Origin of the sequence: Streptomyces sp. NBC_01006 (assembly GCF_045162725.1) — a bacterium.
Taxonomy (GTDB): domain Bacteria; phylum Actinomycetota; class Actinomycetes; order Streptomycetales; family Streptomycetaceae; genus Streptomyces.
The window spans coordinates 7,184,818-7,240,436 of sequence record NZ_CP108700.1; the positions used below are offsets into that span (position 1 = coordinate 7,184,818).

Consider the following 55,619-nt stretch of genomic DNA (forward strand, 5'->3'; position numbering starts at 1 on the left):
GGCTCCAGTCGGCCGGGACCAGCTCGCCAGCCGCTCCGGCCGCCATCACGTGCTTGCTCGGGTAGACGATCGCCCCCTCGGGGAACTGCACCAGCCGCGCACCTGCCCCGGCGGCCTCGACCATCAGAGCCCGGATCTCCTCCCCGGCTGCCCGCAGCGCTCCTCGCTCAGTGGGGTCCTCCGGCACCGTGCTCTGCGCGACCGCCAACCGCAATGTCCTCGCCACGCCGTGGACGGTACGGCACGCCCAGATCCACGGCCAGACCCCCGGCGGACCCAGGCCAGCCCTGGCCGGATGCAAGCAGTCAACTGTTCGACGGCGCGACCTCTCGGCCCCGGCGAAGCCGGAACCCGGCCCGCTGGATAGCGTCGCGACCGGCTCCCGACCGCAGAGCTGTTGATCGTCTCCAGGCTGGTGGCGCGCCGCGATCGTGGCCGTGGCGGTGGGGGGAGTCGTCAACGACTGCGGACCGCCTGCGCGAGTGCGCTTTCGACGTCGGGCAGGTTCTCGAGCAGCCGCTGGGATGCGGCGTGCCGCAGCAGCCAGAACTGGTCCAGGTAGAGGCTGGGACGGAGTAGCTCCCTCGCGCGTGGGGTGGAGACCACCGGGCCTGGCGGGGCAGGATCGCTGATACTGCCTGGCGGGCGCTGCGGCGTGGGGGGGTAGAAACGCAAAGCCCCCGTCCTCCGGATGCTGCTTGGGAGGGCGGGGGGCGTCGTCCGGGGTTTCAGCGCCAGCCGGTCCGGTATCGCAGCCACTCCAGGGCGGCAGCGGCGTGAACTGCCCTGGAGTGGCGCAGGAACGGAGCCCCCGGCGGATCGAGCATGAGAGAACACCACGTCCAGTACCCCGCCAGTCCCACGGCGAACGCGGTCAGCACATCCGGGTCCGGCTGCGGCAGTCCTGCCACAGTCGCTTCAGCCTGTTCGGGTGTGTGTCCGCCGACGATCAGCGCGGGCACCAGAACAGCAGGGTCGATCCAGTCGGCTCCCCGGAAGCGGTACGCCCAGTCGATCAGGACGATGGATCCGTCAGGCCGGCGGATCATGTTGTCCGGCCGGATATCCCAGTGGACGAGGGTGTCTCCCGCGCAGTCCGCGTACCCGCGCTGCTCCGCTTCCACGAGGGCAGCCATGTGACGCACTGCCCACGGGTCGAGCGCTTCGGCTCCTTCCTCGACTAGGTCGGTCCACCCGGTGAACCATTTAGCGAGAATGTCCGGCAGTTGAACAGAAGGGCTCAGCGGACACGGGGTGAGCATCTTCGCCGCCGACTCCATGGCGCCCACCACGGCTTCCACGTCCCCGCCGGGGCGGAAGACCGGCTGCGTACCAGGAACGTCCTCCAGACACAGCAGCCACCACCCCATCCCCTCACGCGGGGCCGCCCACCACAGCAGCTCCGGCGCGATACCTGCCGGTAGTGCTGCGGTCGCGGCGACCTCGTCCGCGTAGTGCGGCGCGAAGGGGTGCTCGTCGCCCATTCCCTTGAGGAACATCCGGCGGCCGTCCTTCAGCAGCAGCCGTGAGGCCAGACCCGGTGTGTAGCCGCCTCCGCAGGTCTGTGCTTCGGCGACGGGGGAGCCCATCTGACGTTCGGCATACGCGCGTACCGCGTCCGGCAGTGACGCCCAGTCGGGACGTACGGAGGTGGCAGTCATGTGCGCCACTGTAGGGAAGAGGCGGCTCATCCGTACGGACCTTTTCCGTGAAACCCGAGGAGCCGTGTCAGCCGGCCAGACGCTCCGTCCAGGACGTCGTCGGGCATGCGGTAGTTGACGAAGGGGTAGAAGCGTTGGCTGATGAACCGGCGCCCGTACGCGGTGGTCAGCAGGTACCGCGTGGTCTCCGATTCGTTGAGGGCACCACGGTGCCAGGTCTGACTGTTGACGAGGTAGACGTCTCCCGGCGAGGCGAGCAGCGAGACGTGGTCCGAGCCCTCGGGGAGGTCGGGTTTCCACGGTGGCCTGCTGCCGGAGATGTGGCTTCGGGGGACGACCTGGGTGGGGCCGGATGTGACGGTGCCGATGTCGCTGAGGGCGAGCATGACGTTCAGCGAGAAGCACGGGACGGACGCGGCGCTCTCGGCGGGGCTGCCAGTGAGGAATGGGAAGAACAGCTCATCGTCGATATGCCACTTGGTGATTCCCTGGCCGGGCGGGATGCGGAGTGCGTTCTGGGAGATCATGTGGCAGTCCGGCCCGAGGATCTTGTCCACCAGGTCGGCGATCGGCGCGTAGTCGACCACATCGCGGAACGCCCGGTCGTACTCGAACATGCGCATCAGGCTTACACCGCCCCGCAGTAGGTCCTGTTCGGGATCTGCGGAATGCGTGGCGGGGTTCTGGTAGCGCTGTTCGATCAGATCCCGAAGGTGTTCTGCCGTGTCGCGCGGGATGAGGGAGGGCAGTATGGCGAACCCGTGCTCGTGAAACGTCGACAGGGCACCTTCGGGATCGTTCACGTCAGCTCCTCGCGGGCATGGTGGCGTAGTCCTCTTCGGGAACCTCAGGCGGCATGTGCTCCGCCCCGACCCAGATGCGGTCGCTGAAGTCCTCGTACTGCTCGGTGTTGAGGATGAACGCGTGCCACACCATGTCCACGGGACCTGACGGCGCGTTGCTCTCCTGCGGGTACAGCATGGACAGCGCCACGTACTGGCGGAACTCGGCGATCAGCGGGATGGCGTACTTCTCGAAGAAGTAGTCCCGGAACTCGGTGGCCTTCTCGTCGTCCGCGCGTTCGAAGTCGCCTTCGGAGGGGTTGAACACGAGCCATTGCCGCATGATCTCTGAGGCCCAGAAGCGACAGTGCTTGTCCCACTGCCCGAACCACAGCAACAGCGGAAGTACCTGCTCGTTGTCGAACAGCCGGCCCTCCCGCAGCAGACGACGCGGGCTCAGTCCCAGAAGCAGGAAACCCATGTCGTACTCCTCCAGCAGCGTTAGGCGCTTGCGGAGGTCATCGTCCATGTCCGGCTTGGCGGTCAGGCACGTGTCGACGATGGAGCCGTGTTCGGCGGTCAGGATGATCTTTTCCACGCTTATCCTCCGATCGGGAAAGGGCCGGACGCCGAAGCGCCCGACCCCTCGGTGGGACGTGACTAGGCGGTGGTGCGCGCCGTCGTCGTCGTGATGGCCGGCGTCACGCTGTAGCACTTCGAGCAGGTGTCCTCGCCCGAAGGCCACATGCGGGTGTCGCGGGCGCCGAAGACCTGGTCCATGCGGTCCCGGGTCTGGTGGTAGACCGACGCTCCGGCGGACCCGGTGTTCTCGTTGGAGGCGATGTGTCCGCGCATCGTGGTTCCTTCCTTTTCGGTTCCCCCACCCGGGATCGGATGGGAAGTCTTCGAGTAGATCCGCAGCGGCCATCTGATGGAAGATGGTTTCCGGACAGCGGATCTTCACCTGGCCTACCGGAGCATCAAGTTGACCAGGACGACACAGACGACGACGTAAGCGGCGACGGCCAAGTTCTGGCGCATTCTCGCTACCTAGGCCGGCTCCAGGTCATCGATCTGCGCGAGGTGCTCGTGACCGCCACCTACCGGCCGGAGCCACACCTAGGTCGGATCTGAGTCCAGGTAGGTCACTCCGGAGCCGACCTGGGCGACCTCGCCCGTGGTGCCGGTGGCGGTGTCGGTGGCCATGACACGGACCTTGATCCATGCGGGCTTGGGCATCTCCTGCTCCTCTTCGACGTGGAAGGCGTGACGTGGACAGCCGCGGGTCGGTCACAGGCCGCGAGGCTGAAACGAGTCGTCCTGTGCCGCAGCGTGGGGCAGAATCTCGACGACCGTCCGCGAAAGGGGAGTTGATCCTGGTGCGACCCAGCCAGCAGATGCGCGACCTCGGCATCGTCCAGTACGGCGCCCCCACCCTGTCCGAGCCCGCCCGCCCCTTTGCGCTTCCCGCCGAGCGGGAGACCGCCGACACCGTCATCGGCCAACTCCTGGCCGCGATGGAACGCATCCGCCGCGCGCATGACTTCTCCGGCAAGGGGATCGGCCTGGCCGCCCCGCAGATTGGCATCGGCCGGGCCGCGGCCGTTGTCCAGCTGCCCGGCGCCGACCCGATGGTGCTGCTCAACCCCCGTATCACCGCCGCCTCCGAAGAGATGGACGAGAAGTTCGAAGGGTGCCTGTCGTTCTTCGACGTACGGGCCCCGGTCCCCAGACCCCTGCGGATCACCGTGGAGACGGTGACGCCGGAGGGCAGCATCGCGACCGCGGTCTACGAGCGGGGCGCCGCACGACTGATCACCCACGAGATCGACCACCTCGATGGGCTACTGCTCCTGAACCGGATGCGGCCCGGCGTCCTCCCGGTCCCCGTCGAGGAGTACCGGAAGACCGCGGAGGCCACCGGCCGGGCCTGGTCGTACGAGTAGAAGGGACAGATGTCCGATCGTGGGCAGGCACAGCCGTCCCGGGCCGCCGGACCAGCCGTCCCGCGCGGTCCCGCGTATCGACCCCGACGACCCGCTCGCTCTCTATCACCGGCGCAGGCGTGCGCCGATGGACGTCTACCGTCGGCACCGGCCCGTCGGCGGCGGGGCGACCCATGTGCGACCCGAAGAACCGCGGGTCCTGGAGTCCTGGGACGGCTTCGCATATGCCCCCGAGGGCACCGCGCCGAACCTCGCGGCCGCGCAAGCCTGGGTGGCCAGCGGACCAGGACCAGCCGCGTAGGCCATCCGCAGCCATCGCCCCGGCGTCAGAATGGATTTCGGCGAATTCGGCCCCTCCGACGATGCGAATGCGGATCATGGAGGCGTGGAGGACTGGCACGACTGCAACGACCCGGCCGAACTGCGTATCCGAACGGGGCGTAGATCATGCCCCGGATCGTCCCGCCCTCCTCCTCCACGTATGCCCCGTACTTGAGGGCGCCGTCAAGGAGGGCGAAGAGGTGGGGGGCGGTGCCGTCGCGGCCGCATGACGAGTGTTTCGCGGGCCACTCGCTCGGCTTCCTCGTACTGGCCGTTCTTGCGGAGGGCGGTGACGAGGAGGTTGCGGGCGGAGGCGGCGTGGGTGGAACCGTCCAGGGCCATGACGACGGCACGGGCCAGTGTGTCCGCGTGCGCGTTGCCTGATTTCACCGTCAGCCAGGCACTCGCCAGCAGGGCACCGCGGGTGACGTCGTGGCTGGCTCCGAGCGCGCTCTGGCCGAGGCGAACTGCCTCGCGGGCTAGGTGTATTGATCACGAGCGTTGTTGACACTCCGCGGGTCTTGAACATGGCGAAGACCTCCGGTGTGGTGGGAGCTGGGCCGGATCCCTGACGGCGGCGGCCACCGGGTCATGGACCGCCGGACCGCGATGGACAACAAGATCGCCACCACCGGCGAGCGCAAGAGCTCCAAGCCGGTGATCGGCTACTCCTACGTTCACTCCGCCGTCGACGACCACTCCCGCCTCGCCTACAGCGAAGTCCTCACCGACGAGCGCCAGGACACCGCGACAGGCTTCTGGCAGCGGGCCGGCGCCTTCTTCGCCGCCCACGGCATCACTGTCGAACGCGTCCTGACCGACAACGGCTCCTGCTACAAGTCCAAGCTGTTCACCCAAGCCCTGGCCACGGCCGGCATCGCCCACAAGCGAACCCGGCCCTACCGGCCGCAGACCAACGGCAAGGTCGAACGCTTCAACCGCACCCTCCTGGACGAATGGGCCTACCTACGGCCCTACACCTCCAACGACGAGCGGACAGCAGCCCTGGCAGACTCTTCCACACCTACAACCACCACCGCTGCCACACCGCACTGGGCGGACACCCACCCATCAGCCGCGTTAACAACGCTGCGGGTCAATACAGCTAGGGCGTCCGCCTCGATCCAGCGGCCCTGCTCGCCAGGATGCGGGCGCCGCGCCGGATCTGGCGTAAGAGCTGTCCCCCAGGCTCGGTGGGGCATAGCAGGCGACCTGGGGAAAGGGCCCGTGCCTCCGCGCGGGTGGATGGAAGTCGCGGGCCCCATCTCGTGTCTGGGAGCAGTCCCCAAGGCTATTCGTCGTCCTCGTCCTCGGGTTCGGATTCCCTTACGAACCAGAGGTCGAGGGTGTACTGCTCAGCCGTGGAGCACTGTTTCCAGGCTGCTCCGATCTGTTCCGCGCCCCATTGCTCATCGACAGCGCGCTGGAGGCACGTGTTGTAGTAGGCGGCCGTGGCTTCTCGTCCGCTCCATGTCGCGTGCCCGTCGTAGACGCCGGGTCGGGGCAGGTCCATCATGCCCGCCGGCCCGAAGGTGAGCTGGTTGACGACAAGTTGGCCCGTCTCCGATTCCAGGGAGACAGGGACCGTGCCCTCAGCGTCTTCCAGGGGCTTCTGGGGGGTATCCCAGACCCTGATGGTGACCTGCACTTCGATGTCGGGTTGAAGGCTGTGCAGGTAGAGGTGATAGCCGTTTCCGGCGACTACCCGGGTCCTCGACTGCTGCAACGCCTCGTCGTCGCCAAGGTAGGCGTCAGAGTCGTAGACCTCCACAGTCCCGCGGTCCGGTCGGGCGGTGGTGGTGTACTCGGTGATGAGGGACACGGGGGCTCCGTCACTGCTCAGGGAGTGATTTTCACGTAGAACGCGTCTCCGTCGAGGACGCGGTTCAGGGTGAACATGTCGTTGAGGCGGCGGCCGCCTGTCTCGTTGTCGGTTCCCTCGATGAGACGCGCGGAGAATCGGTTCCCCGGGGCGGCGGCGCCTTCCTTCGTCGAGGCGAAGGGGTACTCGTCGCATTGGAGCTTCGTCCCGCTGTAGTCGCCCCAGACATCGTTGCATGTGGCGATCGCGTTCGCGCGGTTCTTCTTCTGCTCCTCCTTGTCGATGAGGCGGTGCAGAGGTTCCGTGGCTCCGGGCACGGTCTTACCGGCCCAGGAGGGGAAGGTGCGCTCGGGAAGCTGCTGGGCGTCGAGGATGTGTCTGGCGCTCTGGTCGACGGCAGGGTCTTTCAGGCTCATCACGAGTTCGACGCGGGCTTCGGTGAAGACGGTGCCCTTGTGCTTGCCGGCGGTCGGCCCGGCGTAGTCGAAGCGGACGCTGGAGTAGGCCATGACAGGATCCGTCCAGGGCACCGCGGTAGGTGAGGACACCCGCATGTCCAAGGTGATCATCCCGGTGACGACCTGGGTGTTGGCGGGGTCGAGTTTGCCGGTGTCGGGCGAGGTGTAGTTGAGCTGCCAGAAGGGTTTTGTGGTCCACTGCGCGATGTTCTCGCTGCGGGTGGTGACGGCCGGTTTGGTCATCTGGGGGTTGGGGCCGCTGGCCGAGGCGTTGATCGTGTGGCTGAAGTTCTGGTCGATCTTCCACGTCGCCGGATTCTCGCCGGCAACCGCCTTGGTACGGATGTTCTCGATACTGCTGGTGTAGTCGACACGGCGGGATCCGTCGTAGGAGAAACCGAGGATCCACAGGTCGAACCAGAGTTCGCCCCTCAGGCGGCGCTCCTTGTCCATGAGCTTGAGGTAGACGGGCTGGTGCACGCACGTTTCGAAGCGGCTCTTGACCCAGCCCTTGCGGGTCTTCGCCTCCGGATGGGCGGCGCACTCGGTGCGCAGGTCCTTCTCCTGCTGGCCGACTGCGGCCGTGGCATTCGGACCACTATGCGGAATCGTTTCTGCATTGGCTGGACCAGCTGTTCCGAGGCCGGCTGCGAGCATGAGCACGGTGGACAGGACCATCGTCGCGGTTCGGCGCCGGCGGGGTCGGCCGGGCAGGGGCGGGCGACCGTCAGGCACGGAAGGCTCCTCGGCTATGGGTGGGGCGGTCACGGCGGTGGTGGTCAGGAGCGGCACAGCTGCCCCCAACAGGCATCCAGGAGCTGGCCGGTGCTGGCCGAGTAGGTGGCGCGGAAGCCCTGGAAGGTCAGACCACGCTGCTCCAGTCCGTGGTTCGGTGCCGATGACTCCACGGTCACCACGGCGGTGTCGGCGGCGGCCGGTGACTGCGAGCTGAGGCCGAACGTGGCTGTGGCGCCGGGGGCTCGGGTTCCTGTGGTGACGCGCAGGGTGTTCTGAGCAACTCCGAAGGACGCCGCAGCGCTGGCGCCGATGTCAGCAACTTCCCCCGGGGTGCTGTCCGCGCGCGCGGAGGAGCGGGGGGCGTTCCGGAGCGCGGCGGCGTTACAGACCTTGGCGGTCTGCACGCATGCGGACAGGCCAGGGACAGAGGTCAGGCAGGCGTCAGGGTCGGTTGCCAGGCACCGCGACAGTGCCTTCTGGTCGACGCCGTTGAGCGTTCCTGTCGCCCGGGGAGGCAGCGGGCTCGCCTGCGAGGTGGTGGTGCCGGGTTTGCTCACGGTCCACTGAGTGAACTTCGTGGCGTCCGTCAGCTTCGCATTGAAGCAGTACGGGGCGGTGTAGACGGCCGTCGGGTCGGAGGGCAGTCCCTTCGACTGTCCGCAGATTCCCAGCGTGGTGACCTGGGCGGTGTCCGCGGTCGCGGCGCGGGACCAGGCTTTGTTCTCCGCCATGAACTGGACCCGGTTGGCGATCTCCGGAACGGTGACGTGCTGTGGTCCCATGACCTCCAGGCCGATGTCGATCCGGTTGGAGTTCCCGCGTGGGACCTTGAGCTGGTCGGTGGTGCTGCCGACCCAGTTGAAGTCGTACAGCACGTCCCACTGGTCACCGCTGGCCTGGCGGACCGTCATGTAGGTGTGGTTCATGTTGTCCGCGACCGCCGGGTTGATTCCGGCCGTGATGGCCTTCGTCTTACCCCCGCTGTTGCCCAGCTCGGTCCATCGCGGCCCGTACGTGCTGGCCGTCGGACCGGTCTTCTCGGCGTAGAGACCGACCTCGATGGAGTTGGCGAACATCCCTCCTTCGGTGTTGGGGACCATGCGCAGGTAGTTCGACGCCTGCGCGGACCCGGCGTCCCCGCCGCTGCCGAAGGTGATGGGCACGTTCCGCCAGGTCCCGAACGCACCGATCACCGGCTGACCGGGCTGGGTGCACGCCACCGCCCAGAAGAAGATGCGGGCCTGATGGGTCTCGTTACAGCTCTGCACCGGTGCGCTGGCGCTGGCAGGCGATGCCGCCGCCAGTGGCAGAAGCACGGCCGACGCCACCGCCGACAGAGCCGCGAGCAGCCTTCCCCGTAAATGCAAGATTCCCCCTACTTAAACATGATCATTTAGATGGCCAGGCGAACCTATCGAATCGATGCATGCAGCAACCGGTCTGTCGCCGGATTGACCGGAACCGGAGGATGGCTGGCTCAACTACCGCCCCGGGAACCCTCGGAGACCGTTTGCGGGCAGGCAGTGGTTGCCAGGCGGGAGCTCAGCCGGCGCGCCAATCATGGCGACGAGCTTCTGGCGGGCGGGCCCGGCGATGGCGTCCCGGAGTGGGTGGGTTACTTCGACGCGGCCGAGCACGCTGACGCCCGCGCGGTCTCCGCGCGCGACCTCGCCGGACTGTGCCGTGGCAGGCATCATCCGCGAGTATCCGCTTCGAGGGCGCGCTGAAGCTGGTTGCGTGGGCCGGAGGCGAGTGTGCTCACCCTGCTCCGTACGTTGCATCCCGGGCGCCCGGGATGTAGGCGGCAGGGCCGCCGGGACCATCCGGGAACTACTACGGGGCCGCCCTCGCGGACGCCTGGAGGCCAACCCGGTCATCCGGCTGCGGGAGATCCAGCGAGTCCTCAACTTCGCCGGTGCCATTCTCGGCGGCCAGGCGCCGTCCAACAGGCTAGTTTGGTCCGGCTGCTGCCGTGCTGCCGCGTCGCGATCTGACGATCGGCAGAGCCGCATTTCTCGCCAACTGCGAGCCGCTTCCCAGGGGCAGTCCCTCGGGCGTTAACGCAGGTAGTCCGCCTCTGGCGGGCAGCGAGTCGGCGTCGGCCGCACCAGGCAAGCGGCGTGAGCTGGTGCCGCATAAGGTGAGAAACCTCAAGGTCACAGCGCCGTACGGAGAACATCCCGCCGCACGCGGGGGCGGTGGTGCTCCTCTGGCCGGTTTGTCGTCGCTGCGTGCCGATCATCATGATGATCCATCAGTTTTTGTCAGTGGCCGCTGATACACCCATGTCCAGGAGGGCAGCCACATCAGGTTGCCAGGCCACAGGAGGGGGAACGGCATGCCGCCGGAGGGGTTCCACGTCGTCCGTCAGCACGTCCGCCGTAATCCGAGGGGGTCGCGCGGGAAGAAGCTGGGCGGCTGGACGATCGCCGGCATCGCCGCCTTCGTCTGGCTGTGGGGGCAGGTCTTCGGGTTCGGCGAGGCCGAGGCGGACAAGCCGACCTCCCCCGCGCCGTCGGTGTCCGCTTCACCGAACCGGTGAGGGGAGGAATCCGGCTGCGGCTGCGCAGGCCCCGCGGTCGCCGCGAGCAGATGGCAGCCGCCCTCGTCGCCGTGGCGGTCGTGACCATGCTGGCCAAGGCGGTCGGCGCCGCGTGGGATGCGGCGGTTGGCGGGTGGCCCGTCGCTGCCGTGCTGGCCGCCGCGGGCCTGGCCGGTCTCGGCTGGCAGCAACTCCGAGCCGTACGCCGCCGGCGGACGCAGGCCGATCTGCTCGTAGTGCTGCAGATTCCGCTCGCTCGGATCGACGCGCTCAATGATTCAGAGTTCGAGTTCGCGCTTCGGGACCTGTTGATCCGAGACGGGTGGTCGGCACGGCAGGTCGGACAGAAGGGCGACCAGGCCGCCGACGTCATCGGCCGGCATGGCCAGCGAGGCCGGATCGTGCTGCAGGCCAAGCACACCACGGTCGGCGGCAAGGTCGACTCCAAGGTGATGTACCAGGTCAAGGGGACCGCCGGGCCCGTCCACGGTGCTGATGTCGCGGTCGTGGTCACCAACGGCGGCTTCACCCGTGACGCCAGGGCGTGGGGCGATCAGCACCAGGTCCACTGGGTCGACCGCGAACGGCTGCGGCTGTGGGCCGAAGACGGCGTCCCGCTCCACGACCTGCTGCGGCTGCCCGTCCGCCGACCGCGCAGGACAGGAGCGCGACGCGCCGCGTAGACCCGCCGGAGGCCGGCCCGTCGGAGAGACAAAAGAGGGAAGAGGGGGAACGCCGTTGTTCGACGAGGACGGGTCGCTGGACCCGGTACTGAAGTTCATCCTCTGGTTCATCCTCGCCGTGGCCATTGCCAAGGTCGCCTGGCAGTGGCTGACCGAGGACGTCTGGCACTGGTTGAGCGTGGACGTATGGGGGTGGGTCAGCGAGGACGTGTGGGGCTGGCTGATCGGGCACCCCTGGTGGTTCTCGCTGATCATCCTGGGCACCCTGGTGGTGCTGTGCTTCGTGTTCTTCTCCGACCGGACCGTCTACGTCGACTACAGCGACGCCGAAGACGTGGAGGAGGAGTATGCCACCGCGCCGGTCACCGAGGCGCCCAGCGTCCTGACGTTCCGGATGAAGCAGCTGACCGCGATGAGCGCGGACGGCTTCGAGCAAGCGTGCGCCGACCTGCTGGCCCGGGACGGGTTCGTGCGCGCCCGCCGAGTCGGCGGCTCCGGAGACCTGGGCGCGGACGTCGTGGCCTGGGACCCAGACGACAGGAAAATCGTTGTGCAATGCAAGCAGTACACCAACCCGGTCGCGTCAGGGGCGGTGCAGAAGTTCAACGGCACCGCGGTTCCCGAACACAGCGCGGACGTCGCCGTCATCGTCGCCCTCAACGGCTTCACCAAGCCCGCAACGGACTTCGCCCAGAGGCACAACATCGTCCTCATCGGCCGGCCGGAGCTCAAGCGCTGGGCGCACGGCGAGCACCTGTACGCCGTCGTCGACGAACAGCACTCCCCGGCATAGTCCGCACCGCGAAGTGCGCAGGTTTCAGGGGTTCGTCCGGCGCTTCGACATCCTCGCGCAGGGCGCCCTGCCGGCCCACGAGACCCCCGCCTTCCTGAAACGACTAGCACGAGAGGTAACAGAAGCATGACCAGCACCGACACCAATCGCCCATACGGACAGTGGTTCAAGTCCTCCTACAGCGGCGACGCCAGCGGCAACTGCCTGGAGGCGTGCCCGCAGCCGGGCGCCGTTCACGTCCGGGATTCCAAGCGCCTCGATGACGCCCAGGCACCTGTCCTTGACTTCTCGAACGCTGCCTGGGCTGCGTTCGCCGGCCACGTCGGCAGCTGCCACTAGTTCCGTGGGTGTCCTCCTCGCTCACATCGAGGAGGACACCCCACCGGGCAGCTTGCCGTAGGGCACCGACAACCGTCAGGGCATGTACGGTCCGGCAGCGACGGTGCCGGACCAGACGTGCTGCCCGTCGGGCGCGACAGTCATTCCGAAGTCCCACAGCCCCGGGGAGCCACGTTCCTCCCAGTGCCGGCGCCCGGCGTCGACCTCCGCCAGGAGGTGGCGGGGGCCACCTTCGTACGCCGCCACGGTGCCGGTCTGGTCGGTGGTGGCGGTGGCCCAGGAGCTGACGCCGTCGTGTAGCCGGACGGTGAGGCCTTCCCCCGTGTCCTCGGTCGTGATCCGGATGTCCGGGTGGGACACCCTGAGTGCAAAGACCAGGTGCACGGCGGCGAGCGGCCGAAGGTCTCGTTCGACGCGGACCGTGCGGTCGGGCGGCCCGTCGCCACGGATGGCGTGGTACTCGCGGCCCTGGTCGGTGCCCCGGCTGGGCATGAACATCCCGAGGCCCTGTACCCAGCCGGTCGCTGACTTGCCGTCGTCGGCGACGGTGAGCGCGACGTGCCCGAGGCGGCCCCAGGGGACGACGAGGCGGCCCCCGGGTCTGGTCTGCTCGATCCACGTCCACGGGATCTCGTCTACCGCGTAGGTGGCGATCACCCGGTCGTACGGCGCGGCCGCGGGCCAGCCCGCGTTGCCGTCCCCTGTGTGCACGGCGACGTCGAACCCAGCCGCGGTCAGGCGGGCGCGGGCGGTGTCGGCGAGCTCGGCGTCGACCTCGACGCTGGTGGCCTTTCCGGCGCCGGCGCGGGCGGCTAGTAGTCCGGCGTTCCACCCGGCCCCGGTGCCGACCTCCAACACGCGGTGGCCGGGCTCCAGCATCAGCGAGTCGAGCATGTCCGCGACCACGGCGACGCACGACAGGCTGGAGCTGGGCAGGCCGTCCATGATCTGGGTGATCGCGGAGTCTTCGGGACCGGCGTACACGTGGTCGGCCCACCTGTCAGGGTCGCGACCGCGGTCGACGGGCACGTATTGGTCGCGCCCATTCCACGTCCACAACTGGTCGGGGGCGAAGTCGTGGCGGGGGACCGTGTCCAGGATGGCGCGGCGGACCCACGGGGAGTCCGCCGGCCAAAGGCCCTGGGTGTCCATGGCCTCCGTCAGCTCCCGCTGGCGGTCTTCGAGGTACATGTCGTCGCGCTACTTCCTGCGCTTGCCGGAACCGGAGCCCGGGTTGGATACCTGGCCGTCGGAGTTCCCCGGCGGCGGCTTGCCGCCGGAGAGGGGCGCGTCCGGCTTGGAGTGGCTGCCGCCCCCGCCGCCTCCGTTGTCACTGGGCTTCTTGTCCGCCATGACGTGCTCCCCTCACCTCGGTTGATGGTGCTGGACTTGACCGGAGCGGGCGGCCGCCGCGCAGCCCGCGGGTCTGGTGCTGATGACCACGACACCACATCCGTACATCCTGCGGACCTCGCTGCCCACGTTCGGCATCGCGTATGCAGATTCTGCATACGTAGTGTGCCCACCCGATCACAGCCCCTAGAGTGGGGGCGGCAGACCCAGCGCTTACCGACGGAGGGCGCCGTGAGCACTGACCCGCTCTGGAGCTCCCGCCGCGTCCTTGAGTACGCCGAGAGGCGGCGCGCAGGTTCGCTCATCCGCGTCGGCCGCCAGGCGCGTGGCTGGCGGCAAAGGGACCTTGGCATTCGGCTGGCCTGCTCGCAGTCCACCGTCTCGCGCCTGGAGCAGGACCGGTTCCTCGACCTGCCGCTGCTCAAACAGGCCGCAGCCGAGGTCGGTGTCCCCGTGCCACTCCTGAACGCGTCCTTAGGCCTAAGTTCCCCACCAGCAACTAGAGTTATCGTCGACAGGACATCGGCCGAGGAGGACCCCATGCGCCGCCGCCCCCTCATCACCGCCGCGGCGCTCGCCGTCCCGCTCAGCCTGATGACCCGGATGGAAGCCGCGCTCGCCTCGACACCCGAGCCGAGCGGCGCCCCGGCCCGTACCCTCGACGCCCGCCTGACAGCCGCGCGCGGCCAGTTCGACGCCGCCGCCCATGCCGGACTCCTACGCACGCTGCCGAGCCTGCTCGCCGATGCCCACCAGGCAGCCTCCGAGACCCGCCGAGACCTCGACTACGCACGCCTGTCCTCGGCGTACACCATCGCCTCCCAGCTCCTTAACAAGCTGGGGCAATACAAGCAATCACGGCTGACCGCGGACCGGGCCACGCTGTACGCCGAGGTGTCCGGCTCACCGCTCGCCGCCGCCGCCGCCACCCGCGAACTCGCCGCCGTGCTTCGCCACCAGGGCCAAGAAGCAGCGGCCCAGGGACACATCGAAGCCGCTGTCGCCCGCGTGGAGGCCACCGGCCTCGCCACGGATGCGCAGGCATCCGCCTTCGCGCAGATGCTGTGCAGCACCGCCTACACGGCCGCCATCGCCGGAGACCGCGACCAGGCGCTGGTCATGATCCGGGAAGCCGCACGCGCGGCCCGCGACCTGCCCGACATCGCCCCCGCCGGACGCCTCTTCCCCGTCACCCCGGCGGCCGTCGACCTCTACGCCGTCGGCGTCCACTGGGCCCTCGGCGATGCCGGGACCGCCCTCGAAGCCGGCCGCAAGTTGCACGCCGACCAGTTCCCGACCATCGAGCGCAAGGGCCGCATGCACACCGACCTCGCACGCGCCTGGTGGCAGCGGTCGAAGCCCGAGCAGACGGTCGGCGAACTCCTTGCCGCGGCCCGGCTCGCCCCCGGAGAGGTCCGCGACCGGCCCGCGATCCGGCAGATCGTGGACGACCTCTACGCGAAGCACCCCAGGGTCAGCGGCGTCCGCGAGCTCGTCGCCGTGACCGCCGCGTAGACGCCCCGCCTACTCGACACGCTCGCACAGGAAGTCGTTAACGGCCTGGACGTCGCCCGGTGCTCGGGTTCAGGTGATGAGCCCTATCGAGGGCCGAGCGACTTTCGCGGTGCGCGCAGGAACGCCTGGATCTCTGGTGTTCCGGGCGAGTAGCCGTCCGACGTGTCCACGATCAAGGTGGGCGCGTCGAGGCTGATGGGTTCGAACTTCCCCGGATCGTAGGTGCCTGCCTCCATGTCCGCGAGGAGGGCCGTGTCGCCGTGGGCGGCCCGGTGGCTGTCGGCCTCGGCACGATTCGCGATGCGCTCGACAATCGTCGAGGTGGTTGTGGTGCAACGGATGATCCTCAGGTCTGCAAAGCCCATGAGGGACTCCAGACCAGGGCGCCAGAGCCGGTCCTGGAAGGCCGCCTCGATGACGAGGGTCACCCCTGCCTGAACGAGGACGGTGATCACGTTGAAGAAGGCTTCCAACGTCGCGATGTTGAGGAGATCGTCTCCGTTGACCTGGTGATTCGGCACATTTATCACCATGCCCTGCTTGATCTCGTCGCGAATGATGGCCGGGCAGCCAAGCTCCTGGGCAAGGGCGCGGGCGAGCGTCGTCTTCCCCGTCCCAGGTGGACCAGTGACGACGGCGACAAGGGCGATGCGGCTTTGCACGGGCAGCACTCCGAGTAGTGGGAATCGCGACGAGTCAGGACGGAGGCCAGGGGGGCGCTCCGCTGATTGCTGAGCCGGAAGGCGATGCACCCAGCATCTCTTACGCGGCCACGTGGATACGGGCCAACGTCAGAGTGAAGGCAGTTCCGTCTGGGAGGCGCCCAGGCTGTCACTATGCCCCCGTCGCCCAGCGGGCGATCCGATCCAGAGCGGATCTCGCGCGCCCGCGTTCGGGTTTGCCACAGCCGCTCGATGCCGAAGGTCAGGAACTGCGGTCGTCTTCGACGCTCACGTCGTCGGGCCACGTAGCGTGCTCGATGAAGTACGCCACGGCACGGCCGGCAGCTTCGAACGTGACGGTGTCCCGGTCGGCGTAGACGTCGACCTGCCCATTGGCCAGCTGATAGCCGCCAGAGCTGCCGCTTCCCCGCGGATCGACGAGGTGTTCCGCTCGGTCGGCTTCACCATCCAGAAGGCTGACCATCGCGCGCTCGCCGTTGGTGACCACGGCCAGGTTGGCGGCTCGCCCATCCTCGAACCACGTCTCCTGGGTTCCCCAATCCAGACGGTGGCGGAGCAACTGGCCTGCATCCTCGCCGGAGTACTCGAATCCGGGAGAGCCCAGCAGATGCCAGCGCCGTGAAGTAGCCACCGAGAAGTCTCCAATCCGTGACCCGACGACGGTGAGCCGGGTGGGCAGTCATAGGTCGAACCCGGGCCTGACAAGCTCAAAGACCAGTTTCACATCCGAGAGCAGGACCTCCCCATGCCACCGTCGCCGAGCCGGCCAGCGCCCGTGGCCGCAAGGGAAGATTTCGGACAGGTCGACACACGGACGGCTGTTCCGAGAGCTGGCTGAGCCCTTACGGATTAGCCCGGACGACCAACCGGCCTGGTCCGCGCCTCCGCCGCCTGCGGGAACAGCGTCACGTCCAACTCCAGCTCGCCAGCCCGCCACATCACCGGCTCACCCGCCTCCCGCCATGCCACCCCCGGTACCACTCCGGCATAACGACGTCCCGCAAGACCGCAGCGGCCTCGATACAGTTCCAGCCCTGCTCACCGATCCGGTCGAAGCCCCGGCGTTCGATCCGAACCCACGCCCCCGTCCGTACGGGCCCTGAGAGAGCGGCGCTTACGCACCACGTTGACCGGGTCCAGGCTGACGTCCAAGCCCTGCTCCACAGGGTCGAGGACCGAATCGACCACGTGGCGGCGAAGATCCACTGGTGTCGGCCGGCACAGAATTGACCATCAGACCTCCTCGGTGAACCCACGACCGTGCAAGGGTTCAGGCTGCGGTGGTGGGGAGCTCGGTGCGCGTGCGCCGGATGAGGTCGGCTACCTCGGGGCGGGTCTTCCAGCGTGCGAGGGCGTGGGTGACGTCGTGGAGGTAGCTGTGGGCGCGGGTGGAGTGGACGTTGCTGAGGATCCGGAGTGAGGTATTCGCGGCGACGAGGCCGCGCTCGAGTTCGCGGGCCTGGAGGTGGCTGGCGGCCAGAACGGCCATGCGGATGCCAGTGGCTCGGGTGAAGCGGTCAGCCGGCATGGGCTTGGCCTGTGAGTTCCAGGCGAAGGCCCCCTTGGGGTCTGCGAGGTCGCGGTGTACCTCGGTTGCGTCAGCGGCGAGCCGGGCGTGGGTCATGTAGGCGAGCTGCTCCGGGTCGTGGCTGCCCGGTCGGATGGAGTCGAGTAGCTCTTCGGTCCGGCCGAGCGCGGCCTTCGCGGCCTGGGCGTTTCCGGTGCGGCCGTGGGCGCGGGCTTCGGCCAGCTTTGCGAAGGCGAGAACGCGGGGTGCGGCGTGGCCGAGGCCGCGTTCGTAGGCACCTTCGGCCATGTCCGCTGCTTGTTCGGGGTTGCCGCGAAGGAAGGCCTGCAGGGCCATGGTGGCCATCACGTAGCAGCCGCTCTCCACGTTGCCCGCGGCCCGCGCAAGGTGCAGGGCATGGATGAAGTGGCGCTGGGCGGTGTCGTGGTGGCCGGTGTCGACTGCTGACCAGCCCACGACCCGGGACAGCTCGGCGGTCGCCGCGAACAGCTCGCGCCCGATGTTCTCGGTGTAGGTGCGGGTCAGTAGCGGCGCGGCGTTGAGGCGGAGGCATTTGGTGACGGAGTCGGCCTTCCAGTTTCCGCCGCCGTAGCGGGAGTCCCACAGGCGGGCCTCATCGGCGGCCCTCCACAGTTCGTCGAGGTCGCTCCGGCCGACCTGCCGTCCGCCCTCGTGGGAGACGGGAGCGTCGGTCGGCTTGGTCAGCCAGCGGGTGGCGGGGGTGGCTAAGGCGGCGATCGCGAAGCCGTTGCTGATGAGCTGGCGGCGGGAGCGGTCCACGGTTCTCCAGTAGGTCGCGGGGACGCGGATGGTACTGACGGGGTCGCGGGCGAATTCCAACCCCATGTCAGGGTTTCCACCAGACCTGCTGCACATGCCGATCTCGTGGCTAGTTGTCGTGGTCAGGCAGGCTGAGTCGTTGGGGCGCCAGCGTGTCATTCCGTTCGCGCAGGCCGAGCGGGTCCTGGGGCCGCTGCCGGCGCCGAGCCGTCCACCAGGCTCCGAGCGCGTTGGCCTGAGCTTGGTAGGCAGGGACGTCGTACGCGTATCCCAGGCGCGCGATCTCTCCGTTGAGGATCACCACGAAGCCTTCGATCGCGGCCATCTCGGCCTCGTCCAAGGGGCGGATGCTGCGGTAGCCCGCCAGGAGGTCCACGGCCCGTGACTGCTGGTAGCGAGCCTGCTCCCCCTGAAGGACGAAGAACCCGGTGGCGAGGAGCTTTGCGAGGTCGAACACTGGTGGGGCGTACATGACCTTGTCGAAGTCGATGAAACCGAACCCGCCGCCGCTGCCGGCCACGACGTTGTCCCAGTGCAGGTCGCCGTGGATGGGCTGGGGCCGCAGTGACACCAGATCCTCGGCCAGGCATGGCAAGATCCGATCCCGCCACAGGTGCTGGGCCACGTACCAGTGAGGCAGCTCTTGGTCCGGAGAGGGAACCGGACCAGGCTCGAAGGTCAGCCGGCGGTCGGTGAAATCGCCCGCATCCGGCCGGGCCAGCTCCGAGTGAAGTCGCGCGAGGTCCTGGCCCAGCCCGTACGGGTCCCTCCGGTCGGCGCCGCCCTTGCCGATCCACGTGCACACGTGAACGGTCTGCGGACCAGTCCCTGTCTCCACCGTGCCGACGGCCAACGTCTGCGGGCACTCCACACCGGCGACTCCGTCGACCAGCTCGGCGATCCGGCTGATCAGGGAAACGGGTTTGGGCGTCAGCCGCACGGCGACGTCCGGTGACTGCGAGGACGGCGAGACGCCACGCCAGATTGTGGCCATGGTGCCCTCGGCCACCGGTTCGAACCAGTAGTCCGCCGCGTTCCACGGCCCGCTCACACCGGCCAAAGCGTCGCTGAGCAGCTGCTCGCTGTCGTCGGCCGACATCTCCGTTGATCCTTCCTGCCGCCTGCCGCGGCGTCCACAGCCGCGGGCCTCATGCCCGTGCCGCAGATGCCCGTGCAAGGCCGACCAGAACGCCAGGTACTGGCCAGAACGCCAGGTACTGGCCAGGATGCCAGTACCTCGGCGACCTTCCGGCCAGTCCGATGGCGCACTGGAAACCCGTCGCGGCCAGGTGCACACCGTGGCCACGGCGTCCGGACCGGTCCGGACTGGACGTGCGCGGCGGCGGAGGCCGCGGCGACGAGCCGGGCCAGGACATCCGGGCGTGGTGGGGAAGCCACACTCCCATGTCCGGCTTCTCCGCTAGCCTGCTGCCGGTCGCCTACTGGGTCTGAAACCAGGCTGGAAAGAGGATCACCATGTCCGTCCTCATCGCCGGGGGAGCCGGCTACATCGGAAGCACCACTGCTTCAGCGTGTCTGGATGCGGGCATCTTCCCGGTGATCCTCGACAACCTCGTCCGAGGGCGCCGCGAGTTCACCGATGGGCGGACCTTCTACGAGGGCGACATCTCGGATGGAGCACTGATCGACCGGATCTTCTCGGAGCACCCGGACATCTCCGCCGTGGTGCACTGCGCGGCGCTGATCGTGGTGCCTGAGTCCGTCGCCGACCCGATCGGCTACTACGAGGCGAACGTGGCCAAGAGCCTGGCCTTCATCAACCACCTGCACCGCAACGGCTGCGACCGCATCATCTTCAGCTCCTCGGCCTCCATCTACCAGTCCGAGGACGGCTCGCCCGTCAACGAGGACTCGCCGCTGGCGCCACAGAGCCCCTATGCGCGGACCAAGGCGGTCTGCGAGGAGATGCTCGCCGACATCGCGGTAGCCGGGCCGCGCGTGCTGTCGCTGCGGTACTTCAACCCGGTCGGCGCTGACCCCGAGCTGCGTACCGGTCTCCAGCTGAAGCGGCCCAGCCACGCCCTGGGCATGCTCATCCAGGCGCACCAGGAAGGCCGACCGTTCCCGATCACCGGCACGAACTACCCGACGCGCGACGGCACGGGCATCCGGGACTACGTGCACGTCTGGGACCTCGCTGCGGCCCACATCGCGGCGGTCGAGCGCTTCGATTCCATCCTCACGGATTCGAAGCGCTCGATCGCGATCAACTTGGGCACGGGCTCCGGCACCACCGTCCGGGAGCTGTGCGCCGCGTTCAACAACGTCGTCACCACCCGCCTGGCCACCGTCGACACCGATCCGCGCCCCGGTGACGTCGCTGGCGGATACACCAAAAGCGACCGAGCGGCCGAGCTGCTGGGGTGGACGCCGAAGCTGTCCCTGGAGGAGGGCATCCGGTCCGCCCTGGACTGGATTCCGGTGCGTGACGAACTGCTCAAGGACTGACCTCTCCCCCTGTCGCCTTCACCCTGCCCGTTCGGGTCTGGGTGCGGAGGCTGGCTTCGAGGGCGAGCACGTGCCGCATGGCGGGAGCGGGCCATGCGGCGTGCCACCTGTGCTCTGCCGGGGCGCCGCGGTAGGAGAAGCATCAGGTCACGGCGTTCACTGTTCCGTGTCGGTGGAGGCGGGTACGGGCGTGGGGGCCTGGTCGTCGCGGGGGCCAGGCGTATTCGCTGTAGGTGATGCCGTCGGCGATGTGCTGGAGCGCGACCACGAGATAGGGCGGCTGAGGTTCGGGAAGGCTGGTGGTCTTGTGCATTGCCAGCCCTCGCACTTGTTCGGCTCGGGGTTGCCGATCTGGCCGTGCCAGCGGTCGACTGCGAAGAAGAACGCGATCCTCCGCGTCCCGGCGTGGGTGGAGACGTGGTGCATCAGGTGGACGAACTGGACGTCGTCGCGGTCGACGGCGGCGCCGGTCTCCTCGGTGAACTCTGTCCTTCAGCTCCCGCCACCGTCCCGCGTTTGGCCCGAGGTGCTCCTGGAGCCGGGCCCGGTAGGTGGGCTTCCATGTGGCGGTGTCGTCGATCCCCGTGCCGGACACGTACACGAGACCAGCTACGTGGTCGGATGCGTGAGGGCGTAGATGAGTGCCAGGTGCGCGCCGTAGGAATGCCCGAGCAGTACGACCCGCTCGTGGCCGGTGTGGGTGCGGATCGCGTCGAGGTCGGCGACGGACTGGGCCAGGGAGTACGGGCCGACGCGATCGGAGCGGCCGGCGCCGCGCTGGTCCCAGCAGGTCAGCGTCGCCCACCGGGACAAGAGCGGTCCCGGCTGCGGGCTTTCGTCCCACGATCCGGGACCGCCGTGGACTTTGATCACTGTGATCGGGCCGTCGGCGTGGCGTCCGGTCCACAGCCGGACACCGTCCGACGCGGTTACGAACTCACTTCCGGGACCTGCTGGTTGGATGGTCATACCGGGCAGGCTATTGGGCGGCCGCCGGTCCATTTCAGGTCGTGGCGAACTGTTGAGGGGTTAGCGTGCCGGGGTGCAGACACGCAGCGAAGAGACCCGGCTGATCTTTCTCCGGGGGAACGCGGGATCGGGCAAGACGACCGTGGCCCGACGCGTACAGCAGCTCTACGGTCACGGCCTGGCCGTGATCGAGCAGGACATGTTCCGCGACATCACCTTGCGGGAGACGGGTGTGCCGGGGCCGCTGACCCGACCGCTCCTGGCGACCGCTGCCCGGCAGGTCCTCGACTCCGGACACCATCTGATCGTGGAGGGGCTGCTCACCACTCCGCGGTGGGAGGACGTCCTCGCGGCATTGGCAGCCGATCACCGCGGCCGGACCTTCGGCTTCTACTTGGCGGTGCCGTTCGACGAGACGGTGCGCAGGCACTCCACCCGCCACAAGGCGACGATGTTCGGGGCCGCCGAGATGCGGGAGTGGTGGCGGGAGGAGGACCGGCTGACCTGCCTGGTCGAGGAGACCGTCGACCACACCAGCACCGTCGAGGAGAGCGCGTCCCGCATCCTCAAGGAGTGCGGGCTGACGCCGGGCTCCGGCTGCGCCCTGTGAGGTGACCTACGAGGAGGCGATCAGCAGCTCGACGCGGTCGAGTGCGGCCTGGGTGGATTCGATCAGCCCAGGGTCACCCTTGGCGATCCGCAGTCGCCACGCTTCCCGCAGGTGGGCGCGTGCCAGTACGAGGTCGCCTTGCTCCATGAGGTGTTTTCCGAAGTGCTGGAGGGCGAAGTCGGCGAGTTCCGGGTGCTGGCTCTGGGCGGTGTCCAGGGCTTGACGGTAGAGGACGTGAGCGGTCTCTGCCTCGCCGGCGTAGCGGTACGCGTCGCCGAGGTTGAGTTCGGTGGTGATGACGGCTCGGGTGTTGCCGCTGGATGTGGCCAGGTCGAGGGCCTGCCGCAGGAACACGCGTGCGTCGTGGTAGTTGCCGAGGCTCAACAGGCCGATGCCAATCCACCGTGCCAGGACCCGCGTCCGATCGGCGTCCGTGCCTGCGGGGAGTGCCCGCAGGGCCTCGCGGATTTCGTCGACGGCGGTGGCCAACTGGTCGTGGTCGGTGGGGATCATGCGCAGGTCCTCGTTTTGTGTGATGAGGTGCTGGAGCAGTCGCCCTCCCTTTTTCGGCTCCCGATCTGGCCGGTCGGTGTTACAAGGTTGTCCTTCCGGCCTGGTCTCCGAAACTCGGATGCCCGGGCCGCGGCCGCGCCTCTACCCTCCCGTCATGACACCCCCTCCGCGCACCGAGCCGACGGTGGGACGGCGGGCACGTGTCGGCGGTCGTGTTCGGCTCCCCCTGGCGCCGAGCCCCCACCCCACAGGCCAGCGGCCACCGTGCCTTAGTCCCAAGCAGGGTCAGGCCAGCGCCCGGTCGAAGACCTCATGGTGCGTGTACACGAACTGGCGCTCTCGCCTACTCCAGGCGATCCGGTTGGCCAGGACGTCCGGAGCAGCAGGGGCAGTCTCCGGGTGAGCCTGGAACTCAGCCCAGAACCGCACGTTGCGCGACTGGCGCTCGAGGATGCAGTCGACCAGCGCGTGGCGCTCAGCGTCCACCAGCCCGTACACGTCGGCGATGAGCCGCACCTGTGCCGCCTGGCCATCAAGAGGCATGACCTGCTTGGACGAGATCGACCACGTCCAGGCCATGTACGCCACGTCCTCCAGACGCCCTCCCGGGGCGGCCAGCTCGAAGTCGATGAACGCGACTGGAAGGCCGTTCTGGAAGACAGAGTTGTTTGGGCCGGGGTCGTGGTGACACACCACATCGAATCGGCCCGCCAAATTGCTTCCGCGTGTGGCGTCGTGCATCTCACGGAGAAGGCGAGCAGCTGCCCGCACCTGATCGTCAGACCAAGGCTGGAATTTCTCCGGGACCTCGCCCTCGATATAGGTCAGGATGTCTTTTCCGTCGACCTGTCCCAAATATTTCGGGGCTCCCAGGAAATTCTGCTGCTCGAAGATTTCCAGAAGGGAAGCCATAAATTCCGAAGCGTCTGACGCGGGCCTGAGTACCGTGTCATCCTGTCGGAGGACTTCCGACGCCATACGACCCCCGGTCAGCACGACCGCACCAGACGCATCAGTCATCGCCGCCGCTCCCACACTTTGATCGCCGATTTCCCTGCGCGCACCGCACAGCACTCATTCACGCCAGGAAATCCGTAGTCCGTCCTACAACCTGAGCGAGCCTAGCGGAGCCTGGGGTGGCTACGATCCAGGGTCGCGGAAGTGGACACCTTGGAGTGGAAACCGCGCCGCTTTCAAGATCGGCCTCTTCGGGACGTACCTTCCACAGGTCTTCGGTACGCAGCTGTTTCAAGGACCAGACGGGCAACTCACCCCGCCTCCGGTGGATCCAGCCGGGGTGGACTCGCGGCGGGCAGCGTGGGGCTTCGAGCCGCTGGAGACGTACATCGAGCAGGTTGCGGCCGGCGTCCGGTAGGGCGGGGTCGGGGACGGCAGGCACGGGCGTGAGACCGGGCTCCGCCGCACTGCGCCCTCGGGTGACGGTCGTGATCGACACCGTTTGCCGAATGGTGGGTGCCGCCGGTGTGAGGGACCGCGGTTGCGCCGGTCGGTGAGGACGGCCTGGGCGCCTCGGCGAGCGGTGGCCGGGCGCCGAGGCGTACGGCCAGCGCGTCGGCGAGGTGCTGGTAGCGGATGGGGGAGGCGCACGTTCGTCGTGCCAGACGCAGGCTGACATCGAGGATCGTGAATCGTCCGGGCTGGGTCTTGAACGTGATGGTGCGGTAGCCGAAGCCGCAGTCGCCGGGATGCAGTTCGCGGGTGCGGCCGAGGTGCCAGTCGTAGACGGTGAGGCGGGTGAGGGTGTCGGATATCTGCTGTCCGTAGGCGCCGGTGTTCTGGACCGGTGCGGCTCCGGTGGTGCCCGGGATCCCGCCGAGGTACTCGATGCCCGGACAGGCCCTCGGTGACGGTGAAGGCGACGAGTGAGCCGAGCGGTTCTCCCGCCTGGGCGATGACCTCCACGAGGTCGCCGCCGAGCGGGCGTACGGCGATGCCGCGGGTGGCCATGTGGATCACGGTGCTGGGGTAGCCGGTGTCGGCGGCGAGGGTGTTGCTGCCGCCGCCGAGCATGAACGGCGCCGTGTCGCTGCCGTGTGCGGCGTGCGCGGTCGGTGTGGGTGAGGAACCGGTCGGCGGGTCCGCCGAGACGGAGTGTGGTGTGGTCGGCCAGTAGCTCACCCATGGGGTGCCTCCGTTCGTCAGGTGGCGGAGATGGTCTTGAGCGCGAGGGCCCGCAGCGGGGCGATCTTGGTGCGGGCGTTGCCGCCGTAGATGGCGTTCGTGCAGATGACGAGGTAGCGGCCGGTCTCCGGCGCGAGGTAGAGGCTCGTGCCGGTGAACCCGTGGTGGTACGCGACGCGCCCGCCGGCGGCGAGGATCCAGGACAGGCCGCGGTCCAGGCCGGGCTCGATCGGGGCTTGGGGGACCAGGCTGGCGTGCAGCCATTCGCCCAGGCCGTGCTCGTCGCCGTCCGCGTGGGCGGCCAGGAGCCTCTGGGCGTATACGGCGAGGTCACCTGGGGTGGAGAACACCCCGGCGTGGCCGGCGACGCCACCGAGCAGGCCGGCGTTGTCGTCGTGCGGGGCGCCCCAGATCCGCGGGGCACCGGGGATGCGCTGCTCGGTCGGGGCGACCTTGAGGGTGCGGGCGACGGGCCCGTACACGGTGGCGTCCATCCCGAGCGTCTTCCATAGGTCCGCGCCCAGCTGGTCGAGGGGGCGGCCGTGGATGTGGGCGAGGGCCAGGCCGAGCAGGATGTAGCCGCGGTTGATGTAGCGGTGCTGGCCGGGGGCGTCTTCCAGCTGTTCGCGGCACAGGAGTTCGTGCAGTGGCAGGTCGGCGCCGCGGTAGTGGTCGAGGCGGGTGGAGGCACGAAGCCCGGAGGTGTGCGCGATCAGCTGGCGCACGGTCGCCTCTCCACTGGGGGTCTCGCTGTTCATCGGAGGCAGGAAGTCGCGGATCGGGGCGTCGAGGTCGAGCAGCCCGGCATCCAAGGCCTGGCCGATCAGGGGCCAGGCGGCCACGACCTTCGTCAGCGAGGCGATGTCGTACGTCGTGTCCCGGTCAGGGGTGGTGTTGCCGCACTCGGGAGCGACCTTGCCGACGCTGAGGAACTGGGGGCTGGCGCCGGTGGTGCCGTAGGCGATGACGCCACCCGGGGAGGCGCTGTCGGCGACGACCTGGTCGAAGGTGTCCCAGAGGCGGGTGGTGTCATCGGCGGTGAACGGGACGGGCATCAAGGGCCTCCGGGGATGGTGGTGATCTCGGCTCCCAGCGTGGCCAGATTGGGCTGCAGGTGGCCGTAGCCGCGCTGGAGATGGAATATCCCTCGGATCGTAGAGGTGCCGCTGGCGGCGAGTGCGGCGATCAGCAGCGCGGTCACCGCACGGATGTCCGCTGCCTCCACCGTGGCGCCGCGCAGCCCGGCCGGCCCGCGGACGCGGAGGACCGAGCCGGTGGCGGTGATGTCGGCGCAGAAGGCACGCAGCCCCTGAACGTGGGTGTCGCGGCGGGGGTAGACGCGTTCCTGCCGTCGACGGACTGGATGAACGCTTGATGGCACGCCTCCCTGCGGCGGTCGGCATCGCTGCTGGAACCGGGCTGGCCGGCGGAGTGCAGCGGCGGGCCGTTCACGTACGCGTTGCCCACGGTGGCGCTGCTGCTGTACACGCGGCCTACTGCCGACGAACCCCGAGACTTCCCCGTGGAGCGGATCGTCGAGGCGCTCACGACGCGCGAGCCCGCGCTCGAGGACGTGATTCGGCACGGGCTGACCGACCGCCGGCACGACCTCGACGACGACTCTCAACTCAGCACCTTGGTGCGCTGGCTCACCGAGTACCGGGAGCCGCTCGCCTACTCGGCGGGAGGCCTGGAGTTGCCCTCCGTGGAAAGCTGGCCGGGCGGCACCTTGATGGGCGCGTCCGCGTGGTGGGCCGCGCATTCACTGACCCACCATCACCTCGGCTGGTGGCTGATTTTTTCAGCCCTGACCGATCCGGTTCAGGTCAAGGTCGATGCTGACGGCGGCGTGATCAGACAGGGCCTTGTCGACCGGCTCCATGTGCACCTGGTAGCCCGTCACCGCGGGGGCGAGAGCCGGGCTCGCGAGGATGAGGTCCTGGCGGCGGGGGACGTCGCCGTCGGCGAAGGCCGCCGTCGGTACGTCCTCCTTGCCGGCGGAGGTGCTCGCGTCGACGAAGCCGGCGCGGGCCAGGAGTTCGACGGCCTCGCGGTCGGACTGCAGCTCTTCGCCGGGTGAGCGCAGGTGCCCGTTCAGCAGGTGGGCTGGCAGTCGGGGGGGACCAGTCCGGCTCGGGGAAACCCGTGCCGATCGCGTTGATGTCTCCCAGCAGGAGGGAGATTCGGTCGGGCGCGGCGAGGACCTCCAGCGGTGCGACTTCGCGGGCGCGATTGCGGGGGTCGAAGGGATCCAGGTGCAGGTTGCGCACCTCCAGCAGCTGCTCGATGCCCGGCAGGATCAGGTGGGCCCAGCCCATGACGTGGTGGTAGCGGGTGCGATCGGAGCCAGCTGAATGGACCCGGATCCGGTCGCTGAGGAGGATCGCCGAGTGGAAGTGGTGTCCTGCCGTCGTCGGGTTGGCATCGGCGAGAAGGCCCTGCGCCAGACCGACGTCGTTCACCATGCGGTGCAGGCGCCGCCCGCCGAGCTGGTCCCAGAAGTTGCACTCCTGGAGCGCCAGAATGTCCGGGCGCAGCGTGCGCAGAAACTCGATCTGCCCGTCCCATCGGTCTGCCGGGCCGAAGCCGAAGTCGGTGTGGCCGCCGAACAGGGTGTTGAAGGTGGCAATGCGTATGGTGCTCATGGGAACTCCTGATGGGGGCTCTTTGGCGGTCAGGGGTGTCGGGCGTACAGGGCGGACGGCTGGTTCGTCATCAGCGCCCAGTACCGGTCGCCGCGGCTCCAGTGCCACCACTCCGTCGCGTAGTTCACGAGGCCGGCAGCGGTCAGAGCGGCGGCCAGAGTGGCCCGGTTCATCCGCGCCTGGCTGCTGATCGAGGCCGCGTGCGTGTAGCAGGCGCCGTCGGACTCCTCAGGGCTGGCGTTCACGCGTGTGCCCATGTCCAGCTCGATCCCGTCGGCGTTCACCAAGGTGAGGTCGACGGCGGCGCCGGCGCTGTGAGGCGCGATCTCCGGCGGGGACACGTACCGGCTGGCGGCCTCGTGTACCTGGTCCTGTGTCCAGGTCGGGTTGGCGGCGCGCAGCTCGTCCGCGTACTCCTCGAAGTAGCGCCGTTGCAGGTCAGGCGGGCGGTAGCCCTCGATGAACAGCAGGCGCAGGCCGGCGGGCAGGAGCGACTGGGCGTGAAGGAGCCGGTCGAGAACTCCCTGGCGGAGTTGAGCGAAGGCGCCCGCCGGGTCGGACCTGCGGTCGTCGACCAGCAGGTTCCCGCGGACGTTGACGAGCGGCTCGCCGCAGTCCACGACGGGGATGGCGGCCACGCGCGGGTCGCTCATCAAGATGAGTGGACCGACGGCATCCTGCGGGGTCGTGTTCACCAGGGCTCCTTGATTCGTCGGCAGCGTGCGGACCCGCACGCCTCGTGGGCCGTGTCTCCTCGCCCGGCGGGGCGGTGGTGCTGTCGGCCGCGCTGGCCGGAAACGGTGCCCCGATGGGGGGGGGTCTCTTCCTGAGCGGCTGGTCGGCCGAGGGAACGGCGTCGGACATGGCGTCCTCGATTCGGCTGGTTTCGCTTCGGGCGGGGCTGAGCTACCAGGTGGTGGGGGCGCTGAGTTCGGTGACAGGCTGGCGACCGGCCTGGGGAAGGCCGAGGAGGACGCGGGCCTGGTGGACCGCCTGGAGCTGCTCGGCCGCGGATGGCCCCCAGTCGAAGAGTTCCAGGGCCTGCTCCGGGGTGGCGAGGATCCGGGTGTAGGTGCGACCGGTGGCCGGATCGACAGGGGCCGGGCCGAGGCTCGTGAGGGCGGCGGCGTAGCGGACGCGCGCACAGGGTTCGTCGGGGTCGGACAGGTACCCGAGATACCGGGTGCCGGCCAGCTCGGCGGCGGCTTCCTCGCGGGCTTCACGGATCAACGTGGTCTCGGGGTCGGCGTGGTCCGCGGGTTCCGGAGTGCCGCCGGGCAGGCAGGCTGCGCCGGTGTCGGGTTCGAGGAGCACCAAGACACGCCCGTCCGGGGCGAAGGCCCACGCCCAGGACTGGCGGACCGTGAGGCCTTCGGGGACGGGGCCGGGGTGGAAGGGGAAGTGGTGACAGGCTCGGGCGGTGCGCAGGACGCCGACCCGGTCAAGGGCGGTGGGGTCGACCGGAAGCCCGTCCTCAAGGAACGCGGGACCGGCGCCGCTGATGCGGGCGCGGAGCGCGGACAGGGCGCGGCGGGCGTCGCCCGGAGCCATCAGAGCGGGCAGGTCAGCGGGTTCGACGAACTCGACGGCCTCGATCTCGCCCGGTGCGGGCCGGATCGCCGCGATCTGGCCCTCGTCCCAGACGCCGCCGTCGAAGACGTGCAGGAGCTCGCCGGGGAACTTCACTGCGGGGGACGCTGTGCGGCCGGCGGGGGAGACCCAGTCGACAGCCAGCCCGCGGGTGACGGTCGCCGTGACGCCGAGTTCCTCCTTCAGTTCGCGGGCAGCGCCCTGGGCGGGGGACTCGCCTTTGTCGACGGCGCCGCCGGGCAGCAGGCGGGTGGGCCGGTAGGTGACGCGCTGGATCAAGACCTGCCCTCGCTGGTTGGTGATCAGCACGGAAGTTCCGGCCCACAGGGCGGCCGAGGCGCGCAGCGCCCCGTACGCCTCCTCGGTCATCGCCACACTGGGAAGTTCGTCGGGCTCAGAAGTCGTAGTCATCTCTCTCCGATTGGTGAGTGCTTGCTCGTGGGCGGTGAAGGGGTGGCTGGCGCGGGGCCGGGGCGTCAGATGATCAACTGGGCTGGGTCGCCTTTCGTGCGGCCGGGGGTGAGGCGGGTGAAGTGCTCGGTCTGGATGATCCGGTTGCGGTCGGCTTCGGGGAGGCGGGCAAGGATGCCGGGCAGGGGCCGTTCGCGCGCGACCTCGCCGCGGTGCGCGAGGATCGCCGCCCACTTCTGCTCGAGCCAACCGCTCACGTCGACCGTCGCGGTGATGTGCTCGTCCGGGACGCTCAACACCTTCTTCCCCACCCGTGCCAGGAGCGGGCCCAGCTCGCCCACCCCCGAGTGCGGGTGAGTGGCCGCGTACAGGGTCTCGGGCTGCCACGGGGCTCCAGCATCCGGGTAGCGGTGTTCGAGGCCTGCGGCGTGGAACGCGAGGACGGTGGCCTGATGAGTGCGGATGTGATCGGGATGACCGGTCAGCTGGCCGTAGGCGTCGTGGGTGACAACGAGTTGAGGCTGCACAGCGCGGATGTGCTCGACGATGCGCCCCACCACCTCATCCAGCGGGGCGTCGCACAGCCGGGGCCGGCCGGGCGCGGAGTCGGGGATGCGGGCGTCTGCGAAGCCGAGCATCCGTGGCTTCCCGGCCTCCAGGATGGCCAGGGCGTCAGCGAGTTCGCCGGCCCGGTGGCTGTCGGGGGCCCAGGTGGCGGTGACCACGGCGGTCGCCGCGTCCGCGGCGGCGTGCTGCGCGAGGACTCCGCCGGCCAGGAGGGACTCGTCGTCGGGGTGGGCGAAGACGGCGAGCAGGTTCGGTAGCGGCACAAGGTTCTCCCAGTTCGTTGGCGGGGTGCGATGGTGGCTGGCGGGCGTCAGATGATCGGTGGGCGTCCCGCGGCGGTGAGGCGGAGTACGGTGCGCCAGCTCATGGGTTGGCGATCCTGCTCGTGGCGGCCGGCCCACCCTTCGCGGAACCCGCGCAGGGACTCTCGGGCCCCACCGGCTCGAACGGCCCGGATCGCGGTGGCCGTCATCCACAGCACGAGGTACGGGGGGATCAAGGGGGCGGGCAGGTTGCGGTACGCCACCCAGACGCGGTTGCGGGCGGCGAGCCGGTGGAAGAGGGCGTGGCGGGTGGGGCTGGTGAGGGGATGGTGCATGCGGATGCCGGCCGCGTACCAGCCGGTGGCGCCCCGGGCCCAGATGCGTTGTGCGAGGTCAAGGCCTTCATGGAACAGAAAGAAGGGGTCCGCCCAGCCGCCGGCCGCGTCGAAGGCTGCGCGGCGGATCAGGACTACCCCTTCCGTCATGGTGGTGATCGTGCCCGGGCGACCAGGGTCACTGGTGCGCAGGCGCGGGACCCAGCGCCGTGGCGTGGTGGTGTCGTCCGGGCCGGTGAGGCGCGGTTGGACGTAGCCCGCCTCGGGGTGGTGCTCTGCCGCGGTGACGAGGCGGGCGAGGACATCGTCGGTGGGGAACGTCGCGTCGTTGTCGAGGAAGAACAGGTACTCGCCTGCCCGACCGGCCTCCGCGAGGGCGCGGGCGCCCGCGTTGCGGCCGCCGGGGATGCCCAGGTTCTCCTCCAGGGTGACCGTCAGGGCTCCGGCGGGGACGATCTCCGGGGTGCAGCCGTTGCCGACCACGCAGATCCGCAGGTCGACTCCTGTCTGCGCGAGGAGGGTGGCCTGGGCGGCGGTCTCTTCTTCGGGTCGGTCGTTCATGGTGAGCAGTACGACGTCGATGCGGGGCCGTAGCACGCATTCCTCCTCAGGATGGGCTCTCGGCACTGCCAACTGACCAAGTCCGTAGTGGTGTTCAAGATGGGCTGGATGGGACGGGTGCGCCGGTCAGCTGCTCAGCGCGGCGAGCCAGATGGGGAGCGAGTTCGGGGTGTCCTCCGCGAGCGGCGACTTGGAGCAGCTGTGCGAGAGCGACCAGCTCCCCAGCCCTACCGGCCGGGGTGTCGAGGATGTGGGCGAAAGTGCGGCGGATCCGGGCAGCGGTGACGGGGACGGTCAAGCTGTACGCGTGAAGGAGGCCGGTGTCGTAGCCGGCGGGGACGGCGCCCCAGGACTCCCAGTCCAAGACGGCCAGATGGTCTGCGCACAGGTTCGCCCAGTGGAGGTCTGCGTGACCGGTCACCCACGCGGTGATCTGGATCGGGGGGATGCCGAGGTAGGTGGCGAAATTCCGGTCGATCCACCCTTGCCGGACGGAGACCCGGTCGGTTGAGACCGTTGCCAGGGTCGTCAGGGCGGCTCGGAGCTCAGCCCACCACCCGTCCGGCAGGTCGGCCTCGCGCTCCAGGACGGGCCCGCCGCGTTGGAGGACCGGCCAGGGCACGAGCTCGGACAGCTCGGCCCGGTAGCGGTGGCCGCCCGCGGTCCAGTCGATGATGTCCAGGAGCCTCGGCCTGGGGATGGTCCGCGGCAGGCTCGCGTCGGCGGCCGCCGCGCCGTCCCACAGCCTGCCGGCGGGTTTGTTCAGAGGCTGGGAGACCACACGCAGCCACCGGTCGCCCGCTCGGCGGCTGATGGTACGGCCCTGCCACCCCCAGGACTCGGGCCCGGATGCCGCGGGCATGAGGAATGCCTGCGCCGCCGACCGGTGGGCTTGCCTCATCCGATGCTGCTCCTGGGGAGCCCGGGGCGGTGCGAAAGGTTGCTCCATCACCTTCTCCATGGTTGGGGAGAGCAGGCGGGGCCGGGATCCTGAGGGTCGCGGTCCCGCCTGTTCTTGTTCGGTCTATTCGGGGGTGACGGCGAGGAGGCGGGCCGCGCCCGCGTTCAGGAGACCCTGGGCCGCCCTGCGGCCGACGTCGGCCGCGCAGTCGGCGGGGCCCGAGGAGTCGGTGCGGAGGGCGGGGCCGCCGGCGGGGTCGAGGACGGTCGCGTGAACGGTCACGCGTCCGTCCTCGAGAGCGGCGTGGGCGGAGGCCGCGGTGAGGCATCCCCCTTCAAGCCCTGCCAGGACGGCTCGCTCCGCGTCGAGGAGGATCCGTGTGGCGGGGTGGGTGAGGGGGGCGAGGAGCTCGGCGGTGGCGGCATCGCCGGCGCGGTGCTCGACGACGACGACCCCGGCGCCCGCGGCAGGCAGCCACAGCGTCGGGTCGAGGATCTCGTCGGCCCGGTCGGCGAAGCCGAGGCGGCGCAGGCCGGCGAGCGCGGCGATCATCACGTCCACCCCGAGCTCTCCGCTGTCCAGGCGGGCGAGCCGCCGATCGGCGTTGCCACGGATCGGGACTGCCGTGAGCTTGGGGTAGAGGGCGTGGAGGAGTGCTGCGCGGCGGGGCGCGCTGGTGCCGACCCGGGTGCCGGGCGGGAGTTCAGCGAGGGTTGCTCGCGGATGCCCGGCCGGCAGTACGAGGACGTCACGGGCGTCCTCACGGGGCAGGACGGCGGCCACGGTGATGCCCGGTGTCCGGTCGTGGGGGCTGGGCAGGTCCTTGGCGCATGCGATGGTGGCGTCGACCTGGCCGGCGAGGAGGTGTTCGTCGGCGCGGCGGGTGAAGGCGCCCTTGCCGCCGATCTGGGACAAGGGGCCGTGGTGCGCGTCGCCCTCGCTGGTGATCTTGCAGATGTCGAGGGTGATGTCCGGGTACTTCGAGCGGAAGGCGTGGGCGAAGCGGGTGGTCTGTTCCATGGCCATGGGGCTGGGCCGGGTGCCGAGCCGGACGGTTCGGGCTGCGAGGGTGGTCAAGGTAGCGGTTCTCCGGTCAGGTGCTGGTGTGGAAGAGGTGGGCGAGAGCGGCTTGGAGGGTCTGTCCGGGGGTGAGGGTGCTGGTGTCGATGACGTGCGCGACGGTGTGCAGCCATGCGGTGGCGGCGTGTTCGTAGTCGGGGGTGCGGCGCCGGCGGTGGGAGCGGTCCTCGGGGCCGGCGAGGACGGATTGGGACAGTGCCGTGTGGAGACCTGCGGCCAGGGTCGACTTCCCGGCGTCAAACGCGCCGTTGATCCAGACGATCACCGGGGCTCCGGGAGCACAGCGGGCGTGGCCGGCGGGTGGGCGGGGGCCGGGAGGAGGGCGTCGCGTCCCGGCCATTGGAACACCAGCCTGCAGTGCGTGCGGTCCAGGACATCGCCGGGAGGCAGCCTGTGGTCGGGGGTGCCTGCCGGATGGACGCTCAGGGCCGGATCGTCCGCGCCGCGCACGTCGGTGTCCCAGGCCTGGACCGTCGCGGCCAGCTGCCGTGCGATCTGCGGGCCCTGCTCGCCGAAGGCGTGGACAACGAACTCCCACTCCTCATCCTGCGGGTTGTCCCCACCCCGGTGGACGTAGATGAGGTAGGCGAGCGAGGTACCGTCGAGGAGCGCAGGCACGTCGGCGCCTTTCCCGATCTGGGTGACGCCGGTGCCCTTGTCCACGGTGGCCGCCAGACGGCAGAACGCTGGCAAAGTGGTGGCCGCGAACAGCTGAAGGGACCCGAAGTACTCGCCGGAGCGCACGGTCACGGCGGTGGCGACCTCGTGGCGTGGGCCCCGCAACGCCTCGTCCAGGCCCCCGGCGTCCACCGGGCGGGCGTCTTCGCACCGCAGCAGCAGTTCCCCGCCCAGGAGAGCAGTGGGTCGGTCCGCCCGCGAGTCGGAGCCTTGCGCCCGAACGAACCCGCAATGAGTGGATTTTCTCGCGTGGAGGACATCGCCTTCGCGCTGGAAGGCGATCGCACGCGTGTACCCGTGGATTTCCAGGGGCAGTACGAGGTACCGGTCCTGCGCCAGCTGGCTGTGCCATGGGGGCGGGATGTCCCACACGTTGTAGGTGATCATGATGCCGTCGAAGCCGCCCCGGGGTACCAGGTGGGCGGGCGCGCCGAGGGCGGCGTCGCCCTGGAAGGCGGTCACCCGTCCGCTGCCGGCCTCGGCCGTGAACCGCTGGGTGCGGTGCACGACGTACGGGTCGATGTCGCCGGTGACGACCCTGCCGTTGGGGCCTGTGACGTGGGCGAGGAGCTCGGCGTTGTAGCCGCCGGAGCCCGCCTCGTACACGTGCGCGCCCGGCGGCAGGTGGAGGCTTTCGATCATGTCGGCCTGCAGCCAGGCAGCGGACACCGAGCTGATGGCCTGGCCGGTGTCGTCGCGGCGGGTGACGACCGCCAGATCGTCGTCGTAGGCGGTCGGCAGGTTCGTCTCCGGGGTGAACCGGTGCCGGGGAACCGTACGGAGGGCTTCCTGGACGGACGCGGTCGGTGCCCAGCCGGCGGCGATGACCGCGTCGGCCATCTTGTTGCGCAGCCGGACGGCCTCCGCGGGTTCCCCGGGTACGGGCGGGTGGGTGTCGGCGATCGGGTAGGCGTGCACGGCGGGCAGGCTGGGGATGATTCCGGGCCAGATCGCATCGAGTGCGGCCGCGGCCGGCGCGAACACGTCCCCGAGACAGGCCAGAGCGTGGAGGGAGAGCCACTCCCAGCGTTCGAAGAGCCGCTCTTCTGGGTTGGTGAGCGTTCCCGACACGGCAGTGACCCTGACGACTGCGGTGAGGCGCGGCACGCCGTGGCTGTCGTCGACCAGCATCGTCACCACGTGCGCGTCGGACACCTCAGCCCGCAGGCCTGTCTCCTCCTCGAGTTCCCGCACCGCGGCCGACGCGAAATCCTCGAACCCGGTTGGTTTACCGCCGGGCAATTCCCACATGCCGCGGGTCGAGCGGCCCAACAGGACACGCCCCGAGGTGTCGGTGACCACGGAGACAGCCCCGGTCAGCGCGTGGGCGGTCGGCGGCCGTTTCTCCACCGCACGGGTGTCCTCGTGGCAGCCGCCCCGCAGGACAAGAACGGCAAGGCCTTCGGCGTCCAGTCGGACGGCCTGTTCCCAGCCTGCGGAAATCTCGCTGATCTCGGCTTCGGCGAGGGTGATGTCCCGTCGGTCTTCCGGGGTCTGGTCGGTGGTCGGCGTGATGATGACCAGCGCGCCGCCGGGCCGCAGCCTCGCCCCGAGCCCGTGAAGGGTGCCCGTGCGGTTCTTCAGGAACGGGGCCACCAGGCGGAGCGTGATCAGGTCGTAGCCTTCTGGGTCCAGGTCGGCGGGATCGTCGTCCTCGATGTCCAGCCGCATCCACCGCACCCCCTTTAGGTCGGGGTGTTCCTGGCGGGCGCGGTCGATGGCGCTGGCCGCGAAGTCGACGGCGTCCACGGTGTAGCCGAGCGACACCGTGTAGGCGGCGAGTTCACCGGTTCCGCAGCCCACATCGAGAGCCTTCCCGCCGCCGGCCGGCGCGGGGACGTGCTCGGCGAGCAGGGCACGCTCGATATCACCGAGGGGACGGAATCCCTGACCTCCGGCGAAGTGCCGGTCCCATTCGCCTTGGTGGACGTACGCCACGGTGCTGCTCCTCATCGGGTCGGGTGCGGTGGATGGTGTGCTGTTCACGGGCGTCCCGCAGCACGAAGCCGGGCCAGGGATCGTCGGCCGCGCTCGATGAGCTCCGGATCACCGTTGGCGGCGCCATAAGCGATTCCTGACACGGAGTCCAGGACCGTCAGGACCTCCATGTACTGCTCCTCGGCCGGGGTGGGTGGGCGCCCGTATCCGTCGATCAGGGCCTCGAACAGATCGGGCCGGCCATGCCAGGCATCGGCCAGGCGCACGAAGTCCCGGACACCGGGGCCTTCCTCGCTCCGCTCGAAGTCGATCACGTGCAAGGTCTTGGCGACCGGGTCCCACAGGAGATTCCTCAGCTGGAAATCCCCGTGGGTTGGCACCGTGGCCAGGACCGGCAGACCGGCGGCCCGCCCGGCCACCGCCTTCACGAACTCCTCGTCCCCTGGAGCGAGGAGCAGGCGCGCGGAGTCCAGGTGCCGCTCGAGCTTCCCCAGGGGCAGTACCGGGCCGGTGGCCGGGCGGGCCGGGGCGCTGGCGTGGATGGCGGCCGCGAGCCGGCCGATCCGGTGGAAGATCAGCTGCTCTTCCTGCGGCGGGTGGACGGCGCCGTGTAGAGGGTGTCCCGGGACCGCGGTGATGACGACGGCACGCAGCGCCGGCTCGGCTGCCACCAGGCGGGGTGCGGCCGCGCCCAGGCGGGGGACCCAGCCGCGCAGGGCGTCCACCTCCCGTTGGTGGAACCGGTCGTTTTGATGGATTTTGACGAACCAGACGCCGCCTCCCACGCCGTCGGCCTGCCACACGCGGCTGGCCTCCCGTGTCCAGGAGACGTCCGTCCAGGTTCTGATTCGCCCGACGGCCTGCTCGGCGAACTCCCGCACCGCACTCTCGGGTCCGACGGGGCCGGCTGGTCCGAGCGCGGAGGGAAGGGCACGGCGGCGGTCGAGAGCCGGGGTGTAGGCGATCGGGTCCCCGGGTTCCTGGAAATGGAGGGCCATCACTTCTCCGGCCCGGTAGGTGTCCAGCCCTGCCTTGCAGTAGGCGACTATGGGCTCCGGGAGGGCGTCGAGGGAAAACCAGCCCATGGCGTCGCACACGGCCGGCTCGCGGACTGCGGGGATGCCCTGCCACGCGCTGACCTCGAAAAACGCTCCGATTCGGCTTCGGCCGCCTGGACCGCGGTGGTGCACGGTGAGCGCGTAGCGGACCTGCGCCGGGTCGATGGTGATCCCGGCCTCTTCCTGGGCCTCGCGAATCAGCGCGGTACGCATGTCCTCGTGCGGGCCGTCGATATGACCTGAGACGAGGTGCCACATGCCCGATGCGTAGATGTCGCCGGCGCGGCGGGAGAGCAGAACCTCGGGTCCCACATCCGTGTCGCGGCGCAGGATGAGGTGAACGTCGACGGGTTCGCGGTGTCGCTGCGGGCCACTCATGACGCGGCCTTGGGCCGGCGGGCGGTCAGGACGGTGAACACGGCGTCCTCGCGCAGGATCCCGCCCTTGGCGTACGCGGCGAGCAGGTCACGGGCCTCGGCTTCGAATGCCGGATGACGGTCTGCGAAATGGTCGGGGCGGGCGAAGCTGGTACTGCGCAGGTAGCCGATGACGCTCTCAGGGCGCCAGGCCCGGGTGACCGGAAACCGGTACTCGCGCACGTCACTGAACGGCGAGGCGGCGAGGTCGTCCTCGTAGGAGCGTGCCGGCTGCGTGTAGGTGCCGGTGGTGCCCGCGCGCCGGGACTCGCCCAGGTAGGTCTGGATCAGTTCCTTCAGGGCGGTCGTCCAGTCGGCCGTGTGGGTCCACAGGCTCCCGTCGCCCATCACCGCCACGACGGCGTGCGGGGCAGCCACCTGGTCGGCCATCTCCAGGACGGCCGGACGGTCCATCCAGTGGAAGGCCCGACAGCAGGTGATCAAATCGGCACGAACTTCGGGTTGTTGGGGAGTGAAGGTGTGGGCGGCGCCGGCGAAGGCGGTGGCCGTGCGTCCTTCGAGGAGGGGCTGAAGGTCGGACATCGCCTGGTCGAGCATGGCCGGGTTGACGTCGACCAAGTCGACGCGGGCGAGTCGCGGGAGAGCGGGCAGCAGCGCGCGCGGCACCTGACCGGTGCCGGTCCCGAGGTCGAGCAGGGCGGGGCCGGGCACGCCGTGCAGGGTCGCGGCGAGCAGGCGCACGGCAGCGTCCGGGATGCCAGGCCGGTAGCGGGAGTAGTCGACGGCCGTCGTACCGAAGAGCGCCTCCCCCGGGGCGGCGGCCGGTTCACCGGAACTGCTGGTCATGCGTCGTCTCCAGGGGTGGGTGAAGAGGTGGGGAGAGTCCAGGTGAGGGTCGCGCAGCGGCTGGTCACCCGCTGGGTACCGTCGGCGGCGAACTCGAGGCGGTATGCGGTGGGGGATCCGGCCGTGCGCCACCGGGCGGCGACGTCGTGGAGCTCTTCCCAGATGTCGCGGGGCCCGGCCACCGTGATCTCCCATCGGCGGTGTCCGGCCCGGCGCGCCCGCATCCAGGATCCGCAAGCAGGTGCGCCGATGGTCAGGTCGTCGGCGGCGAAGTCACGGACGAGGCCGGGCCGCAGGGCGCCGAGCGCCGTCCAGAAGCCCCGGTCGGTGACCGCCGGCGGTTCGAGGCGGCTGACCTGCGTCCGCAGGCCGTCCTCGGTGGCGATCCGTTTGCGGAATGTGGCCGACAGGAACACCTGGTCGAAGCCGGCGCCGGCGCGGTGCCCGAACTCCACCGCGCGCAGCTCGGCCCGCACCCGCCCGGTCGCGGTCTTGGTGATGACGGCGAGGCCGGGCCAGGACGGCGACGTGGCGCCCACCGTCATCAGCGCGCGGCCACCCGGCGCGAGCTGCGCCACCAGCGCGGGCGGGACATGGGGTAGGCCGAAGGAGACGAAGATCCTGTCGTACGGCGCCCCGCCGGGCCAGCCCTCTCTCCCGTCGCCGGTGACCACGGCGGGCCGGTACCCCAGGGCGAGGAGGCGGGCTCGTGCGGCATCACCCACGTGCGGGTCCATATCGAGGGTGACGACGCCCGCGTCACCGCAGATGAAGCACCCCACGGCGGCGGTGACCCCGGCGCCCGTGCCGACGTCCAGGAAACGCTGGCCCGGCTTCAGGTCCAGCAGGGTGAGCAGGGGCGCGGTCATGCCCATGGTGCTCGACATCGCGGTCATCGAACCCCCGGACCGGGGGCCGGGGACCCGCCCGAGGAGAGGCTCGCCGGCGTGCTGGACCGGCACGCTGCCCCCGCTGTGGAGCAGCTCCCGCAGCTCGTCCCTGTCCTCGGGTCGCGCCCACTCCAGTAGTTCCCAGTGCGGTGGCGTCTCGTCGGGGGCCGAGCGGCGCACGTACGCCTGCGGCATCAACACCTCGCGTGGCAGCGCGAGCAGTGCGTCACGGACCGGTCCGGTCGTAAGGTCACCGGAATCCTCCAGGCCGGCCACCATCTCCGCCCGGCCGGCCGCGGAGCCCAGGTCTGCCGCCGCACGGGCGGTGGGTGCCGGTTCGGTGTTCCGGCTGGTCGGCCGGGTCATGGGGCTTCTCCGTCCATCGAACGTTCCCGGCTGGCGTCTGTGGCTGCCGCCGGCCCGGGAGCGGGTACGACCGTGCCGGGGACGTCGGGTGGGGCCGGGGTTTCGGGCATCTGTCGCAGGCCGCGCAGCGGCGAACGGGCAAGGACCACGAGCGGCACGACGAGCAGCAGGGCCCCGGTGACCAGGGCGGGCCGGACTCCGGCCGCAGTGCCGAGGCCGCCGGCGAGCAGTGCGCCCAGTGGCCGGGCCCCGGAGGTCAGGCAGGTACTCACGGACTGCATCCGGGCCTGCATGCTCCGGTCTGTGATGATCTGCCTGATCGAACGTTGGGTCGTTCCTGCCGCCCCGGCGCACGCGAGCTGGACGAACAGGGTGGCGCCGATCGTGATTTCCCAGCCGGTGCCGGGGGACGCGAGCAGCAGCGGGATCTGCGTCAGCGGGGTGAGGGCGAGCGCGCCGAGCATCATCGGCCCGGGCCCGACGTGACGCGCGACGGCCGGGGCGGACAGGGCCCCGGTGGCCGCGCCGAGGGCTCCGAAGCCCAGGACCATACCGAAGACGGCCGGGGGCATCGCCAAGGATCGCAGCAGGTACAGGCCCCACAAGGTGTTCAGGATGGCCAGCGCCAGGGACGTCGTCGCGTTGACCCACGTGAGCACCGAAAGACGGGGATCGCCGTGAACGTACCTCCAGCCCTCTGCGATCTCCGCCCCCAGCCGGCGCCGTGCGGCCGGCGCCGGCACGCTCTCGCGGGCCTGGATCCTGGCCGTGCACCAGGCGCTGAACAGGTAGGAGCCGACGTCGCCGAGCAGGGCCCGGGCCGGGCCGAGCAGTGCGGTCAGGGCGGCGCCGAGGCTGCTGCCGCCGGTCGCCGCCACCGCGAACAGCGCGCCGACGCGGCTGTTGCTCCGCTGGATCAGCGACCGGTCGACCAGCCCCGGCAGCAAGCTGATCGCCGCCGCGTCATGCAGTACCCCCGCGGCGCCCTGCACCGCGGCGACGGCCATGAGTTGCGCCAGACTCAGCGTCCCCAGGGCCGCGGCCACCGGGACCGTCGCCAGCGCCGCAGCGCTGACCAGATCACCGGTGATCATCTGCTTGCGCTTGGCGTACCGGTCAGCGAGCGCCCCGGCGTGCAGGGCGAGGAGCGCGGGCGGGAGCTGGCCGAGGAACGCGAGCATGGCGACCTGGCCGGGCGTGGCGTCGAGTTCGAGGACGGCCAGTACCGGCAGGGCCATGGAGCTGATCGAGCTGCCCGCCACGCTGGCGCTCTGCCCGGTCAGGTACCGGCGGAAGTCGCGGTGCCGCCACAGTGAAGGCCTGACGTCACCCCCTGTCGCCGCGGCCGGGGAGCCGGGGGAGGGCTTCATGCCGGCCATCCCAGTTCGGAGTACGGCACGCCGCGGCCGATCGCCTCGATCGCGGTCCGCGTGTACGCGACGACGGGTTCGGGCAGTTGGGCCGGGTCCGCCCACACCCACTCCAGACACTTGTCCGGCTCCCGGAGCTGCGGCTCTCCCGCCCATGTCCGGGCCCTGAAGACGAGGCCGATCCGGGGCTGGTCGTCCCCGCCTTCGTCGACCATGTGCACGGTGTGCACCAGCTCGACGTCCCCCGGGTCGATGGTGAGGCCGGCCTCTTCCTCCGCCTCGCGGACCAAGCAGGCAACCGCTCCTTCGCTCTCGCAGTGCCCTGCCAAGAAGTGGTAGTGCCGGCCTGCGAACGCGACGTCGGGGTGGCGCAGCCCGAGGAGGATCCGACCGTCCTCCCGCTCGAGGTAGAGGTGAACACCGAGGACATTCAGCCGGGCGCGGCTGCCCCCGGCTGCCGGCGGCTTGTCGTCATCGCGGAGACGGACCAGGTGCTGGCCGGCGCCGTTGGCCAGGAGCGCGGCAGTTCCGCGCGGTTCCTCGGGGTTTTCAGTCATGCCGGACTCCTGGGGATTGGTGGTGGGCGAAGCGCGGTGCGGTCCGGCACTGGGGCCGGTGCGGGGGCGGTGTCGGGGAAGGCAGGGTTGCGTGCGTGGCGTGAACTGCCGGGCCCGCCAGGGGATGTGCGCGGCTGTGTGAGGCGTCAACTGCTCTTGTGCTGAGGGGTTGTTGTCGCGGGACTGATGATGTCGGGTTCAACGACGACACCCACCTGATCGAACGTGCGTGTTCCAGCCGAAGAGGGTTCCGTATCCGGCCGGGGCCGTGGCCTGGTGCAGGGTGCATCGACCCTTTCCGTGCGCGGGTCCCGCCACCCTGGGGTGATGGCCGAAACGCCGCTGTTGATACGGGAAGGCGGACCCGGATCTGCGTCCCGGGCCGGGGGTCCTCCTCGTGTGGCGGCCGGGGGTGGTCAGAACAGTCCGCTCTGGGCGGGTTCCGTGGCTTTGGCCCGGCACCCCGCGGTCTCCTTCAGGGCGCTGAGGGTCTTGAAGGCGCCCGTGGCGTCGGCGTCGTCGATCAGCCGGCCGAAGACCTCGGCGGTGACCTTGACGTCGGCCATCGCCCGGTGCCGGTCCGCGGGCCTGGGGATCTTGTAGTGGGCCAGGAGCGTGTCGAGCCGGTAGTTCCTGAGGTCGGGCAGGAGGTACTTGGCGAGCGGGATCGTGTCGATCAGATCGGTGGCGGCCAGCACGGGGCAGGCCTCGCGATGGCGGAAGATCATGCCGCTCTCGACGCTGGCGTGGTGCGCGACCAGGAGATACGGGCCAGCCGTCAAGCGGGCATCCAGCGCTGCGAGTGCCTCGCCGGCTGCGGGCGCGCCCGCGACCATCTCGACGGTGATGCCGGTCTGCCAGGTCCCGAGCGGTGTGATCGGGGCGAACGCGGGCGGCCTCATGAGCGACTCGAACGCCCGGTCCGCTCCCACGCTCCCGCGGCCCGGAAGGACAAGGCGAGGGCCGCGACCTCGATTGGCTGGGGCGGATACCCGCGGGGCGTGGTCCCCTCAAAGTCGATGATCACGAACGTGATCTCCCGGAACTGCGGGCAGTCGGCTGTCAAAGCTCCCACGAGATGGCCTCCTTGAAGTACCTGATGGTCACGGCGGTGACAGGTTCGGACGCGGCAGCCGCCGCGTGATCCGCCAGGGCACCAGCCAGGGCCGGGGCGAACCGCTGCGGACACCGGGGCGAGTGCGCGCCCAGGACCTGTCCGTCAGCGTGGTCACCCCCGGCCGTCGGTCTTGGTGTCGGTGGTGGCATCACGCTGGGCGGGCAAGCTGTCGGTGAACGCGGAGGCCTGTACGAGGTACGCGGTTCGGAAGTCTCCGGTACTGGTGGCCTGGTCCATCAGCTCCGAGAAACTGCCCGACTCGGCGACCTGGCCGTCCTTCATGACGTGAATGACATCCGCGTGGCGCACCGAATGGAGACGGTGAGTGATGAGCACGATCGTCTGACCCGTCTCCGCCGCCAGCGCACGGATCTGATCAAATACCCGCTGCTCAGCAACCGCGTCGAGGGCACTGGTCGGCTCGTCGACCACCAGGATTTTTGCGTGCCTGTACACAGCGCGGGCGATGCCCAGCATCTGCCATTCCCCACCGGAGGCGTCCTTGCCTCCCTTGTAGCCACGCCCGAGGAGCGTGCCGAGGCCGCGGTGCAGGGCGTCGATGAAGCGGCTGGCGCCGGAGAAGGCCGCCGCCTCGTGCACCGCCTGGTCCTCAATGGGCTGGTCGGGCCTGCCGATGCCGATATTGACCCTCACCGTAAACGGCCACCTGAAGAAGCTCTGCGACATCAGGGCGATGCGGGCGAAGATCTGATTGCGGTCGGCCTTGGCGGCGTCGACGCCGTCCCACCAGATCGTGCCGCCGCCCTCGTCGGGCAGGTGCAGGCCGGCCAGGAGCTTGATCAACGTGGACTTGCCTGAACCGTTGGCCCCGACGAGGGCGATGACCTTACCCATGGGGAAGGACAGGGACACTTCCCGCAGGGTCGGCTCCAGCACTTCGCCGCTGCTGCCCGGGTAGGTGAAGGTGACCTTCTCGAAGCGGACTTCCCGCACGGTCTCGGGAAGGTCCTCGCCGGTCGCCGGGATCGCCCGCGCCTTCGCCTCCACACAGAGGCGATCGAAATCCGCTACGAAGAGTGACTCTTGGTGCAAATCTGCCATCTGTAGGACGAGTCCGTCGAGGCTGGCGGCGCCGGTGCGGATGGCGAGGACCGCGGTGCCGGCGACGGCGAGGTCCATCCGTCCGCTCCACAGCAGCAGTCCGAGTGCGCCGTACGTGAGCAGGGTCGCGGCGCCGGATCCTGCGTCGGCGATCAGTCCGATCCGGGCCGCGTTGCGTGCGAGCCGGGTCTGCTCGCGCTCGCTGGTCTCGGCCATCTCCCTAAAGTGCTCCAGAAGGAAGGGACCGACGCCGTGGACCCGGACCTCGGCGGCGGCTTCGCGCTGGGTCAGCAGCTGGCCCAGGAGGTGTCCGGCCCGCGCGTGCTGCACGAAGGTGTGGAAGGAGATGTAGCGCTGCTTGGAGATCGTCAGCGAACTCCAGGCGCTCGGCAGCGTCATCAGGACCAGCAGAGGCAGGAGCGCGATGTGCAACACGGTCAGCACGCCTGCCGCCGCGATCAGCGAGATCCCCGAGTTGAGGGTGTTGGTGCAGTAGCGGATCATCCGGCGGGCGGAGTCGGCGCCGTAGCGGGCGGCATCCAGGAGGCGGTGGAATTCGTCGTCCTCGATCGCCGAGAGCTCGACCTGGTGGACCAGCCCCAGGTAGCGCTCCGTTGCGACTCGCTGCACCTTCGGCTCCAGCTCACCGGTCGCCGCCGTCGCCGCGGACCGCAGGAGCGAGCCCAGCAGCGCGGTCAGCGCGACCACCACGAGTGCCGGCACGGCCCGGGCCAGGCGGTCGTTCGTCGTACCGCCGGCCAGAATGTGGCCCAGGACGCTGTTGACCGCGACCAGCCCGACAGCCTGGGTGATGCCGCGTCCGACCTCGGCGCCGAGCACCACGCGAAGGGCGCGTGCGTCCGCGAGGTGGGCGAGCTTCAGGCCGGTGGCGGCCATGCTGGGCAGGGCCTTGGCCATGGTCCACAGGCCCAGCTTCAGCCAGGCACCCTCGTGCTGGTCCCAGCCGACGTCGTAGGCGAGCTCCCCGCCGAACAGCAGCCGCTCGGAGTCCGAGACGCTCTGCGCCGCCGCGTCCTGCGGTGCCGGGTCCTCGTGTTTGGTCATTCGCTTCGCCCCGTATCCGGTCGTGGTGAGCGGTGGTCCTGAACGGCCGCGTCGTCGGCGTGGTGCTGGAACAGAGCGCGCGGGGTACCGCAGCTGTTCTTGGGATGCCTGGGCACGGTTCGGGGTGCAAGGGGGATCTGGGCGGGATGCATGGGGTCCTCCGGGAGGGCGTGTTGGAGGCCGCCTCCTCGGGTTGCGGAGGTGGCGGTTTCTGAGCGAATGAGGTGGAGGCAGTGAGTACAGCGCAGGCCGGTGGGAGGAGCAGCGCGATCTGGCCGACCTTGCGACGCTCAGGCCCTTCTCATGGCCGCTGATCGTTTCCGGCTGCCGCCGGCTTCCCAGGCCGGCGCGGACGCGAGGTTGGCCTGAACCCGATGGTGCGGGGCCGGTCCTTGGGAAATCCCTTGTGGATGGTGTGCCGGGTCGTTTCGGACCGCGGGCCGTCTGGTCCAAGGCTTCTTGGCTGTGGGCATGGGCGATGGTGGGGACTGGGTCTGCGTCCGTAGACCGTGAGGCGGGCGCTCGCAGGCTGGATCGGGCCGCGGCCGGACAGGTCGAGCTCGCGCCTTGCGGGCGCGAAGTCGGCGCGTGACCGGCTCCCCGGCTACGACTGCACAGCACCGTCCAGCGCGAGCTCGTGCAGGGTTTCCCACCTGTATGCGCGTGCGTCCCGGCGGAGCTCGACCAGCTGCACCGCGTTCACCGTCAGCTCGACGGGTGAACGGCTACGCAGTGCGGCAACAGCCTGGATGGGAGTGGCGGCCTCGCGGTCACGGTTGTTGTAGAGAATGCCAAGGTGAGGACGGAAGAGAGGCGTTCCTCGGCCTCCCGGCACCCCTGCCCTTGCTCCGGCCTGCGTCAGGGCCGCATGCAGCGCCACCAGCTCCGTCCACGGCGTGAGCGTGAACCGGATCGCGCCCCGTGACCCGGCCATCGGATGGGCCAGCAGCCGGAAAGGGCGGCCGAGAGTGCCGCGCACGGCCCCGGCCAGAGCACCCAGCTGGGGGCCGGTGACCTGGGCACGGTTCCCGATCTTGGCCATGGTGATGTGGAGACCGTCCGCAGGCACCGGGTCCATTGCGAGCTCGGCCAGGGCGTTCTGGCAGGAGAGTGCCTCATCGACCAGCCCGTTGGCGCCGGCGAAGGTCACCATCCAGTAGTAGGCGCGGTGACCGGCCGTCCATCCGGGCCGGTCCCAGTGGTCGCTCATACGGCCGATGCGGGTGAACGCCGACCAGTCGGTCTCCAGCACCGCACGCGCATCATCCAGCGACGCCGGAGGCGCGGGCGGGAACGCCTTGGGGTCCTTCTCCAGCATCACCACGGCCTCCTGCGGGAGTTCCTTCGGACGCTGGTGGTCATCGCGACTCCTGTCGGGTAGCGGTCCATGGGGACGTGAGCGTGAGCGGGTGCTCGGCGGCCGCGTCCAGGCGGGCTGTTGCGCCGATGGGCAGAGTGACCTTGAGTGGGGTGTGCCCGTACGGAAGCCCGTGGGCCAGAGGCCACCCGTAGTCCTGGCACACCTCGTCGACCATCTGCGCGACCGTGATCCCCGCCGTGGGCTCGCAGCCCACGCTCTCCCCGACGATCAGTCCGGCGATCCGGTCCAGGACGCCGCAGTCCTGGAAGTGGGTCAGGGCCTGGTCGAGGAGATCGGTGGGCTTGAAGGCGTCCTCGATCACCAGGAGCGCGCCATCCCAGAGCGGCTCCCACGGGGTGCCGAGCAGGCACCGCAGCGAGGACAAGCAGCCGGCCACCAGGTGGCCTTCGGCCACGCCAGCCCGCGTCCAGGTCAGGGGTGCGTCGATCCGGGCCGCGTCGGGCCGTCCGGACAGCACCGCGGTGAAGTGCTCGAAGGTCTCGGCAGGCCCGTCCTGCGCCCAGTCCCACATGATCGACGGGCCGTGAAAGGTCACGAGCCCGGTGCGGGCGGTGATCGCGTTCAGGAGGAGGCTGGGGTCGCTGACCCCGACGATCGCCTTCGGGTGCGCGGCAATGAGCGGGTAGTCCAGGCCGGACAGGAGCCGGTTGGCGTTCTTGCCGCCGCCCGCGCACACCACCGCCGCGATCGTGTCGTCGGCGATCATGGCGTGGAAATCGTCCAGGAGGTCGGTGGTGCTGCCGGCCCGATACCCGGATCGGCCCAAGGCGTGGGCGCCGAGGACCGGCTCGAACCCTCGGGCCGTGAGCGCGGCGACCCCGCGCTCGAAGGCGGCCGGGTCGGCAGCAGGTTCGGGGGCGGAGAGGGTGACGATGCCGATCCGGTCGCCCTTTCCCAGCGGAGCGGGAAGCCGGGGTGTGGTGTTCAAGCGGTGGTCTCCTTCAGTGGCTTGCGCGGCTCGTCCGAAGGCCGAGGCCAGGGGCGGAAAGCGGTGGGTGAGGGCCTCGTCGCCCAGGCCTTGTGCGACGGAGAGAGCCGGGCCCTCCGCGGGGCCAGATGAGTACTGGTGTGCGATCGGTACTGCCCTGACGGAGGTGCGGTGTTGGCCGTCGTGAGGCAGTACCGTGGCGTCCAATCACACCCTGACGACGAAGGCGGCTCACTGTGACGACAGGTGCGGCGGTCAGCGACTTCTACTGCAACCAGGTCCTCAGCGGCCGGGTCGAAGTCGAACGGGTCGTGGAGACGGAGCGTGTCCTGGCCTACCACCACACCCGTCCGTCCTACCCGGTGCATATCGTGGTGATCCCGAAGGAGCATGTCCCGTCCCTCACGAACCTCGGAAGCGCCGGATCTGCTCTGCTCGCCGAGGTCTTGGCCGTGGTCCAAGAGGTCGCGGCCATGGTGGAGAAGGAGCACGGCGCGTGCTCGGTCAACACCAATCTGGGCCTCTACCAGGAGTCGAAGCACATGCACTGGCACCTCTTCCATCGGGGTGAGAGCGAGAGTGAAATCCTCGCGGCCTACGGCCATCACGACCGCTGACCCCAACGCCCGACCGTGACAGCGGGTGATATCGCGGACCACCGCGACCGTACGGAGGCGGGCGCGGGGGTGTGCACCGGGCCGGTCTGAGTGCACGGGCTCGCCCGTGCACGGGGTAGTTTCGGGGATGGGCCGCGCTATGGGCCGTGACCGTAGCCGCGGCCCTGCCTATGGCGGTCGGTGTCACGGTTCGAGGACCTGGAATTTGGTGGGCGCGAAGCGGCGGCCGTTGACCTGGAGGGTGAGGGTGTGGGTGCCGGGCCGGATCGTGTTGGTCGCGGTGGTCCGCACGCGGTGGGCCTTTGACAGGTTCAGGGCCTGTCCGGCTTCCGCGCTGGTGTCCTTGAGGAAGTACACCTTCTGCCTCTGGCTTCCGGTCAGGGTGGTGGAGGAAATGACGTAGCTCACGCGGAGCTTCGCCGGTGCGGTGGCGGACAGTTCCGCGGTGAAGGCCAAGGTCTCGCCTTCGCGTAGCTCATGCCGCTCCAGGTGGAGGGAGGGCAGGGTGATGGGCGGCTCGGCCGGGTATCCGAGGAACTCGTAGGCGGCGGTGTCTCCGGTCTTCAGCAGGGTCCTGAGGGCTTCGCGGGCGATGAACTCGAACTCCTTGCCGGTGGCGCGCCCGGCGTCCTTCCAGCGCTGCAGTGTCGCAAGGACGATGTCGGGGCGCTCGGCGCTGATGTCGTGGAGGTGGTTGGCGACGGAGCGGGTCACGTACCGGCTGGGATCGGTGTGCAGCTGGTCGAGGACGGGCATGGCTGCGTCGATCGCGAGGGGGATGCGGATGGACCACGGGAGGGTGGGACGGGTGGACTCGCTGGCCAGCCTCCGGACCCGGTGATCAGGGTGCTGCGCCCAGCCGTTGACGGTCGCGATCGTCTCCTGGGGGAAGTCGGCGATGAAGTACCGGGCAGCGTCCTCGGCGGTGAAGTAGGGGGTCATCCGCGCGAGGGCGTCCAGCGAGCTGGTGAGGTTGTCGTGGGTGCGGCAGTACCGGGCGACGTAGTCGGAGTGCGGGGAGTAGAGGTGCAGGCCGAAGTCCGTGGTGATGCCCGCCTCTTCCGGAGTGGCGGGCAGTGACCGGAGCAGGATGTCGAGCGCCTGTGCTCCGGATACGGGTAGGTGCTTGTGCAGGCCCGCGCTGGTACGCGCGATCCGTGCTTTGAGCGCCAGTGGCGGGAGATCCGCGATCACCTCGCGCGCGAACTGGTCGGCGTCGAAAGCGGGGCACACCGCCTGGATTTCGTGGCCGATTCGGGTGACGCGTTCCGCGTTGATCGCGGCTTCCTTCAGGGGGACCTTCTCAGTCATGCGCAGACCCTAGTGACCAGGAGCGGACCGGGATGCGGGTTCCGGCCGTGGGCCGTGTCGCGGTGGCCGGGCCGGCCGTTCTCACCGGACAGCGGCGCGGTAGAGGAGCCGCTGGTTCCGGGAGCTGTCGCAGGGCGAGGCGGTGTGCAGGACGGCCCGGTTGTCCCAGACCAGGAGGTCACCGGCCTTCCACCGGTGGGAGTAGACGTACCGGGGACTGGTCACGTGTGCGAGGAGTTCGGCCAGCAGGTTACTGGACTCCTGCGAGGTGAGGCCGACGACGTGGCGGACGGCCATGGAGCCCAGCAGCAGCGAGCGGGCCCGGGTCGCGGGATGGGTGAGGACGAGGGGGTGCTCGACTTCGGGCTGGAGGGCCAGGGTGCCGGCGGCTACGGAGGACTGGCCGCTGGCCTGGTTCTGGAGGGTGGCGAGGTGCTGGATGGAGTGGACGGCGCGCAGGTTCTCGATGCGCTGCCGAACGTCTGCGGGCAGGGCTGCGTAGGCAGTGGTGGCGTCGGCGATCCGGGTCTGCCCGCCCTGGTTCGGTGCGATGACCGAGTACAGCAGGGTCACGCCGGTCAGGTTGGGCTTGAAGCAGTTGTCGGCGTGCCACTCCTCTTCCTGGTCGCCGTCGTAGACCCCGACGCGGTGCCCGTCCTCGAGGATGTTGCTGATCGTGGTCAAGCCCGGGAAGCCGCCGACGGCGTAGCGGCGGTCGACGTCGGTGTCCACCTCGCCGAAGCAGGCGGCGACGGCCAGGAGGTCGGCGTGGTTCAGGTGCTGGCCGGGGACGACGAGCACCCGGTGGCGGTGAAGGGCCTCCTTCAGGTCCGTGGCCAGGCCGCGCGTTGTGGGGTCGGTGAGGTCCGTGTCGAGGACGGTTCCGAAGCCGTCCGCGCGCAGTGGACGAAGAGCAGAGAGCATCGCGGGTCCTCCGGGCAGGCGGGTTGAGGCTGTTCAGAACTGGCGGGACTGCTGGAAGCAGCTGATGTCCTTGATGCCGGCGATGGCCATGCATAGGCGCTCGATGCCGATTCCGAGGCCGACGCTCGCGGCGGAGACCCGCCCGGCGTCGATTGCCTCCCGGGCCAGGGCCTGCTCGTCGTCGTACAGGTCCACTGCGCGGGCGCGTTCGGTGAAGGCCGGGCCGTCGGGTTCGTCCTCGTAGCCGTGGATGACCTCGATGCCGTCGACCAGGAGCTCGAAGCGGTTCAGGATGCCGGTCGTGCCCGGGGTGAGGCGTGCGCACGGTTCGTCTCCGCCGAGCGGGTAGTCGGTGAGGAAGAGCGCGGCCCCGGCGCTCTGCGTCTCCAGCTCGCGTTCGACGAACTGCCCCAGGACGTTCTTGAACGGCGTGTGGGCCGACAGGTGCAGGTGGCCGGCCATCCGTGCCGGCAGATCACCGAGAGCCTCGCTGCGCAGGTCGGTGCCGAAGAGGTCTTGGATGTGGTCGGCGACCGAGACCCGCTGAGGGGTGTAGCGGAGGTGCGGGGTGACCAGCTGCTCCGCCAGGTTGAAGAGGAACTCAAAGTCCTGGTTGGCGGCGTAGAGGTCGAGCATCGTGAACTCGTTGGCGTGGAGCTCGTCGGGCTTTTCGGGCCGGTAGCACGGGCCGATCTCGAAGACCCGCTGGTGATGTTCGAGGTTCACGCGCAGTGCGGGCCCGATCATCGCCCGCAGGAACCGGCCCTCGTCGAGGCCGACCGTAAGGCGGCGCCCGGCGCCGAGGTCGGCCTTGCGGACCGTCGGGGTGACGACTTCGACGAAGCCCTGCGCGTGAAGGGTGCTGCGCAGGCTGAACAGGACGTCTGACTTGAGAGCGATCATCTCGCCGGACACGGAGCACTCCTTGGTCCCAGGGCTGTAGGGCCGGCGTCTGCGGGTTGGTGCGCTCCGCGGCACGTCGTCGGCACCGGCACGCTAGTGCGCTGCCGCGTCGCGTAGAACCCCGCGAAATCGGCGCCGGCGGGCTGGATCCGCCTCGACCGGCACGTGGCTGGACCGGCGGTGTTGCGTGGGCTGGTCGCAGGGGCTGTCCGTGCAACACCCGTGCGACACACGGATGCACTCGATGCGACAGCCGTGCGTCCGGCGCGACACCGCGAGGTGTTGCCGGGCTGGACAGGGCCGCCCTAGCTTGATGGCTCGGCGCCCGGCGGGAACCGCGGTCACATGGACCGCTCCGGGCTGTGGGCGCGGCCTGTACGAGTGGGCCTGCCCCCTTCGCCCCAGCTCTCCGCGTGAACGCACCACCCGCCGCGTGCTGTCCCGTGCCGAGGACCTCCAGGGATCCACCTGCGGTCCGTAGTGCACAGATCCCACCCGATCACCACGGAACCCAGGGCACGCCTGTGCCCTGAAGGGAGAGTCATGAACGTCGAACTGAAGACCGGTGTGCGCCCCGACGCCCCGCTGAAGACCGGTGTCCGCCCGGACGCGGCCCTCAAGACGGGGGTCCGCCCGGACGCCCCGCTGAAGATCGGTGTCCGTCCGGACGCCGCCTGATCAGCAACACCTCCACCCCCTTCCTTCGTGAAGCTGTGACCTGGGGCGGGCGCGCCTGACGGCGTGGCCCGTGCGGGGCACGGAACCGGATGAAGGGGACGGCCCCGGGGTTCGGCCGTACCGCGGCGCTGCCGAACCCCCGGGTGCCGGACCGGATAGAGCATCAGACCCTGCCAGGAGGAATCGGATGAGCAGCCGAGCTGCGCGGGCAGCACGCACCCCGGCGCCCCCACGCCGCACCCGCTACGGCACCGGCGCTTCGGGGCCGGCCCGCCAGGTGCTGGGACGAGAACTGATCGCGGAACTGGAGGGCCTGTGCGGCCGCCCGACGGTCGGGCTCCTCGACGTCCTGGTCGACGTCGCCTCCATCGCCCTGGCCGCCGTGCTCGGCGCTTGGCTCGGACACGGGATCGGACCGGCGTTGGCCGTCTGCTACATCGGCGTACGGCAGCGGCATCTGTCGAACCTGGCCCACGAGTGCGTTCACGGAAAACTGGCGGCCAGCCGCCGGATGAACCGGTGGATCGGCTACGCCCTGACCGCCCTGCTCGGTGACGGGTTCCTGCCCTACAAGATCACCCACGGCATCCACCACGCCGAGCTCGGATCGGCCCGCGACCCCATGTTCCAGTCCTACCTGGCCGGTGACATCCGCCGGGCCGGGCCGGAGCCCACCCGTAGGGAGTTCGTGCTCAAGGTCATCGTCCGCAATGCCGTCTTCCGCCTGCCGAAGAGCGCGGTGCGCGCCCTGGTGACGAAGGCGCCGGAGGAGAGTTGGAGGGCGCCGGCTGCCCGAAGCCTGCTGTGGGGCGCCGCCCTCATCCTGTGCTGGTCCTTGGACGCGGTGGGTCTGTTCCTCCTGTACTGGCTGGTCCCGCTGGTCCTGGTCCGCCCGGTCGTCACCTGGATCACCGACCTCGGCAACCACGCGGGGCTGATCGAGAACCAGGACCTGCTGCTGCAGACCCGCGGCTGGTCCTCGCACTGGCTCACCCGGCACCTGCTCGGCGGGCACCTCGACGATATGAACCACCCGATCCACCACCTGTGCCCGCAGATTCCCTTCCGTCGGCTGCCCGAGGCGACGGCCATGGTGCGCCGCGACCTGGACCGGTGGCCCGAAATTCCCTGGTGTAGCGGCTTCTTCTTCCGCCGCCGCTCGACCCCCGATCAGCGGTGCGTGATCGAGGACATCATCGCGCGCCTCCCCGCCGCTCCCGTCCGCCCGGCCACCCCGCACGCGGCCGACGCCGCCTAGCCGCTGCGCAGGACCCCTGTCCGACTCACCGTCCGAGCCGCTGCGGGCGACCGCCTGCACGCGCCTGCCCGGCTGCCGACCTGCTCGGCAGATGCCGCCAAGGAGGCGGCCCGCCATGACCACTGCCCTGCCTGTGAACAGCTTCGACGAGTGGAGCACGCTCCGCGAGGTCGTCGTTGGCCGCGCCGACCACTACAACGCGCACCACGTCGATGCCTCCTTCAAGCTGTTCTACTTCGACAACGTCGCGGCCGACACCGCGGCCGGCCAGACGCTCCTTACGATCCCGCAGCAGTACGTCGACGAGCTCAACGAGGACGTCGAGGGCCTGGCCGCGGCCCTGGCCGCCTGCGGCGTCACCGTCCACCGGCCCTCCGCCCCGGGCAAGGACGTCGACATCCGCTCGCCGTACTGGGACGCGCGGGCCACCCCGGCCCTCAACGTACGGGACAACACGGTCATCCTCGGTGACACGATCGTGGAGACCGCCCCGCACGTCCGCGCCCGGATCTTCGAGAACGACCAGCTCAAGACCATCTTCCAGCGGTACTACACGGCCGGGGCGCGGTGGGTGAGCATGCCGAGGCCCGCGCTGGCCCGTGGCTCCCTGGACACCGCCTACTTCGACAAGCAGGGCATCGACGTCTCGGCCGTCATGGACGCCGACACGGCCCTGCCCATCGACGGCCTCGACCTGGAGATGATCTTCGACGGGGCGCAGTGCATGCGCCTGGGCGCGGACGTCCTGGTCAACGCCGCCAACGCCAACCACCGGTTGGCCCTGCGGTGGCTGGGTGAGGTGATCCCCGGGCTGCGCTTCCACCTCCTGGACGGGATCGCCGACAGCCACATCGACAGCGTCGTGGTGCCGCTGCGCCCCGGGCTGATGCTCCTGCGCGCTCCGGAGTTCCTCGACTACCTGCCCAAGGCCATGCAGGCGTGGGACGTCATCTACCCGCCTCAGATGGACGAGTCCGCGTTCCCCGACTACAGCAGCTTCGGCTTCAACATCGCCAGCCGCTACATCGACATGAACGTCCTGTCGATCGACGAGAACACCGTCGTCGTCAACTCGCTCTACCCCGAGCTGATCCGGGTCCTGGAGGGCCGCGGCTTCACGGTCGTCCCCGTAGCCCACCGCCACCGGCGCCTGGCGGGCGGCGGATTCCACTGCTTCACCCTCGACACGGTCCGCTCCGGCGGCCGCGAGGACTACCTGAGCTAGCGCCCCCGCCCCCGCCCCCGCCCTTGGGCGGCGCCTTCCCGTTCGCCGGCTGCACCCCCGCAGCGCTGACCGTCAGGAGATCGCGTGAACACCCTCTGGCCTCCCTCCCGCGCGTTCTGGAGCCGGGAGTTTCCCGAAGCGACCAGCAACCGGACCACCCCGTACCTGTTCAAGGGGATCATCCCGTCCTCCGCCGCCAGCCCCCAAGACGCCCTGGACGGGCTGGAGTCGCTGCGCCGCGCGCACGCCGCCGGACCGCAGCACGCCGCGCGGGCCCGCGTGTACGTCGGCGAGGACCGGCACGACGAGCTCATCGAGACCGTCCTGGCCATGGACGGCTGGGACGACGGCCAGTTCGTGCCGTGGATGCAGTCCCTCGTCGGCGCCAAGCGCTTCAGTCTCGTCCTCAACAACCTCGAGACCGCCTCCCCCCAGTTGGCCGCCGGTCTCGGAGAGTTCCTGCGCTCCCTCTACGAGGGCTGGGGCGTGCCCATCGGGGGCGCCGAGCAGGTCGCGTTCGCCGGAAACTACGCTGGGACCGCCTTCGGGGTCCACGAGGGCGCCGAGGACGCGTTCCTGTGCCACCTGGGTCCGGGGGTGAAGGACTTCTACTGCTGGTCGCAGGAGGAGTACGTGCGCCTCACCGGCAGTACGGCCCCCCTGTTCGGGGACTACCAGTGGCTCCTGCCGCACGGTGAGCGCTTCGTCATGGAACCCGGCGACGCGCTCTTCCTTCCCAAGCGGGTCTTCCACGTCGGCCGGCAGGACGACTTCAGCGTCTCGGTGGCGGTCAGCCTGTACACCTACCCCGACGACCGGGTCCTGCGCCTGTCCGTCCTGCCCGAACTGCTGGAGCGGGTGCTCGGCGAGGACCCCGACAACCCCATGGGCATGCAGTCGCCCCTGCACGACGCCGCGGCGGCCAGCGCCCCGGCCGCCGCCCGCCTCACCGAGCGGGCCCGCACCGCGCTGGCCGCCGCCGGCGAACAGCTCGAGCAGACGGTCACCCAGCACGTGGAAGGCCGCTGGACGGAGCTGGAGAGCAACGGGGGCTGGGAGAAGGTCGCCAGTGACCTCGGCCGCATGGAAGCGGCCGCCGCGTTCGACGCCGCCCAGCTGCGGCCCGGCAGGTCGGTGTCCATCCCCGCTCCCTACCAGCTGCGGATCACCGGCCCCCAGCAGGCGTACCTGCGCGGCGTCGCCGTCACCTGCGACACCACCCCCCTGACCGAGGCCATGGTCGACGCCCTCAACACGAACACGCCCACCGCCCTCCCCGACGACGGCGCCGTGCACGAGAGCCTCGCGGCGCTCGGCGCCACGGGCGGCATCCACATCATCACCGGCCAGACCGCTCCGGAGGCACACGCATGAGCACCGGCACTTCCCTCGTCGACGCCTACCTCAAGGCCAACCCCGAGACCCGGATCGCGATCGCCCGGACCCTGCAGGGCAGCCTCACCGACGGCACCATGCTCGTCGACAGGCACCTCAAGCCGATGATCGACACCGTGTACGGGCAGATCCGGGACCTCGTCGCCCCCGACCAGCTCACCGCGCCGCAGGCCCGGATGTACATCGAGGAGCTGTCCGTCTTCGCCCGCTACAACGCCGCCTACCTCCGCCAGGCCACCGCCTCCGTCGCGACCTTCTGCCCCGCACTCGCACACGAGCTCTACCGCAACTTCCTGGAGGAAGGCGGCGAGCCCGGCAAGGTGCCCGCGCACTACGTCCTGTACTCCGCCGCGCTCCTGAGCGACCTGGACCTCCTCGTCGTCGGCCACGTCCCCGCGCCCGAGACGCTGATGCTGATGTCCCTGCACGAGCGGATGGTCAACTCGCATCAGCCCAGCAGCATCGCCGGCGGCTACTACGCCACCGAGGGCGTCGCCATCGCCGAGACGGAGATCCTGCGGGAGATCACCGACCGGTACGGCGAGCTGACGGTCGGCATGAGCGGCAGCAAGCTGGAGAAGCTCGACTTCTACTACCGCCTCCACCTCGACGACGACCACGAGGCTGCGCAGGTCGGGGGACTGAGCGTGGAGGCTGCCCACATCGAGGGCCTGG

General features: G+C 69.7%; 58 protein-coding genes and 2 pseudogenes (2 of these 60 only partly in view). 18 read left to right on the forward strand and 42 right to left on the reverse strand.

The window, feature by feature from the left end; translation table 11 throughout:
• The 5 genes from OG509_RS32625 to OG509_RS32645 form a co-directional block, all read right to left on the reverse strand.
• A protein-coding gene (locus tag OG509_RS32625) for a carbon-nitrogen hydrolase family protein (RefSeq protein WP_406186208.1) crosses the window boundary here: on the reverse strand, window positions 1-226 show its 5' end (the start). It extends 668 nt beyond the left edge of the window; only the first 226 of its 894 coding nucleotides appear in the window; it begins with the start codon at window positions 224-226; its stop codon lies beyond the left edge, outside the window.
• Window positions 227-728: 502 nt separating this feature from the next.
• Window positions 729-1,661: a hypothetical protein gene (locus tag OG509_RS32630; RefSeq protein WP_406186209.1), complete on the reverse strand. Its 933-nt coding sequence runs from the start codon at window positions 1,659-1,661 to the stop codon at window positions 729-731.
• Between the two features lie 26 nt (window positions 1,662-1,687).
• Complete coding sequence (locus tag OG509_RS32635; RefSeq protein WP_406186210.1) at window positions 1,688-2,464, reverse strand: phytanoyl-CoA dioxygenase family protein; 777 nt, start codon at window positions 2,462-2,464, stop codon at window positions 1,688-1,690.
• Window position 2,465: 1 nt separating this feature from the next.
• Window positions 2,466-3,041, reverse strand: a complete 576-nt coding sequence (locus OG509_RS32640; protein ID WP_406186211.1) for a hypothetical protein — start codon at window positions 3,039-3,041, stop codon at window positions 2,466-2,468.
• Between the two features lie 62 nt (window positions 3,042-3,103).
• Window positions 3,104-3,298 carry a hypothetical protein gene (locus tag OG509_RS32645; protein WP_406186212.1) on the reverse strand — a complete coding sequence of 65 codons (195 nt, stop codon included), beginning with the start codon at window positions 3,296-3,298 and terminating at the stop codon, window positions 3,104-3,106.
• A 524-nt stretch (window positions 3,299-3,822) separates the two neighbouring features.
• Between OG509_RS32645 and OG509_RS32650 the strand changes: the two genes are divergently transcribed.
• Both OG509_RS32650 and OG509_RS32655 read left to right on the forward strand, forming a co-directional pair.
• Entirely contained in the window at window positions 3,823-4,389 is a 567-nt protein-coding gene (locus OG509_RS32650) for a peptide deformylase (protein ID WP_406186213.1), read from the forward strand.
• A 127-nt stretch (window positions 4,390-4,516) separates the two neighbouring features.
• Entirely contained in the window at window positions 4,517-4,690 is a 174-nt protein-coding gene (locus OG509_RS32655) for a DUF6087 family protein (protein WP_406186214.1), read from the forward strand.
• A gap of 130 nt (window positions 4,691-4,820) precedes the next feature.
• Here the strand turns inward: OG509_RS32655 and OG509_RS32660 are convergent.
• Window positions 4,821-4,919: pseudogene (locus OG509_RS32660) on the reverse strand (peptidase); the annotation flags it as partial.
• Window positions 4,894-5,052, reverse strand: coding sequence for a hypothetical protein (locus OG509_RS32665; protein ID WP_406187746.1), 159 nt, complete (start codon window positions 5,050-5,052; stop codon window positions 4,894-4,896). The pseudogene OG509_RS32660 and the gene OG509_RS32665, both read right to left, overlap by 26 nt.
• Window positions 5,053-5,262: 210 nt before the next feature.
• Here OG509_RS32665 and OG509_RS32670 point away from each other — a divergent pair.
• Window positions 5,263-5,819: pseudogene (locus OG509_RS32670) on the forward strand (integrase core domain-containing protein); the annotation flags it as partial.
• 182 nt (window positions 5,820-6,001) lie between these two features.
• On the opposite strand, the gene OG509_RS32675 reads toward OG509_RS32670, so the two are convergent.
• From OG509_RS32675 to OG509_RS32685, 3 genes are read right to left on the reverse strand one after another with little or no spacing between them, the layout of a single operon-like run.
• Entirely contained in the window at window positions 6,002-6,532 is a 531-nt protein-coding gene (locus OG509_RS32675; protein WP_406186215.1) for a hypothetical protein, read from the reverse strand.
• Between the two features lie 17 nt (window positions 6,533-6,549).
• Entirely contained in the window at window positions 6,550-7,725 is a 1,176-nt protein-coding gene (locus OG509_RS32680) for a NucA/NucB deoxyribonuclease domain-containing protein (protein WP_406186216.1), read from the reverse strand.
• 44 nt (window positions 7,726-7,769) lie between these two features.
• Window positions 7,770-8,996, reverse strand: coding sequence for a hypothetical protein (locus OG509_RS32685; protein ID WP_406186217.1), 1,227 nt, complete (start codon window positions 8,994-8,996; stop codon window positions 7,770-7,772).
• 1,070 nt (window positions 8,997-10,066) lie between these two features.
• On the opposite strand from OG509_RS32685, the gene OG509_RS32690 reads away from it, so the two are divergent.
• The 4 genes from OG509_RS32690 to OG509_RS32705 all read left to right on the forward strand — a co-directional run bounded on the left by OG509_RS32690 (window position 10,067) and on the right by OG509_RS32705 (window position 12,085).
• Window positions 10,067-10,270: a hypothetical protein gene (locus OG509_RS32690; RefSeq protein WP_406186218.1), complete on the forward strand. Its 204-nt coding sequence runs from the start codon at window positions 10,067-10,069 to the stop codon at window positions 10,268-10,270.
• Between the two features lie 50 nt (window positions 10,271-10,320).
• Window positions 10,321-10,953: a restriction endonuclease gene (locus tag OG509_RS32695; protein WP_406187748.1), complete on the forward strand. Its 633-nt coding sequence runs from the start codon at window positions 10,321-10,323 to the stop codon at window positions 10,951-10,953.
• Between the two features lie 55 nt (window positions 10,954-11,008).
• A complete protein-coding gene (locus OG509_RS32700; protein WP_406186219.1) occupies window positions 11,009-11,746 on the forward strand; it encodes a restriction endonuclease in 738 nt (245 codons plus the stop codon).
• Between the two features lie 126 nt (window positions 11,747-11,872).
• Window positions 11,873-12,085, forward strand: a complete 213-nt coding sequence (locus OG509_RS32705) for a DUF397 domain-containing protein (protein ID WP_406186220.1) — start codon at window positions 11,873-11,875, stop codon at window positions 12,083-12,085.
• Window positions 12,086-12,160: 75 nt separating this feature from the next.
• On the opposite strand, the gene OG509_RS32710 is transcribed toward OG509_RS32705, so the two are convergent.
• A complete protein-coding gene (locus OG509_RS32710) occupies window positions 12,161-13,276 on the reverse strand; it encodes a methyltransferase domain-containing protein (protein WP_406186221.1) in 1,116 nt (371 codons plus the stop codon).
• Between the two features lie 9 nt (window positions 13,277-13,285).
• Entirely contained in the window at window positions 13,286-13,438 is a 153-nt protein-coding gene (locus OG509_RS32715) for a hypothetical protein (protein WP_373916405.1), read from the reverse strand.
• 231 nt (window positions 13,439-13,669) lie between these two features.
• On the opposite strand from OG509_RS32715, the gene OG509_RS32720 reads away from it, so the two are divergent.
• Window positions 13,670-14,953, forward strand: coding sequence for a multiprotein-bridging factor 1 family protein (locus tag OG509_RS32720; protein ID WP_406186222.1), 1,284 nt, complete (start codon window positions 13,670-13,672; stop codon window positions 14,951-14,953).
• An 83-nt stretch (window positions 14,954-15,036) separates the two neighbouring features.
• On the opposite strand, the gene OG509_RS32725 is transcribed toward OG509_RS32720, so the two are convergent.
• The 4 genes from OG509_RS32725 to OG509_RS32740 all read right to left on the reverse strand — a co-directional run bounded on the left by OG509_RS32725 (window position 15,037) and on the right by OG509_RS32740 (window position 19,043).
• Entirely contained in the window at window positions 15,037-15,615 is a 579-nt protein-coding gene (locus OG509_RS32725; RefSeq protein WP_406186223.1) for an AAA family ATPase, read from the reverse strand.
• A 262-nt stretch (window positions 15,616-15,877) separates the two neighbouring features.
• Window positions 15,878-16,267: a hypothetical protein gene (locus OG509_RS32730; RefSeq protein WP_386527358.1), complete on the reverse strand. Its 390-nt coding sequence runs from the start codon at window positions 16,265-16,267 to the stop codon at window positions 15,878-15,880.
• A 639-nt stretch (window positions 16,268-16,906) separates the two neighbouring features.
• Complete coding sequence (locus OG509_RS32735; RefSeq protein ID WP_406186224.1) at window positions 16,907-18,010, reverse strand: sporulation protein; 1,104 nt, start codon at window positions 18,008-18,010, stop codon at window positions 16,907-16,909.
• A 43-nt stretch (window positions 18,011-18,053) separates the two neighbouring features.
• Window positions 18,054-19,043 (reverse strand): phosphotransferase enzyme family protein, encoded by a 990-nt coding sequence (locus OG509_RS32740; RefSeq protein WP_406186225.1) that lies wholly within the window; start codon window positions 19,041-19,043, stop codon window positions 18,054-18,056.
• Window positions 19,044-19,420: 377 nt separating this feature from the next.
• On the opposite strand from OG509_RS32740, the gene galE reads away from it, so the two are divergent.
• A complete protein-coding gene (gene galE, locus OG509_RS32745) occupies window positions 19,421-20,413 on the forward strand; it encodes a UDP-glucose 4-epimerase GalE (protein ID WP_406186226.1) in 993 nt (330 codons plus the stop codon).
• A 142-nt stretch (window positions 20,414-20,555) separates the two neighbouring features.
• Here galE and OG509_RS32750 read toward each other — a convergent pair whose 3' ends face one another.
• Window positions 20,556-20,726, reverse strand: a complete 171-nt coding sequence (locus OG509_RS32750) for a hypothetical protein (protein WP_406186227.1) — start codon at window positions 20,724-20,726, stop codon at window positions 20,556-20,558.
• A 296-nt stretch (window positions 20,727-21,022) separates the two neighbouring features.
• On the reverse strand, window positions 21,023-21,382 hold the full coding sequence (locus OG509_RS32755; RefSeq protein WP_406186228.1) for an alpha/beta fold hydrolase: 360 nt from the start codon (window positions 21,380-21,382) through the stop codon (window positions 21,023-21,025).
• A 73-nt stretch (window positions 21,383-21,455) separates the two neighbouring features.
• Here OG509_RS32755 and OG509_RS32760 point away from each other — a divergent pair, with 73 nt between their 5' ends.
• Entirely contained in the window at window positions 21,456-21,992 is a 537-nt protein-coding gene (locus OG509_RS32760) for an AAA family ATPase (protein ID WP_406186229.1), read from the forward strand.
• Between the two features lie 6 nt (window positions 21,993-21,998).
• Here OG509_RS32760 and OG509_RS32765 read toward each other — a convergent pair whose 3' ends face one another.
• The 4 genes from OG509_RS32765 to OG509_RS32780 form a co-directional block, all read right to left on the reverse strand.
• Window positions 21,999-22,505 (reverse strand): tetratricopeptide repeat protein, encoded by a 507-nt coding sequence (locus OG509_RS32765; protein ID WP_406186230.1) that lies wholly within the window; start codon window positions 22,503-22,505, stop codon window positions 21,999-22,001.
• A 285-nt stretch (window positions 22,506-22,790) separates the two neighbouring features.
• Window positions 22,791-23,525, reverse strand: coding sequence for a phosphotransferase (locus OG509_RS32770; protein ID WP_406186231.1), 735 nt, complete (start codon window positions 23,523-23,525; stop codon window positions 22,791-22,793).
• Window positions 23,526-24,664: 1,139 nt separating this feature from the next.
• Window positions 24,665-25,702, reverse strand: coding sequence for a serine hydrolase domain-containing protein (locus OG509_RS32775; protein ID WP_406186232.1), 1,038 nt, complete (start codon window positions 25,700-25,702; stop codon window positions 24,665-24,667).
• Window positions 25,702-26,028, reverse strand: coding sequence for a hypothetical protein (locus OG509_RS32780; protein WP_406186233.1), 327 nt, complete (start codon window positions 26,026-26,028; stop codon window positions 25,702-25,704). The genes OG509_RS32775 and OG509_RS32780 overlap by 1 nt, the downstream gene beginning before the upstream one ends.
• Window positions 26,029-26,115: 87 nt before the next feature.
• Between OG509_RS32780 and OG509_RS32785 the strand changes: the two genes are divergently transcribed.
• Complete coding sequence (locus OG509_RS32785; RefSeq protein ID WP_406186234.1) at window positions 26,116-26,727, forward strand: hypothetical protein; 612 nt, start codon at window positions 26,116-26,118, stop codon at window positions 26,725-26,727.
• 310 nt (window positions 26,728-27,037) lie between these two features.
• Complete coding sequence (locus OG509_RS32790; protein WP_406186235.1) at window positions 27,038-27,304, forward strand: hypothetical protein; 267 nt, start codon at window positions 27,038-27,040, stop codon at window positions 27,302-27,304.
• 17 nt (window positions 27,305-27,321) lie between these two features.
• On the opposite strand, the gene OG509_RS32795 is transcribed toward OG509_RS32790, so the two are convergent.
• The 17 genes from OG509_RS32795 to OG509_RS32875 all read right to left on the reverse strand — a co-directional run bounded on the left by OG509_RS32795 (window position 27,322) and on the right by OG509_RS32875 (window position 46,633).
• On the reverse strand, window positions 27,322-27,945 hold the full coding sequence (locus OG509_RS32795) for a M15 family metallopeptidase (protein WP_406186236.1): 624 nt from the start codon (window positions 27,943-27,945) through the stop codon (window positions 27,322-27,324).
• 253 nt (window positions 27,946-28,198) lie between these two features.
• Entirely contained in the window at window positions 28,199-29,293 is a 1,095-nt protein-coding gene (locus OG509_RS32800) for an NUDIX domain-containing protein (RefSeq protein ID WP_406186237.1), read from the reverse strand.
• Window positions 29,294-29,358: 65 nt separating this feature from the next.
• Window positions 29,359-30,123, reverse strand: a complete 765-nt coding sequence (locus tag OG509_RS32805) for a PIG-L deacetylase family protein (protein WP_406186238.1) — start codon at window positions 30,121-30,123, stop codon at window positions 29,359-29,361.
• A 47-nt stretch (window positions 30,124-30,170) separates the two neighbouring features.
• A complete protein-coding gene (locus OG509_RS32810; protein ID WP_406186239.1) occupies window positions 30,171-31,055 on the reverse strand; it encodes a glycosyltransferase family 2 protein in 885 nt (294 codons plus the stop codon).
• Between the two features lie 58 nt (window positions 31,056-31,113).
• Window positions 31,114-31,920, reverse strand: a complete 807-nt coding sequence (locus OG509_RS32815) for a hypothetical protein (protein ID WP_406186240.1) — start codon at window positions 31,918-31,920, stop codon at window positions 31,114-31,116.
• A 123-nt stretch (window positions 31,921-32,043) separates the two neighbouring features.
• On the reverse strand, window positions 32,044-32,997 hold the full coding sequence (gene hemC, locus OG509_RS32820; protein WP_406186241.1) for a hydroxymethylbilane synthase: 954 nt from the start codon (window positions 32,995-32,997) through the stop codon (window positions 32,044-32,046).
• A 16-nt stretch (window positions 32,998-33,013) separates the two neighbouring features.
• Window positions 33,014-33,265 carry a hypothetical protein gene (locus tag OG509_RS32825; protein ID WP_406186242.1) on the reverse strand — a complete coding sequence of 84 codons (252 nt, stop codon included), beginning with the start codon at window positions 33,263-33,265 and terminating at the stop codon, window positions 33,014-33,016.
• Window positions 33,262-35,616, reverse strand: coding sequence for a methyltransferase, FxLD system (gene fxlM / locus OG509_RS32830; RefSeq protein ID WP_406186243.1), 2,355 nt, complete (start codon window positions 35,614-35,616; stop codon window positions 33,262-33,264). The genes OG509_RS32825 and fxlM overlap by 4 nt, the downstream gene beginning before the upstream one ends.
• Before the next feature lie 44 nt (window positions 35,617-35,660).
• Window positions 35,661-37,052, reverse strand: coding sequence for a phosphotransferase (locus tag OG509_RS32835; protein ID WP_399543258.1), 1,392 nt, complete (start codon window positions 37,050-37,052; stop codon window positions 35,661-35,663).
• The gene (locus OG509_RS32840; protein ID WP_406186244.1) at window positions 37,049-37,897 is read right to left on the reverse strand and encodes a class I SAM-dependent methyltransferase; all 849 of its coding nucleotides are present in this window, start codon (window positions 37,895-37,897) and stop codon (window positions 37,049-37,051) included. The genes OG509_RS32835 and OG509_RS32840 overlap by 4 nt, the downstream gene beginning before the upstream one ends.
• Window positions 37,894-39,153 (reverse strand): protein-L-isoaspartate O-methyltransferase, encoded by a 1,260-nt coding sequence (locus tag OG509_RS32845; RefSeq protein WP_406186245.1) that lies wholly within the window; start codon window positions 39,151-39,153, stop codon window positions 37,894-37,896. Before OG509_RS32845 ends, OG509_RS32840 begins: the two co-directional genes overlap by 4 nt.
• Window positions 39,150-40,523: an MFS transporter gene (locus OG509_RS32850; protein WP_406186246.1), complete on the reverse strand. Its 1,374-nt coding sequence runs from the start codon at window positions 40,521-40,523 to the stop codon at window positions 39,150-39,152. The genes OG509_RS32845 and OG509_RS32850 overlap by 4 nt, the downstream gene beginning before the upstream one ends.
• A complete protein-coding gene (locus OG509_RS32855) occupies window positions 40,520-41,080 on the reverse strand; it encodes an NUDIX domain-containing protein (RefSeq protein WP_406186247.1) in 561 nt (186 codons plus the stop codon). The genes OG509_RS32850 and OG509_RS32855 overlap by 4 nt, the downstream gene beginning before the upstream one ends.
• Window positions 41,081-41,496: 416 nt before the next feature.
• Window positions 41,497-41,982 (reverse strand): PolC-type DNA polymerase III, encoded by a 486-nt coding sequence (locus tag OG509_RS32860; protein WP_406186248.1) that lies wholly within the window; start codon window positions 41,980-41,982, stop codon window positions 41,497-41,499.
• 326 nt (window positions 41,983-42,308) lie between these two features.
• On the reverse strand, window positions 42,309-44,324 hold the full coding sequence (locus OG509_RS32865) for an ABC transporter ATP-binding protein (protein ID WP_406186249.1): 2,016 nt from the start codon (window positions 44,322-44,324) through the stop codon (window positions 42,309-42,311).
• A gap of 604 nt (window positions 44,325-44,928) precedes the next feature.
• Window positions 44,929-45,642 (reverse strand): 2'-5' RNA ligase family protein, encoded by a 714-nt coding sequence (locus tag OG509_RS32870; RefSeq protein ID WP_406186250.1) that lies wholly within the window; start codon window positions 45,640-45,642, stop codon window positions 44,929-44,931.
• 40 nt (window positions 45,643-45,682) lie between these two features.
• The gene (locus OG509_RS32875; RefSeq protein WP_406186251.1) at window positions 45,683-46,633 is read right to left on the reverse strand and encodes an LD-carboxypeptidase; all 951 of its coding nucleotides are present in this window, start codon (window positions 46,631-46,633) and stop codon (window positions 45,683-45,685) included.
• 236 nt (window positions 46,634-46,869) lie between these two features.
• On the opposite strand from OG509_RS32875, the gene OG509_RS32880 reads away from it, so the two are divergent.
• A complete protein-coding gene (locus OG509_RS32880; protein WP_362238203.1) occupies window positions 46,870-47,250 on the forward strand; it encodes an HIT domain-containing protein in 381 nt (126 codons plus the stop codon).
• Window positions 47,251-47,433: 183 nt separating this feature from the next.
• On the opposite strand, the gene OG509_RS32885 is transcribed toward OG509_RS32880, so the two are convergent.
• The 3 genes from OG509_RS32885 to OG509_RS32895 form a co-directional block, all read right to left on the reverse strand.
• A complete protein-coding gene (locus tag OG509_RS32885) occupies window positions 47,434-48,561 on the reverse strand; it encodes a hypothetical protein (RefSeq protein WP_406186252.1) in 1,128 nt (375 codons plus the stop codon).
• 81 nt (window positions 48,562-48,642) lie between these two features.
• Window positions 48,643-49,485: a TauD/TfdA dioxygenase family protein gene (locus OG509_RS32890; RefSeq protein ID WP_406186253.1), complete on the reverse strand. Its 843-nt coding sequence runs from the start codon at window positions 49,483-49,485 to the stop codon at window positions 48,643-48,645.
• A gap of 33 nt (window positions 49,486-49,518) precedes the next feature.
• Window positions 49,519-50,400, reverse strand: coding sequence for an amino acid--tRNA ligase-related protein (locus OG509_RS32895; RefSeq protein WP_406186254.1), 882 nt, complete (start codon window positions 50,398-50,400; stop codon window positions 49,519-49,521).
• Window positions 50,401-50,931: 531 nt separating this feature from the next.
• Here OG509_RS32895 and OG509_RS32900 point away from each other — a divergent pair.
• From OG509_RS32900 to OG509_RS32920, 5 genes are all read left to right on the forward strand, one after another.
• Complete coding sequence (locus tag OG509_RS32900; protein WP_406186255.1) at window positions 50,932-51,066, forward strand: hypothetical protein; 135 nt, start codon at window positions 50,932-50,934, stop codon at window positions 51,064-51,066.
• A gap of 187 nt (window positions 51,067-51,253) precedes the next feature.
• The gene (locus OG509_RS32905) at window positions 51,254-52,324 is read left to right on the forward strand and encodes a fatty acid desaturase family protein (protein WP_406186256.1); all 1,071 of its coding nucleotides are present in this window, start codon (window positions 51,254-51,256) and stop codon (window positions 52,322-52,324) included.
• A gap of 115 nt (window positions 52,325-52,439) precedes the next feature.
• Window positions 52,440-53,549: an inosamine-phosphate amidinotransferase 1 gene (locus OG509_RS32910; RefSeq protein ID WP_406186257.1), complete on the forward strand. Its 1,110-nt coding sequence runs from the start codon at window positions 52,440-52,442 to the stop codon at window positions 53,547-53,549.
• Between the two features lie 84 nt (window positions 53,550-53,633).
• A complete protein-coding gene (locus OG509_RS32915) occupies window positions 53,634-54,923 on the forward strand; it encodes a hypothetical protein (protein WP_406186258.1) in 1,290 nt (429 codons plus the stop codon).
• On the forward strand, window positions 54,920-55,619 hold the 5' portion of the coding sequence (locus OG509_RS32920; protein WP_399543278.1) for a DUF3865 domain-containing protein. The gene runs 131 nt beyond the window's last position; 700 of the gene's 831 nt are visible here — the first part of the coding sequence; its start codon is at window positions 54,920-54,922; the stop codon falls past the right edge of the window. The genes OG509_RS32915 and OG509_RS32920 overlap by 4 nt, the downstream gene beginning before the upstream one ends.

Coding starts and splice junctions, on each gene's coding strand:
- OG509_RS32630 (WP_406186209.1), bottom strand. CDS start 1,661: ATGACTGCCACCTCCGTACGTCCCGACTGGGCGTCACTGCCGGACGCG.
- OG509_RS32645 (WP_406186212.1), bottom strand. CDS start 3,298: ATGCGCGGACACATCGCCTCCAACGAGAACACCGGGTCCGCCGGAGCG.
- OG509_RS32655 (WP_406186214.1), top strand. CDS start 4,517: ATGGACGTCTACCGTCGGCACCGGCCCGTCGGCGGCGGGGCGACCCAT.
- OG509_RS32665 (WP_406187746.1), bottom strand. CDS start 5,052: ATGGCCCTGGACGGTTCCACCCACGCCGCCTCCGCCCGCAACCTCCTC.
- OG509_RS32690 (WP_406186218.1), top strand. CDS start 10,067: ATGCCGCCGGAGGGGTTCCACGTCGTCCGTCAGCACGTCCGCCGTAAT.
- OG509_RS32695 (WP_406187748.1), top strand. CDS start 10,321: ATGGCAGCCGCCCTCGTCGCCGTGGCGGTCGTGACCATGCTGGCCAAG.
- OG509_RS32705 (WP_406186220.1), top strand. CDS start 11,873: ATGACCAGCACCGACACCAATCGCCCATACGGACAGTGGTTCAAGTCC.
- OG509_RS32710 (WP_406186221.1), bottom strand. CDS start 13,276: ATGTACCTCGAAGACCGCCAGCGGGAGCTGACGGAGGCCATGGACACC.
- OG509_RS32715 (WP_373916405.1), bottom strand. CDS start 13,438: ATGGCGGACAAGAAGCCCAGTGACAACGGAGGCGGCGGGGGCGGCAGC.
- OG509_RS32735 (WP_406186224.1), bottom strand. CDS start 18,010: ATGGGGTTGGAATTCGCCCGCGACCCCGTCAGTACCATCCGCGTCCCC.
- OG509_RS32740 (WP_406186225.1), bottom strand. CDS start 19,043: ATGTCGGCCGACGACAGCGAGCAGCTGCTCAGCGACGCTTTGGCCGGT.
- galE (WP_406186226.1), top strand. CDS start 19,421: ATGTCCGTCCTCATCGCCGGGGGAGCCGGCTACATCGGAAGCACCACT.
- OG509_RS32750 (WP_406186227.1), bottom strand. CDS start 20,726: ATGCACAAGACCACCAGCCTTCCCGAACCTCAGCCGCCCTATCTCGTG.
- OG509_RS32755 (WP_406186228.1), bottom strand. CDS start 21,382: ATGACCATCCAACCAGCAGGTCCCGGAAGTGAGTTCGTAACCGCGTCG.
- OG509_RS32765 (WP_406186230.1), bottom strand. CDS start 22,505: ATGATCCCCACCGACCACGACCAGTTGGCCACCGCCGTCGACGAAATC.
- OG509_RS32770 (WP_406186231.1), bottom strand. CDS start 23,525: ATGACTGATGCGTCTGGTGCGGTCGTGCTGACCGGGGGTCGTATGGCG.
- OG509_RS32775 (WP_406186232.1), bottom strand. CDS start 25,702: ATGCCCGTCCCGTTCACCGCCGATGACACCACCCGCCTCTGGGACACC.
- OG509_RS32795 (WP_406186236.1), bottom strand. CDS start 27,945: ATGAGCGACCCGCGCGTGGCCGCCATCCCCGTCGTGGACTGCGGCGAG.
- OG509_RS32800 (WP_406186237.1), bottom strand. CDS start 29,293: ATGACTACGACTTCTGAGCCCGACGAACTTCCCAGTGTGGCGATGACC.
- OG509_RS32815 (WP_406186240.1), bottom strand. CDS start 31,920: ATGAGGCAAGCCCACCGGTCGGCGGCGCAGGCATTCCTCATGCCCGCG.
- OG509_RS32835 (WP_399543258.1), bottom strand. CDS start 37,052: ATGAGTGGCCCGCAGCGACACCGCGAACCCGTCGACGTTCACCTCATC.
- OG509_RS32840 (WP_406186244.1), bottom strand. CDS start 37,897: ATGACCAGCAGTTCCGGTGAACCGGCCGCCGCCCCGGGGGAGGCGCTC.
- OG509_RS32845 (WP_406186245.1), bottom strand. CDS start 39,153: ATGACCCGGCCGACCAGCCGGAACACCGAACCGGCACCCACCGCCCGT.
- OG509_RS32850 (WP_406186246.1), bottom strand. CDS start 40,523: ATGAAGCCCTCCCCCGGCTCCCCGGCCGCGGCGACAGGGGGTGACGTC.
- OG509_RS32855 (WP_406186247.1), bottom strand. CDS start 41,080: ATGACTGAAAACCCCGAGGAACCGCGCGGAACTGCCGCGCTCCTGGCC.
- OG509_RS32860 (WP_406186248.1), bottom strand. CDS start 41,982: ATGAGGCCGCCCGCGTTCGCCCCGATCACACCGCTCGGGACCTGGCAG.
- OG509_RS32865 (WP_406186249.1), bottom strand. CDS start 44,324: ATGACCAAACACGAGGACCCGGCACCGCAGGACGCGGCGGCGCAGAGC.
- OG509_RS32870 (WP_406186250.1), bottom strand. CDS start 45,642: ATGCTGGAGAAGGACCCCAAGGCGTTCCCGCCCGCGCCTCCGGCGTCG.
- OG509_RS32885 (WP_406186252.1), bottom strand. CDS start 48,561: ATGACTGAGAAGGTCCCCCTGAAGGAAGCCGCGATCAACGCGGAACGC.
- OG509_RS32890 (WP_406186253.1), bottom strand. CDS start 49,485: ATGCTCTCTGCTCTTCGTCCACTGCGCGCGGACGGCTTCGGAACCGTC.
- OG509_RS32900 (WP_406186255.1), top strand. CDS start 50,932: ATGAACGTCGAACTGAAGACCGGTGTGCGCCCCGACGCCCCGCTGAAG.
- OG509_RS32905 (WP_406186256.1), top strand. CDS start 51,254: ATGAGCAGCCGAGCTGCGCGGGCAGCACGCACCCCGGCGCCCCCACGC.
- OG509_RS32910 (WP_406186257.1), top strand. CDS start 52,440: ATGACCACTGCCCTGCCTGTGAACAGCTTCGACGAGTGGAGCACGCTC.